Consider the following 47,042-nt stretch of genomic DNA (forward strand, 5'->3'; position numbering starts at 1 on the left):
ACGGGATGAATCTTGAGCGCTGGTTTAACCGCTTTTTTGAGAATGTGAAAGACGTTCCATCCGTCGTTGTCACCGCAGGCATTACACCGCTGCCTATTCGCGAAGGGCCTTATAAAGGCATTCCTAATCCTCATGCATGGATGTCTCCTACCAATGCTCTGATTTATATCGATAATATCCGTAAAGCTCTGGAAAAACACGATCCGGCTAATGCGGAAACTTATAACCGTAACGCCAAAGCTTATGCAGAGAAAATTAGCGCGCTGGATACCCCACTACGCGCACGTTTAGACAAAATCCCAGCGGGTCAGCGTTGGCTGGCCACCAGTGAAGGTGCATTCAGCTATCTGGCTAAAGATTATGGCTTCAAAGAAGTGTATCTGTGGCCAATCAACGCCGAGGAGCAAGGCTCTCCACAGCAGGTTCGCCGGGTTATCGATATCGTTCGCGCCAATAAAATTCCGGTCGTGTTTAGCGAAAGTACCATTTCGGATAAACCCGCCAGACAAGTCGCTAAAGAAACCGACGCCAAATACGGCGGAATGCTTTATGTTGACTCATTGTCGAATGCGACAGGCCCGGTGCCGACTTATATCGACTTGATCAATACCACCGTGAACACGATTGCGGAAGGATTTGGCCAATGATTAATGCGGATTTTGTTCGTCCTGAACTGATAGTCGATGATGTTTCTGTGACTTATAACAACGGCCATACGGCCATCCACAATGCCAGTTTTACCCTGGACGGGGGAACTATCTGCGCATTAGTGGGCGTGAACGGCAGCGGTAAATCAACCTTATTCAAAAGTATTATGGGGCTGGTCAAACCCACTGAAGGCAGCGTTCAACTAAGCGGGAAACCGGTTATTCATGCACTCAAACAAAATATCATTGCCTACGTGCCGCAGACCGAGGAAGTTGACTGGAATTTCCCGGTATTAGTGGAAGACGTTGTAATGATGGGCCGTTACGGGAAAATGAATTTTCTGCGAATTCCCAACCGTCAGGATCGGGTTATTGTAAATAAAGCCATTGAGCGCGTGGGACTAACCGCGCTGCGCTCGCGGCAAATTGGCGAACTCTCCGGCGGGCAAAAGAAACGCGTGTTCCTTGCCCGGGCGCTGGCACAACAAGGTTCGGTTTTACTGCTGGATGAACCTTTTACCGGCGTCGACGTAAAGACCGAAAATGCCATTATCGATCTATTGCGGGCGCTGCGTGACGAAGGGCATCTGATTTTAGTATCGACGCATAATCTGGGTAGCGTGCCGGAATTTTGCGATCACGTTATTTTGATCAACCAGACCGTACTCGCCGCGGGTCCGACTGAAACCACCTTCACCCAAAAGAATCTGGAGATCACTTTCGGCGGCGTCCTGCGCCATATCAACCTATCCGGTCCCGATCTGCACGATGATAACGATCCGCGTACCGTGACGGTGATTACCGATGATGAACGTCCGGCAGTATTCTATGGTCAGACCAAAGACAGCCCGCCGGCGCAGCGTCAGCAAAAGGAGAAGAAAACCTAATGCTGGAAATTCTGTTACAACCCTTTAATTACAACTACATGGTAAAGGCTATTTGGGTCAGCGCCATCGTGGGAGCGGTTTGCGCCTTTCTTTCCGCCTATCTGATGCTCAAAGGCTGGTCGCTGATGGGCGACGCTCTTTCCCACTCGGTGGTGCCGGGCGTGGCTGGAGCCTATGCTCTCGGCCTGCCTTACGCCGCTGGCGCATTCTTTACCGGTATGCTGGCCGCGCTTGCCATGACGCTAGTGCGCCACATCACACGGCTGCGGGAAGATGCCATTATTGGTTTTATATTTTCGACCTTCTTTGCCGTCGGGCTGTTGATTGTTTCCCTCAACCCAACTTCGGTGAACGTTCAATCCATTATTTTCGGTAATATTCTCGGTATCGCCGATGAAGATGTATTGCAGGTCGAAATTATCATTCTGGTTTCTTTCGTTATTCTGTGCGTGATTTGGAAAGATCTGCTGGCAGTGTTTTTCGATGAAAACCATGCGATGTCGATCGGGATTTCTCCTCTACGATTGAAAATTCTGTTCTTCACCTTGCTAAGCGCCTGTACCGTAGCGGCATTACAAACTGTCGGCGCTATTCTGGTGATAGCCATGGTCGTCACCCCCGGCGCCACCGCTTATCTCCTGACAGACCGCTTTGGTCGCTTGCTAATCCTTGCCATCGCTATCGGCGCGTTAACCAGCGCTTTCGGGGCTTATCTCAGTTTCTATCTGGATGGGGCAACCGGCGGCGTAATTGTAACGCTACAAACGTTAGTTTTCCTGGTGGCGTTTGTCTTTGCTCCCAAACACGGCCTGTTGGCAACGCGTTTTCGCATTCGCAGAAAGCGCAACAGCACGGTAAAACCGCAGGGAGATAGCCTATGAATACTCTATTTACCCTGCTCAGCGAGCCTTTTGCCTATCCCTTTATGCAGCGCGCCATTCTGGCAGCGGTCGTTACCGGCGTAGTGTGCGCCGTATTGTCCTGCTATCTGGTACTGAAGGGCTGGTCGCTTATGGGAGACGCGATTTCTCATGCGGTATTACCCGGCATCGTGCTGGCATTCTGGCTAGGCATTCCTTTAGCCATAGGCGCCTTTGTTTCCGGTATTTTTTGCGCGGTAGCCACCGGTTATTTGAAAGATAACAGCCGGGTGAAAGAAGATACCGTGATGGGCATCGTTTTTTCAGGCATGTTTGCTTTTGGTATCGTACTATTTTCCCGTATGGATACCGATCAACATCTTAGCCACATACTATTCGGTAATATGTTAGGCATTACGCAGGATGAACTGAAACAGGCCCTATGGATTGCGTCGATAACGCTGCTGGTCGTGTTGCTGAAACGCAAAGATTTCATGCTGTATTGCTTCGATCCTAATCACGCCAGAGTAATAGGTTTGCCAGTTAAATTGCTGCATTACGGTTTGTTGTGCCTGTTAGCCATGACTATCGTCGCTTCTTTGCAAGCCGTCGGGGTCATTCTGGTGATCGCCATGCTGATTGCGCCAGGCATCATTGCATTTATGCTATGCCGCAGCTTCGATAAAATGCTGATTGTGGCAACGTTAGTGTCGGTTATCGCCTGCGTGTTGGGTACCTTGATCAGTTTCCATATTGATGGAGCCACCGGCCCCTGCATCGTTATCGTTCAAGCTTTATTCTTTGTTGCGGCGCTAATATACAGCCATTTTAAACCGGTTAAACGCCCCCGTCCTCTGGGTAAAGTAGGACAAAATAGCACTGACGGTGAGCCTAAAACTAAGCTGCTATAATTGTTCCACGCGTACTTTATCCCGCGTTGCTCTTGAGCGGCGCGGGATTCCTCCTTTCGACGCTCGATAGATTCACCCCTGAAACTGATCTGAGGTTTTCGGCGAGTGTATCCCTGTGCGCCAGCTCCTGTTTTTTACACGGTAAAGACGTTAACCTAATGATATAACTGGCAGCTCTGAGGAGGTGAATCATGTGGCAAGCAGTGAATCGTCTACTAAGCGAACAACTCGGCGATGCCGAGGTGCGTGAGCGTACCGAACTGCCCGGCGGTGATATTCATCAAGCTTGGCGACTTAGTTATGGTCATACAGATGTATTCGTCAAATGCGATCGTCGGGATATGTTGCCTATTTTTACCGCCGAGGCCGATCAGCTCTCCCTGCTCGCTCGCAGTAAAACAGTCCGTGTTCCGCAGGTTTACGGCGTTGGTAGCGATCGCGACGACAGCAGCTTCCTATTACTGGAGTATTTGCCACTCAAATCTCTGGATGTGCACTCAGCCTATTGTCTGGGGCAGCAGTTGGCACATTTGCATCAATGGAGTGAACAGCTACAGTTCGGCCTTGATTTCGATAACGATCTGTCTACCACACCCCAGCCGAACGGATGGCAACGGCGCTGGGCACAATTTTTTGCCGAGCAACGTATTGGCTGGCAATTACAGCTAGCGGCAGAGAAAGGCATGATTTTCGGGGATATTGACGAAATCATTGCCTTAGTTCAGGCGAAATTACAAAACCACCAGCCGCAGCCTTCCCTTTTACACGGCGATCTTTGGCCTGCTAACTGCGCCGCCAGCGCCAATGGCCCCGTTATCTTTGATCCCGCCTGCTATTGGGGTGACAGAGAATGCGATCTCGCCATGCTACCGCTCTACCCCGACCTTCCGGCTCAAATTTATGATGGTTATCAAAGCGTTTGGCCACTGCCAAGCGGTTTTATTGAACGGCAACCGCTGTATCAGCTCTACTATTTATTAAACCGCAGTAACCTATTTGGTGGTCAACATTTGGTTGCCGCGCAAAAAGCGGTAGAACAACTGTTACACCCTGAATAAATCGCTATTAGCCGTTAAAAAAGCCTGTTCCTCGCGGATACAGGCTTTTTTATTTCAGACACTGTGCTTATTTCAGACGCAGTGTTTATTTCAGGCAAGATAGTTAGCCCGCGGCCATCGCGCCGAGTAGCTGAATAACAAAATAAGCCACCGCAGCGATAATGATTGGCAGAATGTAGAGGGTAAACACTTGCAAGAAAATAGTGTGTCGCGGCACAACGATTTTTTCTTCTAATTGCGCTCTAGTCCGCCCCTCGCTGCCACGGGCCTGCTCCAGAATCAGCTGATCCTCAATCCCCTCGCGAATATGTTTGACCTGCCGACTCATCCGAGCGCCGGAAGCCTGTAGTGCCAAACCAACAAAAATCAGCATGTAGATGATAAAGAACATGATATTGGCACCAGAGAACCCCGCATCCAGACTAGGCACCGGCGAGTTAAACCAAAATATGTTCAAAAAACCGGTGTTAAAACGGATCATATCGGTCATAACATGGATAAAATCCAACATTACTGCATTTACACCCGCAGTTTTTTCGCTGTAATGATAGACAAAATTAATCACTGAGATCAGCGTCGATAGTAGTGCCGGAATAAATACCAGCCAGCCGGCAATCCTTTTGACCACAGCGACCTGACCAGCCTGTTGATACGTCATGAGTTCCCCTTATGAGTGCCACATTTTATTGGTACAGTTTACCCGTACTTTCTGTCAGGTGTGCAATGATTTCACCGTAATAATCATCGATCTGCGTCATCCAAGCCTAGCTTATTAATCCCCAGCGAATGGATGTTCTTATGGGAAAAACTCAATTTATTTATCATTACAGGCAAATTGCGTGCTGCAAACCCAGTTTCAGGCGGTTTTGCGAAACAACGCGCAGCAATAGTTTTAGCGTAACGGCAGCACAATGCTACAGTGTGTTTCTCTTATATCTCCAACCGACAGGAGCGATGATTGATGGCTAATCTGCATCCGATAAAAGCCGCTATTTTTGATATGGACGGTTTACTGATTGATTCCGAACCGCTTTGGCTCCAAGCCGAGTTAGATATATTCAGTGAACTGGGGCTGGATACCACGTCCAGAGACAAATTGCCCAACACTCTGGGGCTACGCATCGATTTGGTGGTTAAGCTGTGGTACAAAACCCAACCTTGGCAAGGCCCCGACGAAGCGGAAGTCTGCCGTCGAATTATTGCCCGCTCTATTGAACTGGTGGAGCAAACCCGCCCTCTACTTCCCGGCGTTGAATACGCGCTGCAATTGTGTCGCCGTCAGGGGTTGAAAATCGGTCTGGCGTCAGCGTCCCCACTGGTGATGCAGCAAAAAGTATTAGCCATGTTCGAATTGGAGAAATACTTTGACTGTTTGATGTCCGCAGAACATCTGCCTTACAGCAAGCCGCACCCTGAAGTTTATCTGAACGCCGCCGCTGAGCTGGGCGTTGACCCATTGGAATGCGTGACCTTGGAAGATTCGTTTAACGGCATGATAGCGACCAAAGCTGCGCGAATGCGTTCTATCGTCATTCCTGCGGCAGAGCTACGTGAAGATCCTCGCTGGGCGCTGGCAGATATCCAGCTGGATTCGTTAGAGGAACTTCGGGTTGAAGACATTTCTTAACCCAGCTTAACGCTTTATTAGGCTTATAGGCTTAGGAAGATGGCAGAATTCTGGACAATACGCTTCTCGCATTAAATCATCGTACAGATAAATATTCTCGTTACGCCGCCCGATTTAACTGCTAACTCTGGTTGATAATGTGGCAGATTAAGGGGGAAAGTTCCCCCTTCATTCCCCATCACTTCATTTATCTCTTCGGAAAGCATTCCTAAGCGATCCTTTGTGTCACAGGAAATCGGCACGTTTCGGTGAAAAAGTATCGATTAGCATGCTATTAGCTTCCAGAGACACCGCACCGTGCATTTCATATTTTACCGCCCGATAGGCGTCTCCAGCCTTTAAGATGCGTTTTTGTCCGTCAATTTCTACCTCAAAACTTCCCGCCGCCACATAGGCGATTTGATCATGAATATCATGCTGATGCGCCACACCAATTGCGCCTTTATCGAAATGAACGCAAACCATCATTAATTCGTCGCTCCAGGTCATCACCTTTCGCTTGATCCCATTTCCTAGTACTTCCCACGGAGTTTCATCATTGATAAAGAACATATGCATCATTGCACCCTCATGAAGTTAAATCGGCCTATCGCAGTTAAACCACGGCCAGCTCGCGAATTCTTTTGCATTCTACTGGCACCAAAGGTGTAAATCGCGGGGAAAAACCAAAATTCATGACATCACTCAAAAAAATAATAAAACATAGTTCCATTTTTATTGAATTGTCATCCCACACGAACTATTATCCTCAACATCACCAGAAACGTAGCTGGCTAAAGAAAGAAAAAAGCTTCGTACTAGAAGCCCTTTCTCAACGGCATACTGCGTTTCTCCTGCGGGCTTACCCATCTAAGATACTGTTCTGAAAGAGAGGCACTGACATGCAAGTTCGTCAAAGCATTCATAGCGACCACGCCAAACAACTCGATACCGCTGGCCTGCGCCGCGAATTCTTAATTGAAAAGATTTTTGTCGCAGATGATTACACCATGACCTATAGCCACATTGACCGCATCATCGTCGGGGGAGTTCTGCCGGCGACCCAAACCGTCAGCATTGGGGATGACGTGGGGAAACAGCTCGGCGTGAGCTACTTCCTGGAACGGCGTGAACTGGGCGTGATTAACATCGGTGGGCCAGGCCTGATTGTGGTTGACGGTCAGACTTACGAAATTGCTAACGAAGAAGCTTTATATGTCGGGAAAGGTGCGAAAAACGTTGAGTTCAGTAGCATAGATAGCACTCAACCGGCAAAGTTTTACTATAACAGCGCACCGGCTCACACCACTTACCCCAACAAAAAAATCACGCTGGCAGAAGCCGCACCGCAAACACTGGGTGACGATGCCACCAGTAACCGCCGTACCATCAACAAATATATCGTGCCGGACGTATTGCCAACCTGCCAACTGACAATGGGTCTGACCAAACTGGCTCCGGGCAACCTGTGGAACACCATGCCGTGCCATACCCACGATCGCCGTATGGAAGTGTATTTCTATTTCGATATGGATGAAGAAACGGCCGTTTTCCACATGATGGGCCAACCGCAGGAAACTCGCCATCTGCTCGTTCACAACGAACAAGCCGTTATCTCGCCAAGCTGGTCTATTCACTCAGGTGTGGGTACTAAGCGCTACACCTTCATATGGGGCATGGTGGGCGAAAATCAGGTCTTTGGCGATATGGACCACATCGCGGTGAGTGACCTACGTTAAAAATTGTCCAAATGGAATATTGACCGATTGGAGAGCTGGGAAATACCGGTTCTCTTCATGATCTTGCTATCGCGGCCATCAATAAACCGCATGAAAAGAGACTTCAGCTATGATTTTAGATTCCTTTGATTTGAAAGGTAAAGTTGCACTGGTAACCGGCTGTGATACTGGTTTGGGCCAAGGTATGGCTATTGGTCTGGCGGAAGCGGGCTGCGATATTGTCGGCGTTAATATTGTTGAACCTCAGGAAACCATTCAGAAAATAACTGTATTAGGCCGCCGTTTTTATAGCCTGACCGCCGATCTTAGCAATATTGATTGTATTCCGGGGATACTGGAACAAGCGGTCGCTGAATTCGGCAAAATCGATATCTTAGTCAATAATGCCGGAATTATTCGCCGGGAAGACGCCATCAATTTCAGTGAGAAAGACTGGGATGATGTGATGAATGTAAATATCAAAACGGTGTTCTTTATGTCACAGGCGGTGGCCCGCCAATTTATCAAGCAGGAAACCGGCGGCAAAATCATCAACGTAGCGTCAATGTTGTCTTTCCAGGGAGGCGTGCGCGTTCCTTCTTATACCGCCTCAAAAAGTGCCGTAATGGGCGTGACCCGCTTGCTGGCAAATGAATGGGCCAAATACAATATTAACGTCAATGCTATAGCCCCTGGTTATATGGCGACCAACAATACTCAGCAATTACGTAAAGATGAAGAACGTAGCAAAGAGATTTTGGATCGAATCCCTGCCGCTCGCTGGGGTTTACCGAGTGATTTGATGGGGCCGGTGGTATTCCTAGCGTCCAATGCCTCCGATTATATTAGTGGCTACACTATCGCCGTGGATGGTGGTTGGTTAGCTCGCTAATTCTGACGAATAAACTTCATAGGCACGGCGCGCAACGCTGTGCTTTTGTGTTGCCTAAATTCAATGGACACGATCTGTCTCACAACGAAAGCATGATTATGATTATGATTACAATCAATACACTAAAGTTATTGTAAAGCTTCTCGCCTGCGCGAAATAATACCGCCACTCCTAACACCGTATATTTCTTATTATATATCATTAATTTAAAAGTAAACCTCTTGAATCACTTGCAGCCTAAAACTCATCGCTTAAAAAAATCAAAACAACGTTCCAACTTAGATCACACTTTTATCATTCGCTCAATGACTCGCCAATAAATCCAAATATAATGTATTGAAACGATGTTTCTATTTATAAGGAACTGTAATTTGGTTCCACCAAGAGGTGACGGCGATGCATTTTGCAGGCGACATTAAAGGCAGCGAAGCAGACATCAAACAGTGGCTGACGGCGATTCGCCAGCATGCAGATTCAGTGCAAACTCTTGGTCAAAGCCAGATTCATCCCACCCCGCTGCTAGCCGACGGTTTCGATGTGGTAACCCATCAGCCGGTGTGCTGGCAATTCGCTGATGGTCGTCGGGTGCCTATTTCGAATTTTGCCAGCCAGCAAAATTGGCTGCGAACCCTGACAGCGCTCAGCCAGGTAACTCATGACCCACAGTACCGGCAACGAGCAGAAATCCAAACGCGCTATTTCTTACAGCATGGCGTTCATACCGCCAGCGGCCTGTTTGCCTGGGGTGGGCACCACTTCTTTCACTTGGATACCCTGAGTTCCGAAGGGCCAGCATCAAAATCATTGGTGCATGAGCTTAAGCACCACCTTCCTTATTATGATTTTTTAGCGGAAATCGATCGTGAATCCACGCTGAATTTCATACAAGGATTTTGGCATGCACACGTTGACGATTGGAAAACGCTGGATTTAGGTCGCCACGGTGAATACAGCAAAATACGAGACCCACAGGTTTTTGCACATCCGCGCCACGATGTTGTCGATCCCGCGCTCTGGCCACAATTGCCTGAAACCAAAGGATTAACCTTTGTCAACGCCGGCACCGATCTGATCTATGCCGCCTTTAAATATGCCGCCTTCACTGGCGATGATCAGGCTGCGGCCTGGGGAAAACATTTATATCGTCAATACGTTCTGGCACGTCACCCTGAAACCGGTTTACCTGCCTATCAATTCAGCTCACCGTTGCAACGCCAGCCGATCCCCGCAGATGATAACCAAACTCAGTCTTGGTATGGCGATCGGGCGGCGCGTCAGTTTGGCGCAGAATTTGGCTATCTAGCGCGAGAAGCCAATGTATTATTCCGCGATATGCGCCCGCTACTAGTGGATAACCCACTGGCAATGTTGGATATTCTGCGTCAACATCCCGACGCAGAAATGGAAAAATGGGTCATTGAAGGACTCAAAAATTACTATCGCTTTGCCTATGATCTAAAAAGTAATACTCTGCGCCCCTTGTGGATCGACGGTCAGGATATGACTGGCTATATTCTTCCCAGAGACGGTTATTACGGTTCAAAAGGCTGCGAAATCAAACCCTGTCCTTTAAATCCTGATTATTTATTGCCACTGGTACGCGCCTGGCGTTTAAGCAACGACGATGAGTTGTTCGACCTAATCAGCGTTATTTTGAAACGCTTAAATTTGGTCGAATTAAAACAGAGACCTTTTCACACTACCCTATTAGCGATTGAGCCACCGGCAGCCTCCCCTTATTTACTTTTAGCATTCATAGAGCTGGCGCAGCATTGCCAGGATCAACAATTGTTTAATCTCGCCTGGCGCGTAGGGAAAACATTATTTAAACAGCACTACCATCGGGGATTATTTGTTGAGTCTGCACAACATCGCTATGTCCGCATCGATGATCCTATTGCTTTAACGTTATTAACCTTAATTGCTGCCAAAGAAAATAAATTAGCCGAAGTGCCGGTATTGTTGACTAATGGTGGGTACATCCACGGGGACTATCAAAGGAATGGCAGCAATAACGTAATTTACGATATCGATTTCATTTACCCGACTCTTTTGAGTCAGACAATTTAGCTTTTTCTTTTAATAAAATAGGTAAGCATTATGAATGAAAACAGAATGCTGGGGTTAGCCTATATCTCTCCCTATATAATAGGATTGATAGTTTTCACGGCATTCCCCTTTGTTTCATCTTTCTTTCTCAGTTTTACTGAATATGACCTTATGAATCCGCCCGTATTTAATGGGATAGAGAATTATCGTCATATGCTAACTGAGGACGATTTATTTTGGAAATCCATGGGCGTTACATTTGCCTATGTATTTTTGACGATTCCATTAAAGCTGGCCTTCGCTTTAGGCATTGCATTTGTCCTAAATTTTAAGTTAAGAGGCATTGGCTTCTTTCGCACCGCTTTTTATATTCCGTCAATCCTCGGTAGCAGTGTGGCCATTGCGGTACTGTGGCGTGCGCTATTTGCCATCGACGGCTTATTGAACGGCTTTATTGGCGTGCTTGGCTTTGATCCGGTTAACTGGCTCGGCGAACCTTCTTTGGCGTTAACCTCGGTAACACTGCTGCGCGTCTGGCAGTTTGGTTCCGCCATGGTTATCTTCCTCGCAGCATTGCAAAACGTTCCTCAGTCTCAGTATGAGGCCGCCATGATAGACGGTGCCTCTAAATGGCAAATGTTTATGAAAGTCACGGTGCCATTAATTACACCGGTTATTTTCTTTAACTTTATTATGCAAACCACTCAGGCCTTCCAGGAATTTACTGCCCCTTACGTTATTACCGGTGGCGGGCCAACGCACTACACTTATTTATTCTCCCTTTATATTTATGACACCGCATTTAAATATTTCGACATGGGCTACGGTGCCGCATTGGCCTGGATATTATTCTTGGTTGTTGCTTTATTCGCTTCGATTGCCTTTAAATCTTCGAAATATTGGGTGTTCTACTCCGCCGATAAAGGAGGAAAAAATGACTGATATCCAACAAAACCCGCGATCTCAATCAGAAAATCTGTCAGCTACACAGCAAAGCGCCGCTGAAGAAATCAGCCGGACATTGCGAAAAGAAAAAATAAGTGCGGCCCTCCGTTATGTGGTGTTAATTATCGTCGGGTTATTAATGTTGTATCCATTATTATGGATGTTCTCCGCCGCATTTAAACCGAATAACGAGATCTTCACGACTTTAGGACTATGGCCAGAGCACGCAACGAAAGACGGTTTTGTTAATGGTTGGAAAACCGGTACTGAATATAATTTCGGCCATTATATGCTGAACACATTCAAATACGTCATCCCGAAAGTTATTCTGACCATTATTTCCTCTACTATCGTCGCCTACGGTTTTGCCCGCTTCGATATTCCATGGAAAAAGTTCTGGTTCGCTACGTTGATTACCACCATGTTGCTGCCAAGTACCGTGCTGTTGATCCCGCAATACATAATGTTTCGCGAAATGGGCATGCTGAACAGTTATTTACCTCTGTATTTACCCTTAGCTTTTGCTACTCAGGGATTCTTCGTCTTTATGCTCATTCAATTCTTGCGCGGCGTACCGCGTGATATGGAAGAAGCGGCGCAAATTGACGGCTGTAATTCCTTCCAAGTGCTGTGGTACGTAGTCGTGCCTATTCTGAAACCGGCCATTATCTCCGTCGCCCTATTCCAGTTTATGTGGTCAATGAATGATTTTATCGGCCCGCTGATTTATGTCTACAGCGTCGATAAATACCCGATTGCGCTGGCTCTGAAAATGTCTATCGATGTAACGGAAGGCGCTCCGTGGAACGAGATTTTGGCAATGGCAAGTATTTCCATTCTGCCATCCATCATTGTTTTCTTCCTGGCTCAGCGCTATTTCGTGCAGGGCGTCACCAGCAGCGGAATTAAAGGTTAAAAGAGGATTTATCATGGCTGAAGTCATTTTCAACAAATTAGGCAAAGTGTATTCCAACGGTTTCAGAGCGGTACACGGTATCGATCTGACCATCCACGACGGCGAATTTATGGTTATCGTCGGGCCGTCCGGCTGCGCGAAATCCACCACTCTACGCATGTTGGCCGGTCTGGAAACCATCAGCGATGGGGAAGTGCGTATTGGCGATCGGGTGGTTAATAATCTGGCACCAAAATCTCGCGGTATTGCCATGGTGTTTCAGAACTACGCGCTGTATCCACATATGACAGTGAAAGAAAATCTGGCCTTTGGCCTGAAGCTCAGCAAATTACCAAAAGAACAAATTGAAACTCAGGTCAGCGAAGCAGCCAAAATTCTGGAATTAGAAGATTTATTGGATCGGCTGCCGCGTCAACTTTCTGGTGGGCAAGCTCAGCGCGTTGCCGTGGGGCGCGCCATTGTAAAAAAACCGGACGTGTTCTTATTTGATGAACCGTTATCGAACCTCGATGCTAAATTGCGCGCATCAATGCGCATCCGTATTTCCGATTTACATAAGCAATTAAAGAAAAGCGGTAAAGCTGCTACCACGGTTTATGTCACACACGACCAAACCGAGGCTATGACCATGGGTGACAGAATCTGCGTGATGAAACTGGGTCATATTATGCAGGTCGATACGCCAGACAATTTGTATCACTATCCGGTCAATATGTTTGTCGCCGGTTTTATTGGCGCGCCGGAGATGAATATTAAGCCGAGTAAACTGGTAGAAACCGAGGGGCAAATTGGCCTGACGGTGGGTCAATATACGCTGGTATTAAATCCTTCCCAACAAAGAAAAGTAGCGGCACACAGCGGAGAAAAAGTTTTCTTCGGCGTGCGTCCGGAATTTATTCGTATGTCACAAGCGCCTTTCACCACCCATCACTCTCAGGGTGAATTAGTGCGGGTAGAAAATATGGGGCATGAGTTCTTTATGTACGTCAAAGTCGATGACTTCGAGTTGACCTGCCGTCTGCCTTCTGATGAAGCTCGTCCCATTATTGAGAACGGACTGCACCGTACCGTTTATTTCCAGTTTGATATGGATAAATGCCATATCTTTGACGCAAAAACAGAAAAAAACATCTCTCTTTAACAGGAGCAGTACCCAATGAAAAAAGCGATCCTACACACGCTGATAGCTTCTACTCTGGCACTATTATCACACCAGTCTTTTGCTCAGGATGAGGTTAATCTTCGTATGTCCTGGTGGGGCGGTAATGGCCGCCATCAGGTCACGCTAAAAGCTTTGGAGGAATTCCATAAGCAGCATCCGAATATTAACGTTAAAGCCGAATATACCGGTTGGGACGGCCATCTTTCTCGTTTAACTACGCAAATTGCCGGTAGTACTGAACCGGATGTGATGCAAACCAACTGGAACTGGCTGCCGATTTTCTCTAAAGATGGCGCAGGCTTCTACGATTTATTTAAAGTCAAAGACACGTTGGATTTGGATCAGTTCGATCCCAAAGAATTACAGCAAACTACGGTTAACGGTAAACTGAACGGTATTCCGATTTCGGTTACCGCCCGTATTTTCTATTTTAACGATGAAACCTGGAAAAATGCGGGTCTAGAATATCCAAAAAATTGGGACGAGCTGCTAGCCGCAGGCGCCGTATTTAAAGAAAAACTGGGCAACCAATATTATCCCGTCGTTTTAGAGCATCAGGACACATTGGCGTTAATTCGCTCTTATATGACGCAAAAATACAATATTCCAACGATTGACGAAGCCAACAAAAAATTTGCCTATAGCAAAGATCAATGGGTGGAGTTTTTTACTCTGTATAAGAAAATGGTAGATAGCCATGTAATGCCTTCGACCAAATACTATGCATCCTTCGGCAAAAGTAATATGTACGAAATGAAACCCTGGATTAACGGCGAGTGGGCCGGTACATATATGTGGAACTCCACCATTAATAAATACTCCGACAACCTGAAAAAACCGGCTAAATTGGTGTTAGGCCCCTACCCAATGCTGCCAGGTGCCAAAGATGCCGGTTTATTCTTTAAACCTGCGCAAATGCTGTCTATTGGCAAATCTACCCAACATCCGAAAGAAAGCGCCATTCTGATTAACTTCCTGCTAAACAGCAAAGAAGGTGTGGAAGCGCTTGGGTTGGAACGCGGCGTGCCGCTTAGCGCGACGGCGGTTGAACAATTACGCACCAGCGGCACTATTCAAGATACCGATCCGTCCGTATCTGGCCTAAATATGGCATTAGCCTTGCCGCACGAAATGAAAACCTCGCCTTATTTCGATGATCCACAAATTGTTTCTTTATTTGGTGACGCCATTCAATACATCGATTATGGTCAGAAAACCGTAGAGGAAACTGCAGAATATTTTAATCGTCAGGGTGACCGAATTTTAAAACGCGCCATGCGATAAATCGAAGAATAAGGCACTAAACTCACCCTGCCATTTATTTGGCGGGGTTTTTCTGCTTGATTAAATTACAATAAAAACAATCAATTAGATCGTCATCACAACTTTAAAATGCTTTTATTTTATTAGGGAACAATGACGACATCGATCACAAAAATTATTAAAATAATAAATAGAATATAAAACCACAATAAATGAAACGATGTTTCTTTTTTAAGAATGTATTCTTTATTGATGCGAAAATACATCACTCAGGGATTATAAAAATGAAATTTAAATTACTTACTCTGGCAATGGCATCAGTTATCAGTTTCAGCTCTGTGGCAACAACTATCGATTATCGTCATGAAATGCTGGATAGCGGTTCGAACGATCATAAAGATCGTCTGCTGTTCTCTAACCGTTTCGCTAACGGCTTTGGCCTTTCTTTGGAAGGCAAATGGCGGCAACACAGCTCGGACAACACCGCAAACAAACCTTTTCACGAACAGGTCAGTAATGGTACCGAAGTGGTAGCCAGCTATGTGTATAAATTTAACAAGACCTTCCAGTTGGAACCGGGCTTCTCTCTGGAATCCTCATCAGACAGCAATAACTACCGGCCATATTTACGCGGCAAAGTTGCCTTTACTGACGATTTCTCTACGTCTCTACGCTATCGCCCTTATTACAAACGTAACCAGCCTTCCACCAAAGATACTGAGAAAGGCCATCAATTCACCCTGCTATTTGCCTATAACTTCCTGAAAGATTACTCCGTCGAATATGAGTTGGATTACAAAAAATCTGAGGACAAAATTCTGGCAAATAACGAAAAGTATGACTGGAGTCATGATGTCAAATTGGCCTACAAATGGGATAAAAACTGGAAACCTTATGTGGCTATCGGCAATGTTTCTGGCAGCAGCCTGACCGACGAACGCCAGACCCGTTTCCGCGTGGGGGTGCAGTACACCTTCTGATCGTCGTTATAACCTGATCACCGTTATAACCTCAGTATGTCCGATTTGATTGAATACTCATCATTAGTATTGCAGTAACTGCCGCTGCAAACCTGTTACCCGTGTTTGGGGAAAAATCTGACTCCCAGTCGCTTTTCCCCGTTTTTTTCACCTTCCATTTCCTGTAATATCCGCCGCCCAGCCACGCGCCAGCTGTGGATTGTCTGAAAAAACAACATTCACCCTAAAATCACTCCTAATGTGACATTTAGTTACAGCGTAACGGCTATCTTCACCCAGAGAAATCCCATATACTGGATAAATTAACAGTTATAGTTTGGGACGTTTGTATGACCGCGGAAGGGCATTTGATTTTTTCTGTCGCCTGCGCAATTTTTGCCAAAAAAGCCGGGTTGACTCCCGAGCTTACACAGGGGGACTGGTGGCACATTATACCGGGCGCCCTTTTGACGTCTCTACTACCTGATATTGACCATCCCCGCTCTGTTCTGGGGCAACGCTTGAAGTGGATTTCCGCGCCTATTGCACGGATTTTTGGCCATCGCGGTTTTACCCACAGTTTATTAGCGATCCTCGGTGGAATAGCGTTATTTCAGCTTGAAATTCCCCGCAGTTGGTTTATCCCACCTGACGTCATGCATGCGATGATCGTCGGCTATTTCAGCCATTTATTGGCGGATATGCTGACGCCTGCTGGCGTACCACTGCTGTGGCCGTGCCGTTGGCGGTTTCGCCTGCCTCTGCTCAATTCGCAAAAAGGGAATCAGCTGGAACGCGTGTTTTGCGTACTTTTAGTATGCTACGCCGTTTACTGGCAGAGCGACCGCTCATTTCCCGTCCAATCCTATGTTGAGCAATTGAAGAGTTTCAAACTCTGATCACAATTAACTGCCGAAATCATCACCCAAAGCATATACTTTATACAAATTTGCGTAAAAAATTATATCAAATTCTTTTTGGATATAAGTGAGCCAACTCAGTAACTGTTAGGATAGTTGGCTTCGCGACCTATCAAGGTCAGCAATATAAATAGAATACGCAAAAAGTATTCATAATAGAATTTTGGAGATTTGGGGATGAACCTACCGCTCGTAATTAATGTGGCGATTTTTGTCGCATTGCTGTTGCTATTGGCACAAACCCGTCACAAACAGTGGAGCCTGGCCAAAAAAGTTCTGGCTGGTCTGGCATTAGGCGTGGTGTTCGGCCTCGGCCTGCATTTGGTGTATGGCTCTGACGACCCGGTAATGAAAGAATCTATTACCTGGTTCAATATCGTCGGTAACGGTTATGTACAATTACTGCAAATGATCGTGATGCCGTTGGTATTTGCGTCCATTTTAAGTGCCGTCGCCAAGCTGCATAATGCGGCGTCGCTGGGGAAAATCAGTTTCCTGTCTATCGGCACCCTGCTGTTTACTACCATGATTGCGGCGTTAGTCGGTGTATTTGTCACCAATCTGTTCGGCCTGACCGCTGAAGGTCTGGTTCAGGGCACTCAGGAAGCGGCTCGCCTAAGCGCGATTGAAAGCAATTATCTGAGCAAGGTTTCGGATCTGAGCGTGCCTCAGCTGATTTTGTCCTTTATCCCGAAAAATCCGTTTGCCGATTTAACCGGTGCAAACCCAACTTCGATTATCAGCGTAGTTATCTTTGCGACTCTGCTGGGAATTGCTTCACTGCAATTGCTGAAAGACGACGTTGAAAAAGGTAAACGCGTACTGGTTGCTATCGATACCCTGCAATCCTGGGTGATGAAACTGGTTCGTCTGGTTATGAAACTGACCCCATACGGCGTGCTGGCATTGATGACCAAGGTCGTCGCTGGCTCTAACGTTCAGGACATTATCAAACTGGGTAGCTTCGTTGTGGCCTCGTATCTGGGTCTGGCGATCATGTTCGTGGTTCACGGTCTGTTGATTGCCTTTACCGGTATCAACCCGCTGAAATTTTTCAAGAAAGTTTGGCCGGTGCTGACATTTGCCTTCACGAGCCGTTCCAGTGCTGCCAGCATCCCACTGAGTGTGGAAGCGCAAACTCGCCGTCTGGGTATCCCTGAATCCATTGCCAGCTTTTCTGCGTCCTTCGGCGCAACGATTGGTCAAAACGGCTGTGCCGGTTTGTATCCGGCTATGCTGGCGGTGATGGTGGCTCCAACCGTAGGTATCAACCCACTGGACCCGATTTGGATTGCAACATTGGTCGGTATGGTCACCGTCAGTTCAGCTGGCGTAGCCGGTGTAGGTGGCGGCGCAACCTTTGCAGCCTTGATTGTACTGCCAGCCATGGGTCTGCCGGTCACGCTGGTTGCTCTGTTAATCTCCGTTGAACCTTTGATTGATATGGGCCGTACCGCCTTGAACGTAAGCGGTTCTATGACTGCCGGTACCATCACCAGCCAATTGATGAAACAAACCGACAAAGAGATTCTAAACAGTGATGACGAGGTGGAATTAGCGCATCGCTAAATGTCTCACTTATCGTAATCAGTAAAAAGCCGGGCAGCGTAAACTGTCCGGCTTTTTCAATTTTGTTTCACCTGGGTTCTTCAAACTGGATTAACTACGGTACTTTTCCACCAGAGCCTGTGCGATAGCCAGGGTTTCCACATCCGGTACGCCGCTGAAATCGCTGGCGCGGAAGTGCATCTGGAAGGCAGCTATCACCTTCAGGGTTTCCTCATCCAGTTCACCGGTTAGCGGGATTTTATACCCGTAAGTCGCTAACGCTTTCTGAATAGACTCAACCGGCACCAGCTCGTGTTTATCACGGCCATCAATCAGTTCCTGAACCCGCCCTTCGTCTGGCCAAGCGCCAATGCCAGCTTCATATAAACGTTTCCACGGGAAATACGGGCCGGGATCGGACTTTCTCTGCGGAGCAATATCACTATGCGCTACAACATCTGTCGGAGCAATATGATAACGGGCAACAATGTCCTTCCCCAGCCGCTCAATCAATTCAATCTGGTTTTCGTTAAACGGATACCACTTACGCCCTAGCAGCTCCTCTGTATAGCCCAGATTGACGATTTCCACGCCTATCGAGGTATCATTCAGGCTGGTACGTCCTTGCCATTCGCTGACCCCAGCATGCCAGGCGCGTTTATCTTCGGGAACCAGTTGCAGTACCACCGGTTTGCCACCTTCTTTACGCGGATGTTCCGTCACCAAATAATGCGCGCTAACCTGCTCTTGAGTCAGCAATCGCAGGGATTCCGCATCGTCAACCGCCGTATAGTGGAACACTAGAAAGCGCACCCGATCGTTCTGCCCCACCGCAGGATGGGTGGTATCTACCTGATAATCACCGCGATCGATCAATTTATGCGGGCTACTGCTACACCCAGCCAAAAGCAGCAACAGCGCCGCCGGCAATAATTTTTTCATCATTCACACTCCCTGTCGTTTGATAAACTCGATTCACAGTAACTGATGTAAACTAAATGGTATGTAAACGATACATTCTGCATAAGTATCATTTGCACCTTAAGAATTTACCATCATGGGGGAAACCAGCAAAAAAAACGGCCCCTGAATCAGGAGCCGCTGGATTTACCTAGCTAATAATGCATTAAACGCCGCCCATTAAAACGGGTAGTCGCGATAACCCATTTGTTCCGAGATATTACGCGCCGCCTGATGCAATGACTTTACATAATCGCTCTTATGTTCCTCTGAGAAACGCAGCGTCGGGAATGAAATACTCAGCCCCGCGATGGCAACGCCAAAACGGTCGAAAACCGGAACGGCGATACAACGCAGCCCTTCTTCCTGTTCTTCGATATCTTCGCCAAAACCTTGTTCACGCACCTGATCCAGCACTGGCAATAGCACCGCAGCGCTGTCCAGCGTGTGTTTGGTACTACGGGTAAACTCGATATGAGACAGAATTTCTTCCACTTCGCCGCGATCGCGCCAGGCCAGCAGCACCTTACCAATAGCGGTACTGTGCAGCGGGTTACGACGGCCAATTCGGGAATACATTCGCAGGTTATACATCGAATCAATTTTATGGATATAGACAATGCTGTCTTCATCCAAAGCGCCCAGGTGAATGGTCTCACGGGTCAGATTCGACAATTCGCGCATCTGAATATCCGAGCTGCGGATCAAATCGACGTTTTGCAGCGCTTTTGCGCCTAATTCAAACAGCTTAAGCGTCAGCGAATACTTTTCAGATTCCCCTTCCTGCGCCACATAGCCTAAAGACTTTAGAGTTTGCAGAAACCGGTAAACCGTACTTTTGGACATCATCACACGCTGCGAGAGTTCGGTAATACCGATTTCTCGCTCTTCACCCAACGCTTGTAAGATACCGAAAACTTTCAGAACCGACGAAACTGAGTCGGGCTGTTTATCAAAATCAGTCGTAGCCATTGTGTCGTTACCCTACTCGTTTTTTTGTTTTAAAAAAAATAGAACAATGGTTTTATTATAAGAGGAAGCGGTGAGATTGCGCAATGATGCAATATAATTAATCTGATATCACACTGAGAAATAGGGATTTGGCCTCTTTTTACCCCGGAGGCCAGAGCAAAGATGCTATAACCACACAGTTTCAGGCAAAGTCGCTAAATACAGTGCGGGCTTGCCGTCAACGTCTGAAGTAAACAGCACTTGTTTATTATCTGGTGTAAAAGAAGGATGCGGGTGGGTTACCTGACGTTCGCCTTCAAATACCTTCCATGAGGTGTCGTGGCGCGCTATCTGATGCTGTTTGCCGGTTTTCATGTTGAATACGTACAGGAAAGGATCGTTTTCAATCTTGTAGCCGCTATCGTCCTGCACATCTACCGGCGCATCAGAGCCGTCGCCCACCATCAAAGAACCGTCATAATTGCTCATTAAATGGGAACAGGCTGGCATTTTGGTCAACTGGCGATTTTCCAACGTGAGCGGATCGGCGCTGCAAATAAAACGGTCTGGGCTACCCTTCATATAAGAAACATAAACCAAAGCCGAGCCGTCCGGCACCCAGAATTCATGGGTGCAACTCTCTCCCGGCGCATGGGTTTTCACTTTGCGCATATTCGTGCCGTCTTCATTGATCAGCCACATACGTGCATCCACCAAATCGTGCGGGCCTTCATGACAGAAAGCGACGGTAGCATCATCGAAAGGACGATAAATAGGATGGCCTAGCCATTGGTTTTCCTGAAGAATCACCGTTGATTGCCCGGTGCGCAGATCGACTTTCATTAAACGGCAGCAAGGATGAGTGAAATAGAAATCGTGGAATTTCTTCCAATCGGTTAACGGCTGCCAGTCCTCCTGCTTGATTTCAATACCAACCAACTTAGTACAATCTGAATTCGCTACCCAAGTGCCATACCCCATCCACCCGTCAGGCACCTGATAAACCAAGAATTCTTCCAGTGAATCCAAATCTACCCGCATGAGATTACGGCCATTTTTTACGTAATATAGCGCGTCATCGTTTGGCGACAGAAAACCGCCAAAAGTATTATCGCCGATTCCCTCGGTTAATTGAGTGGCTATCCGAGTAGTCAAATCCAGCAGATAATAGTTCCACGCCCCTTCAAAAGCGCCGCCAAATAACAGTTTACGGCCATCCTGAGTGAAGCACTTTTGATAGAAATAGTTACGATGACAGGTCACGTCCTGAGGCGTTAAACGAGTAATTTGGGCACCGGTAGAGGCATCCTGATAGGTGTGAAATGTCAGTGGAATGAGTTTACCTTTGGCCATCCGAGGAATCCTTAAAACGTCAGAGAATGAAAAATGTTGGCAGCATCAGCTGGTTAACATGTGACAATCCATTATAGGAACGATGTTTCATTTTTCCGTGATCGCAGTTTCGTTTTAGCCAATAGCATTGATATTTTCTGGCTTTTATCTGTCTTATCATGATGATTTGGCCACTCCTGCATCCTGCACACATTCGTTGACAATCAGTTATGACAATTAGCTATGACAATTATCCGAGTGGCAAAGATGCAATCTGCCACCTTTGCCGTTAGCATTATAATACTTAGCCATTTCATTACTTTTACAGATAAAACTCCATATGACACCTTCTCAGACTGATGGGTTGCCGGTTCCCCAGCGCTACGCCGCCATTTTGGTGATAGCTTTGGGTATTACTATTGCGGTACTGGATGGCACTATTGCAAATGTAGCGTTACCCACCATCGCCCGCGATTTGAATGCCAGCCCGGCCGATTCTATTTGGATCGTCAATGCCTATCAGTTAGCCATCACCATTTCGCTGCTCTCACTGGCATCCCTCGGGGATATCATCGGCTACCGGCGGGTTTATCAGGCTGGATTGCTTATTTTCAGCCTGACATCATTATTCTGCGCCCTGTCCGATTCCCTTTGGACGTTGACTTTTGCACGGGTATTACAGGGGTTTGGGGCTGCAGCGCTGATGAGCGTCAATACGGCGCTAATTCGAATCATTTATCCGCGAGCCCAACTTGGACGCGGTATTGGCATTAATTCCCTGATCGTGGCCTTTTCTGCCGCCGCTGGCCCTACCATCGCCGCCGCCGTACTATCGATAGCATCCTGGCAATGGCTTTTTGCCATCAATGTTCCAATTGGCCTGCTCGCCTGGTGTTTGGGCATGAAATACTTACCCGCTAACGTAGCCAAGAGTAACGGTAATAAATTCGATATTGTCAGTTGTCTGATGAATGCCATAACCTTTGGCCTGCTGATTATCGCCATTAGCGGCTTTGCCCAAGGACAAAGCCCGACGCTAATTGCCGGTGAAATCATAGCGCTATTACTGATTGGTTTTTTCTTCGTGCGTCGCCAGCTCAAGCAACCTTTCCCGTTATTACCCGTCGATCTGCTACGTATCCCGATTTTTGCCCTCTCCGTCGGCACCTCGATTTGTTCTTTTATTGCACAAATGCTGGCGATGGTGTCGCTGCCGTTCTTCCTGCAAAACGTGTTAGGGCGGGATGAAGTGGCGACCGGGCTGTTGCTCACCCCATGGCCGCTGGCAACGGTTGTGGCCGCACCGATTGCCGGTCGGTTAGTGGAACGCTATCAGGCGGGTCTGTTGGGCGGCATCGGACTGGCAGTTTTCGCCAGCGGACTCTTCCTGCTAGCAACTCTTCCGGCCAATCCGAGCGATTTGAATATTATCTGGCGCATGATGCTCTGCGGCGTCGGCTTCGGTTTATTCCAGTCGCCGAACAATCACACGATCATTTCTGCCGCGCCGCCCAACCGCAGCGGCGGTGCCAGCGGTATGTTAGGCACCTCGCGTCTGCTAGGGCAGACCTCTGGCGCGGCGTTAGTGGCCTTAATGTTCCATCAGTTTGCGGACAATGCTACTTATGCTTCTTTGCTACTTGCCGGCGGTTTTGCCACGCTGGCGGCGGTGGTTAGCCTGCTGCGCATTTCATCTAAAACCAGCTAGCGCGCTGAAAATTCGACAATAAAAAGGCACAAAAAAGCCCCGCTATTCACGGGGCTTTCTAACTGCTTCACCACAAGCGGTTGTGGCTTATTTCAGGTATTCGCCAGTACGCAGTGCTTCAATGCGCTTGTCCAACGGTGGGTGAGACATCAGCAATTCGCTGAAAGTCTTAGATTTACCGTTGATGCAAAACGCCATCATGCTGCTTTCTTCCTGCGGCTCATAGCTGGTTTTCAGGCGTTGCAACGCCGCAATCATCTTCTCACGACCCACCAATTTGGCTGAGCCAGCGTCCGCATGGAACTCCCGGTGACGAGAGAACCACATGGTGATAATGCTCGCCAAAATACCAAATACCAGTTCCAGCACCATAGACACGGCGAAATACACCATTGGGTTGCCAGAAGAACTGCCTTCGTTTTCCCGATCGCCAGACACAAAACCAGCGACAACCTGCGCAATTAAACGAGAAATAAAGATAACAAAGGTGTTCACCACGCCCTGAACCAGCGTCATTGTGACCATGTCACCATTAGCTACGTGACTGATTTCATGGGCGATAACTGCTTCCGCTTCATCGCGGCTCATGTTTTGCAGTAAACCGGTACTCACTGCCACCAGCGAAGCATCACGGCGAGCGCCGGTCGCAAAGGCGTTAATATCCGGAGCCTGATAAATGGCAACCTGTGGCATAGCGATGCCAACCTGTTGAGACTGACGACGTACGGTATCCAGCAACCAGCGTTCGGTTTCATTACGTGGCTGTTCGATCACTTCCCCACCAACGGAACGCAGCGCCATCCATTTAGACAGCAGCAGTGAAACGAATGAACCACCAAAACCGAACAGAAGCGCCATAATCATCAGCCCCTGTATACTACTTGACTGAATTCCAGTCAGGCTTAGCACCAGCCCGAAGACCAACATCACCGCCAGGTTAGTGAGAAGGAACAGAGCTATACGCATCATAAATTTTTACTTCCTTATTTGTTTAGCCGTTTACCGAAATTCCTATTGAGATATCCTGATCCTATGGGCATCTAATAAATTTTCAAGGCTTGTTAAGCCGTAACTGATTAAATCAACATAACTTTACAAATTTGAACATATTTTATCACATTCAGTCGTCTTCCTGTGCCGTTTTCCCCGTGATTCCCTCCGCCGCCCCAGCCACTCCGGCGATCCTTTAGCGCGTTTTTTACGATCACGGCCCACTCGTACCATAAAAAAATCCGGGGCCTCATAAGAGACCCCGGATGATTTTTGCATCACTGGCGGCTTATTTAGCGGCTGGTTGCTGCGCTTTTTCCAACTGGGCGAGATCCAAAGCAATATGGACGCTTTCATCCAGATAAGGGTCCGGCTCTTGATAATCTTTAGGTAAATCATCCAAAGACTTCAGCGGCTTTTTACCTTCGCGTTTGAAACGTTCATTCAAGCGCGCCAAACGGGTGGCGTCGTCTTCCTGATTCTCTTTCTCACGCTGCGCATAGTTAAGGGAAACATTGTTGCGTTTCGCTTTTAACGCCTTAAAGCGCACGATATCTTCCTGAATGCTCTTAAATTCAGGATCGACAGCGATACGGGCCGCATGATCTTTCAATAACGCTGGCTCGAAAGGTTTCAAATCATCAACCTTGGTGTAGGTTGCGGCGTTGATGCTATCCCACGGCAACGCGTTATCTTCAAAGCTTTCACCGGTTTCCGCCGGATCGACACCGGTTGGCATCACAATGTCTGGCACCACGCCTTTACGCTGGGTACTGCCACCGTCCACGCGATAGAATTTCTGAATGGTGTACTGTACCGAACCTAATGCAGGCCACTCTGGACGCAGCATTTGATCGTAAATCCGATTCAGAGAACGATATTGCTGCACCGTACCTTTACCGAAAGTCGGTTCACCGACAATCAGCGCACGACCATAATCCTGCATAGCTGCCGCAAAGATTTCAGACGCCGAGGCGCTATAACGATCCACCAGCACGACTAACGGGCCTTTGTAATACACAATGCCGTCGGCATCGCTGTCTTCACGCACTTTGCCGTTATTATCCCGCACCTGCACGACCGGGCCGCTTGGGATGAATAAGCCAGACAAAGAGACCGCTTCGGTCAAAGCGCCACCGCCGTTGCTGCGCAGATCGATAATAATACTGCTCACATTCTGCTTGGCCAGTTTTTGCAGCTGAACCTTCACGTCTTCGGTTAAACCGACATAGAAACCAGGAATATCCAACACTCCCACTTTCTCTTTGCCAATGGTTTTAACCGACATTTTAACCGCTCGGTCTTCCAGTCGGATGCGTTCGCGGGTCAGGGTGACGGTTTTCACTTTGGTTCCTTTGCCCGCAGGCAGGATTTCCAAACGCACTTTGGAGCCTTTCGGCCCTTTAATCAGCGCAACCACATCATCCAGACGCCAGCCAATCACATCGACCATAGGTTTACCGGTCTGACCGACGCCAACCACACGATCGCCGACGGTAATCGCCTTACTCTTGGCCGCTGGGCCACCGGGCACCATGGAGTTAATCAGGGTGTAATCATCATCCATTTGCAATACCGCGCCAATGCCTTCCAGAGACAAACTCATCTCAGTATTGAATTGCTCGGTGTTACGCGGAGACAAATAATTGGTATGCGGATCGATTTCATGAGCAAAAGCATTCATGATCAGCTGGAAAACGTCTTCGCTGTTGCTCTGCGTCAGGCGTTTAATGGCTGACTGGTAGCGTTTGGTCAACGTTTCTTTGATCTCTTTATCCGTTTTACCGGCTAATTTGAGATTAAGTTGATCATATTTGACCTTGGCGTCCCACAGCTTATTTAGCTCGGCTTCGCTAGTGGGCCACGGCGCCTTGGCGCGATCCAAATCGATGGTGTCATTGCCGGTAAAGTCCATTGGTCTTTCCAACACTGACAATGCGTATTGATAGCGCTCGAAACGACGTTTCTGCGCCAGGTTGAATAGCGCATAAGGCGTATCCAACTGACCGGATTTTAATTCATCATCCAGTGAATTCTTTTTATTGGCGAACTGTGCCACATCTGATGCCAGCAACAGGTTGTGACTGTAGTCCAACATATTGAGATAGCGATCAAATATCTTGGCGGAAAACTGATCGTCCAGCGCGAACTGACGATAATGAGAGCGAGTGAAGCGCGAAGCGACGCGCTCACTCACCGTCGAGTGCTGAGGCTCTTGACGCAGTTGAGGTAACTGATCGATACGATAAGTAGTCGTATCGCCAGCGTAACTCGCCCCCGCCAGTAACAAGCCTGCTAATGCTGTTAATCTGACAAATTTGTTCATGCCTAGGTTGGCCTCCGTATCAGAACTGCAAGTGTTCTGCGCGCACGATCATCGCCAGACCTGAAGATAGCTGCACCCGTACGCCATCTTTAGCGATTTCTAATACGGTTGCGTCCATCGCACTCTTGCCTGCTCTGACTTTGATTTCTTGACCAATTTGCAGTTTCGAGATATCTGTGACCGGCACAGGGCGTGGCTGGTTCTCTTCTGCCGCTGGGCGAGGAGCACGGGCCTGCTGTGGGCGATTTGGCTGACGAGGCTTACGAGCTTCCGGAGCAGCGCCTGCTTCACGACGTGGTGCAGGTTTTTTACCTGCCGGACGTGGGCGACGTGGCTCTGGGGTTTCACCCGCAGCAATGGCAGCTTCGCGTTTTTTAGCTTGTTGCTCAGCACGTTGTGCCTGAACACGGGCTTTCGCCTCTTCCAGCTGTTTGCGGGCATGTTCGACATGTTGCTCTTCCAGCACACCGCAAGGGTTGCCATCCAGATCAACACGCTCTGCTCCGACTTTGACCCCATAAAGATAACGCCAGCTTGAGGTGTATAGACGCAAGGCTGAACGCAATTGCGTTTTGCTTAAATTCTCTTCCCCCTGAACTCGCTCCACCAGATCCTGAAAAATGCCGATCTTTAATGGGCGTGCTTCGCCTTCGGCGGTGAAACAAAGCGGGAATCGCTCGGCCAAAAAGGCTATGACTTCTTTGCTACTGTTCAACTTAGGTTGATTTTCCATGAAATTTCCTGATTACAACGGGTTTGCCAACCAGCGCAGGCATGAACAGGCGTCATTATAATGACGCCTCCAGCAATTGCCACGTTATCCGTGTATCAACTTGCAGTCTGTGTGACATATTTCGCAACGTCACAGTGTTCAAGATGGGCGCAAAGCCCCGCCACGACTGACGTCAGCCCTTTTTCGTCTTCTTCATCGAAACGATCATAAACTGTGCTGTCAATATCCAAAACCCCGATGACAACGCCGTTTATCGCGATTGGCAGGACAATTTCGGCATTACTGGCGGCGTCACAGGCAATATGCCCGGGGAAAGCGTGGACATCCGCAACCCGCTGTACGCGATTTTCTGACACTGCCGTACCGCACACGCCTTTACCCACGGGAATACGTACACAGGCGATTTTCCCTTGGAACGGTCCCAATACCAGTTGATTGCCATCCATCAGGTAGAAACCGGCCCAGTTCAACCCGTCGAGGCGCTCATACAACAGCGCGCTGACATTGGAAAGTGTAGCGATAAAATTATGCTCACCAGCAATTAATGCTCTCATATCGCGTTTTAATTCCGCGTAGAATTCTTCTTTTTTCATGTCGTAACCATTAACAAACCTAAGAATAGCCAGAGGCAACCGGTGCTTAGCCTCTCTAAAGTAAGCATTAAATGTACATTGCCACAAGGCTAATCATCTTTAACTGAGTAAAAGAGTTCCCTACAATAGGGAATTGACTGATTTTCAGGGTTCACACAACGGGTTATGCTGTCACGTTCGAGAATAAAAACCGCGGCTCAGCCCCGTCGCACACTATATTTGATTTATAGCGTAATTTGATGCGCTGCGAATTTAATGTGCTCCAAATTATATACCTCGACTTTCTGTACCCTGGTTCGGCATTTACCCATATTGCTATTGGGCTTTTCATCACCGGCGGAGCCATCGATTAGATATTTATGAAGATAGAAGCGATTTACCGCCCTCTTTCCACCGCGCGAGAACAGCGCTGCTGCGAATGTGACGCCCTATTTACCCTGCCACCAATGCAAGGTAATCAGGCCGCCTATTGCCCACGCTGTTGCGCCAAGGTCGTCAGCGGCCGTGATTGGTCCCTGACTCGCCTAACCGCAATGGCCGTAGCAATGCTACTGTTGATGCCCTTTGCCTTTAGCGAACCCTTAATCAGCATTCGTCTGCTCGGCACCCATATCGATGCCAGTCTGTTGGAAGGCATCTGGCAGATGACCAAACAAGGCGACCCCTTAACCGCCAGCATGGTGGCTTTCTGTATTTTTGGCGCGCCGCTCACACTGACGCTTTCTCTCCTTTATCTGCGCATTGGTAGCCGTATCGGCATGAATTTGCGGCCGGTGTTACTGATGCTGGAGAGATTAAAAGAATGGGTGATGCTGGACATCTATCTGATCGGTATGGCTGTTGCCTGTATCAAAGTCAAAGAATATGCCGACATTTCCCCAGGGCTTGGGCTTACGGCCTATCTGGCGCTAACCTTATTAAGTATTCTGACGCTAATTCACCTGAATCTGGAGCAACTGTGGGAACGCTTTTACCCGCAGGAACAGCCGCCGGGGCCAAGGGAAACGCTGCGGGTTTGCCTCTCCTGCCACTATACCGGCCATCCTGACGCCAAGGGTCGCTGTCCGCGCTGCCACACGCCGCTGCGCCATCGCCGCCGCCACAGCCTGCAAAAAACCTGGGCTGCGTTGATTGCCTCTATGGTGCTGCTATTGCCCGCCAACCTGCTGCCAATCTCGATTGTTTACGCCAACGGCGTGCGTATGGAAGATACCATTTTCTCTGGCGTGATTTCTCTGGCCTCCTCCGGCAATATGCCGATCGCCGCCGTGGTATTTATTGCCAGCGTATTAGTTCCTTTTACTAAAGTTATCGTACTGATTACCTTGCTGCTGAGTATTCATTTGAAAACTCAGCACAGTTTGAAGACCCGTATGCGTTTGATGCGTGTCATTACCTGGATTGGCCGCTGGTCAATGCTGGATTTGTTCGTTATTGCGTTAATGATGTCGCTGATCAACAGAGATCAGCTACTTTCGTTCACTATGGGACCGGCTGCCTTTTACTTTGGGTCTGCGGTAATTTTGACTATTCTTGCCGTTGAATGGCTGGATAGCCGATTGATTTGGGATGCACATGCAACAGGAAACGCCGAATACGCCGACTGAGGCTCAGGTTAGGCACAAACGCCGAATTTCACCCTTCTGGCTGCTGCCTTTCATTGCTCTGCTGATTGCGGGCTGGCTGGTTTATACCAACTGGCAAGATCGCGGAGCTGAAGTCACAATCGATTTTCAATCTGCCGCCGGTATTGTCGCCGGTCGTACCCCTATTCGATATCAAGGGGTTGAAGTCGGCACGGTGCAATCCATCAGTCTGAGCAAAGACTTACGCAGCATTGTCGTGACTGCCAGTATTAAAAACGATTTGGAAGACTCGTTGCGAGAAGGGACCCAATTCTGGCTGGTTACCCCCAAAGCCTCTCTGGCCGGGGTTTCCGGGTTAGACGCACTGGTCGGTGGTAACTATATCGGTATGATGCCGGGCCACGGTAAACCGCAAACCCATTTCACCGCGTTAGATACTCAACCCAAATTCCGCCTGAATACCGGCGAGCTGATGATTCATTTGAACGCCAAAGATCTCGGCTCTCTCAATACCGGTTCTCTGGTGTACTACCGCAAAATTCCGGTAGGCAAAGTTTATGATTACAACATTGCGCCGGATAACAATGGTGTAATCATTGACGTGCTGATTGATCGCCGCTTCGCTCATCTGGTGAAAAATGACAGCCGATTCTGGAATGTCTCAGGTTTTAAAGGCGATTTTAGCCTGAGCGGCGCGTCAGTCCAGATGGAGAGTCTGGCGGCCTTGGTTAACGGCGCAATTGCCTTTGATTCACCGCAGCAAAGCCAGGATGCCAAAACCGATCAACAGTTCCAGTTGTACCCCGATTTGGCCCACAGTAACCGCGGCGTAGCCATAACCTTGGATTTACCCAATGGCAATAATCTGGCTGAAGGCCGTACCCCGCTGATTTATCAGGGATTACAGGTTGGTACATTGACCAAACTGGTATTGCAACCAGACAGTAAGGTCACCGGCGAACTGACCATCGATCCTTCGGTTGTCGATCTTATGCGTACCGGCAGCCGTATCGAAATGAACAGTCCACGTATCAGCCTCAATGATACCAAGCTGAGTGAATTATTGACCGGTAATACGCTAGAGCTGGTTCCCGGAGACGGAGAGCCGCAACAGCACTTTATCGTACTAGATAGCAACAAAAGCCTGTTACAGCAGCCGGATGTACTGAAGTTAACCCTCACCGCGCCGCAAAGCTACGGTATTGATGTCGGGCAACCTATTGTGCTGCACGGCATTAAAATCGGGCAGGTTATTACCCGCACGCTGGATGATTCCGGTATCACCTTTACCGCTGCCATTGAGGCCAAATATCGTCATTTGGTGCATAACGATAGCAAGTTCGTGGTTAACAGCCGTATCGACGTCAAAATCGGTATTGATGGCATCAATGTTCAGGGTGCCAGCGCACAAGAATGGTTTGACGGCGGTATTCAGCTGCTGGCCGGGGGTAAAGGTGAACCGAAAAGCCAATATCCGCTCTACAGCAGTCGCGAAAAGGCTGAAGACGGTATTCTGGGTAACCTGCCTGCGACGACCCTCACTCTAACGGCCAGCAGCTTGCCCGACGTGCAAACTGGCTCGGTAGTTCTGTACCGCAAGTTTCAGGTCGGCGAAATAGTCAATGTTCGCCCAAAAGCCAATGAGTTTGAGGTGGATGTTTATATTCAGCCGGAATACCGTAACCTGTTGAGCAGTAAAAGTATCTTCTGGGCTGAGGGCGGAGCAAAAGTACAGTTAAACGGCAGCGGACTCACCGTGCAAGCTTCGCCTTTGAACCGGGCACTCAAAGGCGCCATTAGCTTCGATAATCTCGACGGCGTAACCTTGGGCAAAGGCGTTAAACGCACCCTGTATGCCACAGAAACCGCCGCCCGCGCCGTGGGGAGCCAAATTACGCTACGCACTTACGATGCCAGCAAACTGGCGGCAGGTATGCCTATTCGTTATCTGGGAATCGATATTGGTCAGGTCGAATCGCTGAAATTGTCCGCCGAGCGCAACGAAGTTCTGGCCAAAGCGGTACTTTATCCAGAATACGTGGAGAGCTTTGCTCGCTTCGGCACCCGCTTCTCTATCGTTTCACCGGAAATTTCCGCCGCCGGCGTCAATAACCTGGACACCCTACTCCAGCCGTATATTAACGTGGAACCGGGGCGTGGGCAGGCATTGCGTAATTTCGAACTACAAACCGCTACCATTACTGATTCGCGCTATCTAGACGGTCTGAGCATCGTGCTGGATACTGCCGAAGCCGGTTCATTACAGATCGGCACGCCGGTCTTGTTCCGCGGAATGGAGGTCGGTACGGTCACCGGATTCAATCTTGGCGCGATGTCAGATCGAGTACAGGTTTCGCTGCGAATCAGTAAGAAATACCAACAGCTCGTTCGGCAAAACAGCGTGTTCTGGCTGGCTTCCGGCTATAACCTACAGTTTGGTCTAACCGGCGGCGTAGTGAAAAGCGGCACCTTCCAGCAATTTATTCGCGGCGGTATCGCCTTTGCAACGCCACCGACAACGCCATTGGCACCGAAGGCTTCGGTCAATCAGCATTTCTTGCTGAATACTGAAGAACCTAAAGATTGGCGCAATTGGGGTACAGCGATTCCTCGCTTCTAGCCTCTCTAAATAAGCTCGCCGGATAGGTCGTTTGTGGCCATCCGGCGTTTTTTTAAAGAATCCGATATGCTAAAAAAGAAGAAGAGGAAACCTGAGGTAAACAAGATTCGAGTCAGACTCCTTGATGATTATATGAAAGCCCTAGGGTGTCATTACGCATTCTAATTATGGCCTGGCCATATTTCTCTGCATATTGACCGAGTATTATTTTCTTGTCTTAACGCAGCAACAATCAATCTCTTTTTGGCATAAAATCCTAACCCTGTCAGCATAGACATTCGGTCAAACTCGTTTTTTATAGAAGAATCCATTACCAATTATTCATATTAAAACCTGACGAACACTTAAATTAGATGAATAGATTTAGCCTAAAACCGCTCAATATTTCCGATAACACATCAAAAGAATTAACTTTGTATATAACAAAAAATGATAACGTCACCTATTATTCGTAGCATGGACAGTCTGGTGTTTTACCTGGCATCATAAAAAATGAATAAAAATCAATGAACCACCGAGGTCCAAACGCAGAGATGAGTTCGCAGTAATTAATACAGATTTAGCCTATTCTGTAATAATGAATTAACCCATTAACGCCTAAATATTTAGTTTCCCTACCGAGGGTGCTGATAAATTTAAAGCTGACAAAACATTATTCTGAAAATTTACTTATGTTTCTACTTTGGTTAATGTTTTGTCATTATAAAATAGTGGATTAATTCAACACCAGCCGCTCAGATTACTCCTAATAAGCTGTATTCATTTTATGGCTGATATACAATCAGCAAGCCAGAATATGGTGACAGTTTTTCTTACTCAAGGAAGTCGTGCTCAAACAGGAGTGACATCATGCCAGATGATGAAAATAAAAATGAGTCTTTGACGATGACTCTACGCCAACAAATAAATAAGTTGCGCGATATTATCGAGAATAACTCAGACTGGATTTGGGAAATTGACGCTAATGCCCACTACACCTTTTCATCCTCTAAATGCCTAGAGTTCTTTGGCCGAGCGCCCCATGAAATTATCGGTAAATCATTATATGATTTTATGCCCAAGGATGAAGCACAGCGATTCATGGATGTTTTCAGCAAAATCAGCGCCGAGCGTCGCCCTTTTTCTGGTTTAAAAAATCGTAATCTCCGCATTGATGGTTCTGAAATCTTACTCGAAACCAGCGGAGTTCCGTTATTTGATGAGCACGGCGAATTCAAAGGTTATAGAGGTATAGATCGCGACTTGACAAATTTTCCTATCAACGCCCCACAGCGCTTATTTGAATTAGAATCTATCTATTCCAACGCTCCCGCCGGATTATGTTTTGTTGATACCACTCTGAGCTACGTCACCATTAACGATTATTTGGCGAATTTATTAGGTAAACACGCCAATGAAATTAACGGTCGAAAAGTGGTTGAGATCATGCCGAGCATTGTTCCTATTCTACGTCAGGCTCTACTGCGGGCTTATAATAACGAAAATATTCTGGACGCTGAATTTCAGATGCCCGGCGAGAAACACATTTTTTTTATTCGCATGAAAGCGGCTCGAGATACCCAAGGCCGGGTAACCGGATTATCCGTCGCCATGATAGATATCAGTTGCCTGAAACAAATGGAAGCCGCGCTGCGCAGTAGCAAAGAACATTACCGTAATATGGTGGAGCTGAACCCACAAATTCCCTGGACCGCGGCACCCGACGGCCGAATTACCGATATCAGCAGCCGATTTGAAAAAATAACCGGTTTTACTCGCAAACAGGCCTTGGAAGATGAATGGGTTAGAACCATTCATACAGAGGATCGGCATATCGCGCTGGTCAGTTGGGAGCATTCGCTGCGCACCGGCGAATCTCTCGATATTGAAATCCGTTTTTGCCACGTTGAAAAGGGCTGGAACTGGATGCGAATTCGCGCCACGCCAAGCCTGGATACTGACGGTAACGTTATTTGCTGGTATGGCACGGCGGAAGATGTTCATGAGCGTAAGCTGCTGGAGCTAAAGCTGGTTAAAGCCAATCGACGTCTGGAGATTCAGGCACGCACTGACTCATTAACCAAATTACCGAATAGACGGGAATTCAAGAAGGTTTTATCTCACGAATTTCTACGTGCCAAGCGTACAGATACGCCACTGGCATTATTGATGATCGATATTGATTATTTCAAAAACTTTAATGACCACTACGGCCACGTTTCTGGTGATGCCTGCCTGAGATTGGTTGCCCGCGCCTTAAGAAAATCACTAAAACGCAGTACGGATATTGTCGCTCGCTATGGAGGAGAAGAGTTTTCCGCAATTCTCCCCGATACCGACGAAGCTGGCGCAGCGTTGGTCGCTAAACATATTTTGGAATCCATTCGTATCATGGGTATTAAACATGCGGACAGCGAATTCCAGAAAGTGACAATCAGCATTGGTGCCAGTTTTTATCATCCATTAGTGCACTCACCCGACATCGATCAATCTCATCTGCTGTTAGCGGCGGATAAGGCACTGTATTTCTCGAAAAATAATGGGCGTAACCAATATAACATCCAGAAACTGGCCGAATAAAAACCCGTATTTTTCTACGTCTGCATTTGGCGCTTTTAATAACCTCGGCTATTCTCAATAATGCGGCCTTATCTGGTCACACCTCCTACCACCATAATCTCCAGGAGTTTCAATGAGAAAGTCAGTATTAAAAATAGGCAGTTTTGAGATTGATGATGCGCAAATATCCCCTCAGCAGACCAAAGGGGAAAATACGCTTAGTATTCCCTGCAAATCAGATCCAGATCTTTGCACGCAATTAGACGGTTGGGATGAGCACACCAGCGTTCCGGCGCTCTTGGATGGGAAACAAACGTTGTTGTATAAGAAACATTATGATCGGCATCAGGATGCCTGGGTAATGAGGATGACATAGTTGGTTAGCAAGAAAACCCGTCCGTCGAATAACACGAGGTGACAGACGGCGGGTTTTCCCTCAATATTTTTAACCCTTATCGGGCAGTATTCGTATCGAATCGTTAGATTATTTATTCCTGCCGAACAAGTCGTGTTTTCAGACTAAAATCAAAACGTCTCAATCACTTTAAATTTCATGCAGATCAATGTCATATCAGGTGAGAACATATCATAAGCCTCAAAGAAGCGCTGATGTTCTTTACGCCAATAGGCCAGAGTACGATCCCCTTCACCTTCGGCAAAAGCATGTGCTTCATCGACCTGATCGTAGGTTTTGAGATCCACTTCCGTCAGTTCAACGGCACAGGCCGGCACATTTTTTCCATTCACTACCACAAATACATCGCCCACCTGCGGTACGCCATCTCCATCTAAAGAGGCACAAGTGGCCGTTTTTACGCCTTGCAATACCAGCGCCAATAGCTCATCTGCGACGCTTTCAGTATCACCAAATGCCCAACGCTCAGCATTTTCATATTTTTGAGGAAGGCTAGTGGCCATGATTTTCCTTATTTCGAATTCTATTTCTTACATTATTGATACAACGCATATTACACTTTATCTCAAGCAATGCGCACAGAGTATATCTGCTCATCAGCATAGTTTTTCGTTACTATACTGACGTAAATGAACCAGATAGATAAGAGGAAAATGATGGTAACCAAAAGATTACATAAAAAGCACTGGAAAATGTTCCTGGTACTGTTATGCATTTGCCTGGCTCTGCTGCTATTACGCTGGGCAGCGATGGTATTTGGTTAACGTTTTTGATCGCTGGGCAAAAATAGGCTGCCGCACTTTAGACAAACCAACGCCTTATTTTTCTGCACTTTTTCTGTATCCTGCTGAGATGCCTTACCGCATTCAGGGCAAGTGACTTTAGTTTGAGCCTTGCTGATCAGTCTTCTGAAGCTATCGATCAATGACATAATCTTACCTCGTGGTTGTCTATGTCATGAAGTTACGTGAACCGCGCCAAAGAAACTGTGCCAACGCCGTCATTGGTTAAAATTTGTGCTTTATAAAGCAGTTTAGAGATCGTGCCAGCCCGAGAAGAGAGAACGGCGGTGAGTTACCGCTGCAACAGGAAGGTCTACTTTTCACCACGTGGCATGACAGGCATGCTCTACGCAGTGAAAAATCAGAGAGGAGTTAAGTATCAGAGCAGGATCAGTGATTCCACAGTTCCTGAATTAAACCTCTGACGCGAACCTTGGATGACCCAGCAACCAGGCTGATAACTCGCTTGGCACTCAACGCGGAAACTTCGGTATTCCATTCGTCAAATGAGTGATCGCTATAGCTATCATTGAATACTTTTTTGATCGAGGATTCAGCTTCTGACATCTCACTGAAACTCTTAGCATTTACTAAGCACTGAGCAATAATTGAGACTTTTTTCATGATTTATCCTTGATTATCGGCCGCATAGTGTAGCACAATCACTGCCCTCTTGATCACATGCTGGTTAAATTGTTTTTAAATTACACCAAGTGTCTGATAAATAGTCCAATTCAATCTAAACAATTCTCCATCAAAGCAATTTCTTCATTAGAAATATTGCTAATACTCGCCTCACTGTCATTAATCTTTCACTGACTGTTCATTTTTTGTTCACTTATCGCTCATATGATGTCACAGTCAGTATTCAGAGACGTTATCCGTTCAGGATAATGGAGGTGCAACATGACCAATAATCTCTTTTTATACCTGCTGTTCATCGTCTATGTGGCGGCAGCGGCAATCGATAACTCAACCGTTTTCTTTTTGCAATAAATCCGGCGGCCGACCGAAATCCATCGACCCCCGTTGATATCAGCAAGGTGCGTTAGAGCACCGACTTCCAAGCTGACTGCGGTAATAAATACACCGCCGCCTCCGCAGACTCCCCTGCACCAACAATATGCCCAATCCCCGCGGCCATCACAGCCAGTGTGACATCAAAAGCATTCAGGCTATCGCCATAACCCGCGGTCAAATTAAACATGGAACCATCGGCCAGCAGATACACAGTTTTCTCTCCAACCGAATAGGCGAAAACGTGCTGCATCGGCTCACTGCTCGGGTACTGTTTTAAGAAAGCGGTATCAATCTCTTCTGCAACGTGACCCACGTTGAGAATAAACACCCCATCTTTGGCATCAGCCAGACGAGCGCCGGAAAGTACATTTTTCGCACCGGTCGCGGTAGCAATCACGTCCGCTTCTTTGACAGCGTCAGCCAAATCAACAACCTGCCAGCCGTCATAACGCGCCTGTAAGGCTCTGGCAGGATCTATTTCTGCCACAGATACTTGACCACCATACGCTTTAGCCGATGCCGCCACGCCCTGCCCAACCAGACCATAGCCGATCACCACAACTTTTTTCTCATGCAAGGTTAGATGCGTAGTTTGGAAGAATGTATGCCAAGCCGTCAGCCCCACCATATGGCGGTTATGCAGCCCCTCTTTCACCGGCAAATCATCCCAGTTATAAATCGGATAACGCGGAGCCAGACCTTGTAAACGGCTAATACCAGAGCCCGTGGCTTCCAGGCCGGCTTTAATTTTAGGCCCATCAGGAGACTGATGCAGCCGAGTTGTTAAATCAGCGCCCATTTCGCATAAGTGTGTCGGTTGCCATGCCAGCGCCCGATCGAACGAAGCGGACCATTCTTCAGCGCTCATGTCTCGCCAGGCGTGAGCTTCTGCGCCTTGAGATACCAGATATTCCACCACATCATTTTGTACCGTCGTCGGGTTACAGGTTGTCAGATAAACCCGCGCCCCCTTTCTCAATAAACCGGCCACCAGCGGTGCCATTTTCAAATCCAGGTGCATGTTACAGGCCAGACGCACCTGGCTGAGATCCGGTAATGCCGCCACTGCGGCCAGCGTACGTGGCATATGGCGTTCAGCCCAAGTCAGTTCACCGTTGAAATTCTGGTACATTAACAGCCCCTTTCAGCAACAATAAATCTGCCCGTTCAGCCGTTATCCAGCCACAGTCGGTCAGTGAAGTCATTTTGTCTCGCTAGCCTGCTGTGCCGCGGCCTCGCTGAGCAGCACATCCATTTCGATCGTTCCCGGCGGTCGCAATGACCATACAGGGCCACGCAGCGCCTCGGCGTAGCCTGCCTGATAAAGTTTCTCCATCTTCACTGGATCAAAGATTTCGGCTCCATTGATATCAAGATTTGATGGAATAGTGATCCAATGAAAATCGGCTCCCTCGGCTAGGGAGAACGCATAAATACGGTATAAATCCCCGACCACCGTAGCTTTACTCGAAGAATCCAAAGTACGCATGGCAATATTCCGAACCAATCGAGGCGTAGGTTCAGGACGTGGCCCGAGCTGGCCGTTGTGGATTATATAAATATCTTCTTTGCTATTCGTAATACCGGCTCTGGCGCGCACAATTTTGCCGCTGAATACGCCGCCGTTATAAAACACTCTGGCTCCGACGCCGCCATCAACATGCATTTCGTCATAATGTTTACCCTTGGCCACCACGTCGAAAAAGACCGGAGCAAACGCCACCGGCACGGAGGACGATGCCAGCATTATCTTGCGAAATAGTATTAATGATTCCGGCGTGCCTTTTGTGGCGAGCAGCCCCATATTCCAGACAAAAAAGCGTTGAGAATCGAGATCCACCGTTCCGATATACAAACGACGACCATGACGATATTCCACCGCTATTTCACGCAATAATTGCGCAGTAATATGGCCATCAATTAGCTGTGACAGTGGGCTGGTATCCGCTAGGGCCTCACGGAAGAAAAGACGGAATAATAAGTTATCGAGATGAAATATATCTCGCGTCGTCGTCGTGGTATAAAAATCGTGTAACGCCTGATCGTGATCGCTGCCTAAAAATGCAAAAGGCGCAATTAACGCGCCAGTCGATACGCCAGTTACCACTTTAAACACTGGCCGCTTACCGGTCTTACTCCAGCCATTTAAAAAACCTGCGCCAAATGCGCCGTTAGGCCCACCGCCGGATAGCGCTAAATGCGGATAGACTCGCTGACCGTCAGGACGGAGGAATTGATCCGGTCGTTCATCTTTATAAGATTGCAATAAATCTGCTTCGAAGATCGGGCTGATATGACCAGCAGCCGCGCGAATATTTGGCATACCGGGAATTTCAGCTTCGTCCATTAATTCGACCGGCAAAGGGTTACGTGGTAATTGGCTACAGGCGCCCAGGAAAACGATCGCTAAGATTACGCTAACAAAACGTGCCGTTTTAATGCGATTGAACATTTTAATTTCCGCCTGACACGCTAGCCTGCTTTATCTATCAATATACTACTTTTTTCACCATGACAGAAAAGTCGTTTAGCGTGTTATCCACTGTTCTCACGTCACACGATACCAACAATGTTTACGTAATGGATAACCTACAGCAACGCCGGGGTGATCAAAATCGGGTTTCTGCCGCTCCAACCCTAAACGTTCCATCACGGTTTGAGAACGTAAATTAATTAACGCGGTAAAAGATACAATCTCCGGCAGCGCTAATTGTTCAGAATTCTCTCGCAGTACTTCCAAGCCGCTCTAGCGACCTGTTCTCTCACTTTTCAGCCTTGATTCTCATCGCCATAAAATTGCAGATACACTCTCAAAGAGCAAATCACCGATTGTAAGAGATAAAAATACCGATAAACAGTGCGTTAATTATCGCATAACGCCAGATAAATTCGATTTACACTACGCTTCCCGGCCCTTTTTCTGACTTAATAATTAACCGATTCGCCATGGAGCTTCAATGAGTTACGCACTAGCCCTTAAGACTTTCTTTGATCATCCCGATTTTAAACACAAACTACGACTAATTAGCGATATGGATATCACCGGTTGGGAAAACTGGTTACAAATAGAAATAGCATTATTCTTATGTCGCAACGAACATATTATAAGCTGGGGACGAGAGGTTCGTTTTGAAAACCCAGAGGGTCAGCGGATAGTGCCCGACTTCTTTTTAGTAAATTCGGACGACACCCTTTCATTGATCGAAGTTAAAATGAACAAAAATAAAGTAGCTTGTCTGACGCAGACAAAAAATGATCGAGCAAAAATCAACCTTTTCGGCCCGTCGGCTAGACTGATCTTATCCGGTATTGGAGGTGAGGCGTTTATCTCTCGAACCGGATTAAAAAACAACAGTGTGATCATTAAAGAATGTCTGCATGTCACTGCCTACCAAGTTACCCAAGACGGCAACCCAACCTACAGGGTTCAGGTATCCTGAATAATTAACAGGGAAATACAGCCTTAGATCTAAATGCAGGCTGCTACAGTTTCAATATTCGTCATCAGATAATTGCAGCTGACAGCCACGAAATACATCCTTCACTATTTCACGAATAGGTAGTGATCTCACGAATAGGTAGTGGCTTATTTGGACAGCGTTAACCACTGCTGAACTGAAGGGCGTTGCCATTGATAGGACACATAACGCTGTAAATTAGCCGGTACATCATCCCCATTCATCACTAAACGATTAAGCATCAAAGCTAAATCAGTATCGGCAATAGACCATTCTCCGTTCAAATTATCCTGTCCATCAGCCAGTAGCCAATTGGCGGCTGCGAATAGTTTATCCGCCGCGTTACTGGCAATAGTCGATAACGGCGGGCACTTCATCCCACCAAACAGCACTTCTGTGGGCCTTTCTAATCGTATGGATAATAAATCACTGCGTAACCACGCCTGAATCTCTCTGGTTTTAGCTCTTTGCTGCATCATGTTCGGGTATAGGGATTGATAAGCAGGGGCAGGAAAAGCTTCATCCAAATATTCAGTAATAGCCGACGATTCTGAAATTCGGAAGTCATCAATAATCAAAGTTGGTACACGGCGAGTGAAAGAGAGTTGGGCGTAACTCTGCTGCATATTTTCATTATCCGAAAGATTGATTTTTTTCAGCTCAAAAGGAAGTTGTTTTTCGGTTAAGGCAACAAAAACGGACATTACATACGGACTAAAAAAATCAGCGTCAGAATAAAGTGTAATCACAGGATTATCCATGGTCAGAAGTCATCGGGAATACGGCTTACATAACCTATTCACCTTAGACGCTGTTCCGATCATTGCAATAATTCCTATCACAAAACTTAGACTGACTCCCAACGGACTTTTCGACGCGTGCAGAAATGGAAATCTGTATTGTGCATATTTTGAACAGAAAAAAATACGAATGTACGTTTTCGTCCTGATTAAGGCTGGCGATCTAAAATCGGTGGGCGTAAAATCTTTGTTAATTATTTGCTGTGTCACCGTACGTTAACAAGGCTTTGGAATTACAATGTCATCTGCATGGATCGCTTTAAAAATGATCTACTGGGTTGGAATGGCCCTCTCCACGGTTATCACCCTGGTGACCAGCGTTGATCCCTCATGGAAAATCCGGATTTTTACTGCGCTTCTTATTGGTTTAACCTGGCCAATGAGCCTACCGGTAGTTTTGTTGTTTTTGCTATTTTAATTGACCTATTTTTAGGTTTTTACCTTGCGATAAAGACACCAAATAGCTTGTATTATTTTAAATAAACAAGAGTATTAGCACATTATCTCGATGGTACAAATGGAGTTCAACCTAAAAAGGAAAAGAGTTATTGTCTAAAAAATATTTCGATTGACGTCGGGATAGAATATGTCCGTAGATACGGAGGAATTGCAATATTTTTGTGGGCTAACAGGAGCAACCATAGTATTCCTATCCTATAATAGAATCATTCTTAATATACCTAAATAATTTCCACGCATCTGGCTTGAGTACATGTCTGAATCCAGCCCCCATAGAAAGAACTCTATCTCCGATAGAGTGGCAATTTTCCGCTATTTTTGTCTGACCTGGTTTTTCTACCGCATAGATATACGCGTTTTCTAATGGTGTAATAATAACCTCTTCCCACACGACTAAATAATGTGTATTTCCCCATGGATTTTCTGCTTCATGAACCTATCGTCGTCGGTTGGGTCATCCTCGCCGTAATCGGCTGACTGATTAATCGCCGTGATCTCGGTGGGATTACTCGGAGCGGGAATACCTAGCCGGAAACTGGGCACAGGATATGCAGAAAAAAACAGCCTATGAATCCAAACAACATCAAGCCCTCACCTTCAATAAATCCCGCAACCTAGTAGTGTACGCCGGTGACAGCATGTCTCGCTTCATCTGCCATGCGCGCTGTATGCCCTGCCCAGCAAACCAGATTTTCCCTTTGCCTGACTGGTTTATTCTGTCCAGCGTTGCCATGAGCTGTTCACTATTGGCTTTCGGCGAGTTTTCATCGAATAACCCGAGTTGTGCCACGCCCTGACCGTAGAAATCGCCCAGCATCACGCCCCCCTTTTGGTAGCGATGACCATCCTGCCAAATACTGTCCAGACAACGCGTGGCGGCGGTTATAATATCTCGGCTATCCTGCGTGGGCGTATAGAGTTGGGTGCTGGCCACGTTGCCATAGTAGGCTTCATTCACCGCAAAGGGGCTGGTTTTGATGAAAGCGGAGATACCTCGGCAATACTGATGTTCTCCCCGTAGCTTTTCAGCTGCGCGCACGGCGTAGCCACATATTGCCTCACGCATATCCTGATAGTCAGTTATTCGCTCGCCAAATGAACGGGAACAGACAATTTGCTGTTTGGTCGGTGCAAATTCTTCCAGCGCCAAGCAGGATTCGCCGCGCAGCTCGCGCACCGTTCGCTCAAGTACCACGCTGAAATGTTTGCGGGCTATCTGTGGGCTGGTATCGGCCAGTTGCAGCGCCGTTTTGATACCTAACAGATTGAGTTTCTTACCGATCCGCCGCCCTATTCCCCAGACATCTTCCACCGGTGTTATCGCCAGCAATTTGCGTTGCCTGAGCGGATCGGATAAATCCACCACGCCGCCGGTTTTGCTCCATTGTTTGGCCGCATGGTTCGCCAGTTTGGCCAGCGTTTTGGTCTGGGCAATGCCGACCCCCACGGTCAGTCCGGTCCATAACAATACCCGTGCCCGCACGTTACGACCAAACTGCTCCAGACTCATGCAGTTGCTTACGCCGCTGACATCCAGAAAGGCCTCATCAATACTGTAAATCTCAACCGATGGAGCCATATCTTCCAGCACAGTCATCACCCGGTTGGACATATCCGCGTAAAGCTCGTAATTACTGCTGAATACCGCCACATTGTGCCGCTCGAAAAGCTGTCGATGCTTAAAATATGGCCCACCCATTTTGATATCGAGAGCCTTCGCTTCCTGATTTCTGGCGATAATGCAGCCATCATTATTGCTGAGCACCACCACAGGCCGCCCGCGCAAATCTGGCCGGAATACGGCTTCGCAGGACGCATAGAACGAATTTACATCAGCCAGGGCAAACACCGGATGCCTCATTGATAACGAAACGGACAACGCCAAAAGTTTCCAAATCATCCCCGCCATCGTGCAGAACTATCGGCGGATAATCAGGATTCATCGCTTCTAACTGTACGACAGGCCGCAGGCACAGCCGCTTGACCGTGAATTCACCGGCAACAGAGGCAATGATAATATCGCCGTGGCTCGGGGAAATGCTGCGATCCACCACCAGCAGCGAACCGTCAAAAATCCCCGCCCCAATCATTGAATTACCGGTCACCCGGACAAAATAAGTCGCTGCCGGATGAGCAATACAAAGCTCATTCAGATCGATTGGCCTATCAACGTAATCCGCCGCCGGACTGGGAAAGCCAGCCGGGATCGTTGCATTAAACAACGGGATAGGAACAATTTCGCGCAGCGGCGAGAGGGAGTGAAAACGCATGATGAAAGCCCAGCAAACTGTATATGCATACAGCATAATTTATGAGTTATCGCTTGTGAAGGGCTGAGTCATGGCTTTTGGACGGTTTCTAGGAAAGGCATTGGTTCTTATCAGAAAATATTTTGGCAATGAATCAGGGCATTTATTTTTACTGATTAGTATTTAGTCTGCCCCCTTTTCTACTCTGGGTTAATTAGATTTGACCACCTGCTAAGTGCCAGAAGCGGTCATGACAAAATCCACAGTATGTTAATTAATAGTGAGGCCGGTCACCGTTGAGCATTGAATGTGAGCCACGCTGCGGGAAAGCCATAAAGTGCCCTTCGTCGCGGCCGCTCCGCTTTCTGTTATTCCCTGAAACGGGGCGCGAACAATTCAAAATTTCCTCAATGAAGATCTGATCGACCAAATGATTATTACGCGCTTTCCCATCTTACTTGGAGGAGGCAGGCCACATGCGCGATGCCTTGATCAAGTAATTTTATCCCTCTAGGGTAAGACATTAAATTTTTATAAATGTCTTTTAGCAGTCAGAAATACATTTATACCCTTGGACTAAAAGTCCGCTTCACGCCCTGAGACATCCAACAAGCTTTTTATGGCCTAAGTAAAGGCGAGCGTCGCGCTTCAAGTGCCAGCAAAAGCTTCGCTTCGTCGTAGCGGGTTCTGGTCTTCCACCCGATTACCTGAATATCTTCTGTACATCCCTATAAATCACAGTAAATATTGAATCAGTAAAAAATGGTCACGGATATATTAACCAGTAAGGAAAAGAGCCATGCAAGTACCCACGCTGGAAACAGAGCGTTTACTGTTAAAGCCAATAGTTGCTGAGGATGCATCACAAATTCAAGAACGCTTTCCACGCTGGGAAATTGTCCGTTATATGGTGGCATCGGTTCCCTGGCCCTATCCTGACGATGGTGCAGCGCACTATGTTAATAACGTCGCGCTGCCAGCTATGGCAAAAGGAGTCGCCTGGGTTTGGACCATACGGCACCGGGATAATCCTGACAATTTAATAGGTGTTATCTGCCTAGATGATGAAGAAGATAATAATCGTGGCTTTTGGCTGGTTCCTGAATATCAGGGGCGCGGATTAATGCGCGAAGCCAGTCTTGCGGCGACAGATTACTGGTTTAACACTTTGAACAGGGCAGTATTGCGTGCTCCAAAAGCAACTAAAAATCTCCGTTCTCAGAGCATTTCAGTCAGCAGCGGTATGCGCCTAATCAAAACGGAAAAGAAACAGTTCGTCAGCGGCCTTCTGGACTCAGAGTTGTGGGAAATGACTCGTGATGAGTGGAATGCCCATCACTCAAGCTAATAGGCCAGGATGTCCGCTTGAGTGAAAGCGGAAGTGGGTGACATCGTGTTATGTTGAAATTGAGCTCGGTTCATGAGGTGCGCGGATCACGCAATGAGAGAACTGAAGGGTAAATTAAATGGCTGGAGTAAAATTATGACATATGATTTGATTGCACTTTCTGCAATTGGCTTGGCTATCCTTCTGGGTGCAATGAGCCCGGGAGCCAGTTTTCTGCTCGTTGCGCGAACAGCCATGTCCAGTTCGAGACGTGCGGCATTAGCGGTGGCCGTGGGGATGGGCTTTGGTGCGCTTGTCTTTGCGGTCATTGCGTTAGCGGGCCTTCATACCCTGCTGACTCTGGTTCCGTCACTTTATACGAGCCTGAAGATTGCCGGTGGTTGTTATCTTTTGTGGCTGGCGCTGAAAATGTTTCGTCGTCCTTCCGGCAGAATTACCCATTCAGTAGGCACAGAGGATGTCAGCATATCAAAAGCTTTTACTACTGGCGTATTTACCCAAATCAGCAACCCCCATACCGCTCTGGTATTTGCCAGTATTTTTTCCGCAGCGCTTACCACTAATATTCAGCCTGCCATGTATATTATCCTGCCTTTAATGGCGTTCATTATTGATGTGCTCTGGTATGCACTTGTTTCATGCTTATTATCAACCGACCGACCACGTCAGGCTTACATTAGATACCGCAAGTTTATAGATAAATTAAGCGGAGGATTCATGGCATTTCTGGGGGTACGGTTACTGTTAAAGTGATTAAGTCGATGACAATCTATGTTGCGGATGCGAAGAGTTAAGACCTGCTCTTCGCTCTTAGCCAACTATCAAGTTTGAAAATATCTTACGACATGGCACTGCCCAGCTTGCGTATCGACTAATCCACTTTATGGTGGCGTCACAAAACGTCATTCCCCCTGTTCGGCTGCTGGAATATATTTGTAAATCGTCTTTGGTGATACTTCCAGCACTAACGGGACCTGATTTAATGTAGCGCTTTGGGCAAAGTACGGTGGTAGACGAATACCCACCACCTTTACCTACTTTACTTTAAGTTAAAGCTATTTGGGTGATTATCAAGACTCCCCGTCAGTGCCGCGAATAAGATGGTTTTTCCATCAATAGACAACTCATCTGGAATACTCAGCCACTGCAGCTTTTGGTTTGTTTCCATCTCGTCAGTGGTAGAAAATACACCTGCTAATCTTTTTGATTCAGGAGAATAGAGCACAGCGATACGTTGTGAAGCACAATCATGGGGCTTACATGAAGTCATTACCACATATTTATTCCCACCGATCTCAACGTTGTAGCCAGGGGAATACGTGCCGCCTTCTGTGACCCACTTAGGCAACTTTTGTTTCCCAATCATCTTTTTAAACTCTGTCTTTATATCTGGATTCATCATCAGTTTGCTATAAGTTAATTCATCTTGTGCATACGCGGATGTGGCAAAACCTGAGAATGTTAGAAATAAGGCAATAAATGATTTCTTCATAAACTAATTCCCTTTACTTATTATTGAGTTACAGTGAGATTATCCATCCCGATATCGTACGCTTACGGGAGGTAAAACCTGGCAAATGAAATAGCAGACAGATGTTCTCATTGTCAATGGTTCACCCCTAAAATCTGGTGCCTGGAATTGTGCTCTGTCGCATCAGTGACATGAAATTGGCAAAAGTTTCGTTATCGGTTATTGAGTGTTCCGCGGGTGATAATCCCTCACTTTGCAGGTTCTGTATTGCCCTTTTCGTATCCTATGTATCAGTTCAATCCCGGCCAGGATTATCTTTGCCCGTCGAAATAAGCTGCATCCCAACATGTAATGGTCAACGG

The 47,042-nt window shown here is 47.4% G+C and carries 46 protein-coding genes and 2 pseudogenes (1 of these 48 only partly in view); 27 read left to right on the plus strand and 21 right to left on the minus strand.

The features are described 5' to 3' along the window. From ACQ4OC_RS04495 to ACQ4OC_RS04515, 5 genes are all read left to right on the plus strand, one after another. Window positions 1-647: the 3' portion of a metal ABC transporter substrate-binding protein gene (locus ACQ4OC_RS04495; protein WP_430970970.1), read on the plus strand. Its footprint begins 319 nt before the window's first position; only the last 647 of its 966 coding nucleotides appear in the window; its start codon lies off the left edge, out of view; the stop codon is at window positions 645-647. After that, window positions 644-1,534, plus strand: coding sequence for an iron/manganese ABC transporter ATP-binding protein YfeB (gene yfeB / locus ACQ4OC_RS04500; RefSeq protein ID WP_064518095.1), 891 nt, complete (start codon window positions 644-646; stop codon window positions 1,532-1,534). The genes ACQ4OC_RS04495 and yfeB overlap by 4 nt, the downstream gene beginning before the upstream one ends. Then, on the plus strand, window positions 1,534-2,415 hold the full coding sequence (gene yfeC, locus ACQ4OC_RS04505) for an iron/manganese ABC transporter permease subunit YfeC (RefSeq protein WP_120806810.1): 882 nt from the start codon (window positions 1,534-1,536) through the stop codon (window positions 2,413-2,415). The genes yfeB and yfeC overlap by 1 nt, the downstream gene beginning before the upstream one ends. After that, window positions 2,412-3,305 (plus strand): iron/manganese ABC transporter permease subunit YfeD, encoded by an 894-nt coding sequence (yfeD, locus tag ACQ4OC_RS04510; protein ID WP_064518091.1) that lies wholly within the window; start codon window positions 2,412-2,414, stop codon window positions 3,303-3,305. The genes yfeC and yfeD overlap by 4 nt, the downstream gene beginning before the upstream one ends. 191 nt (window positions 3,306-3,496) lie before the next feature. Next, window positions 3,497-4,363 (plus strand): fructosamine kinase family protein, encoded by an 867-nt coding sequence (locus ACQ4OC_RS04515; RefSeq protein WP_064518088.1) that lies wholly within the window; start codon window positions 3,497-3,499, stop codon window positions 4,361-4,363. Window positions 4,364-4,466: 103 nt separating this feature from the next. Here ACQ4OC_RS04515 and ACQ4OC_RS04520 read toward each other — a convergent pair whose 3' ends face one another. Continuing rightward, window positions 4,467-5,021, minus strand: coding sequence for a YniB family protein (locus tag ACQ4OC_RS04520; RefSeq protein ID WP_064518083.1), 555 nt, complete (start codon window positions 5,019-5,021; stop codon window positions 4,467-4,469). A gap of 303 nt (window positions 5,022-5,324) precedes the next feature. On the opposite strand from ACQ4OC_RS04520, the gene hxpB reads away from it, so the two are divergent. Then, window positions 5,325-5,990, plus strand: a complete 666-nt coding sequence (hxpB, locus tag ACQ4OC_RS04525) for a hexitol phosphatase HxpB (RefSeq protein ID WP_064518082.1) — start codon at window positions 5,325-5,327, stop codon at window positions 5,988-5,990. Window positions 5,991-6,215: 225 nt separating this feature from the next. On the opposite strand, the gene ACQ4OC_RS04530 is transcribed toward hxpB, so the two are convergent. Next, window positions 6,216-6,548, minus strand: coding sequence for a cupin domain-containing protein (locus tag ACQ4OC_RS04530; RefSeq protein ID WP_064518574.1), 333 nt, complete (start codon window positions 6,546-6,548; stop codon window positions 6,216-6,218). A 323-nt stretch (window positions 6,549-6,871) separates the two neighbouring features. Between ACQ4OC_RS04530 and kduI the strand changes: the two genes are divergently transcribed. From kduI to ACQ4OC_RS04580, 10 genes are all read left to right on the plus strand, one after another. After that, a complete protein-coding gene (gene kduI / locus ACQ4OC_RS04535; protein WP_064518080.1) occupies window positions 6,872-7,708 on the plus strand; it encodes a 5-dehydro-4-deoxy-D-glucuronate isomerase in 837 nt (278 codons plus the stop codon). A gap of 109 nt (window positions 7,709-7,817) precedes the next feature. Next, entirely contained in the window at window positions 7,818-8,579 is a 762-nt protein-coding gene (gene kduD, locus ACQ4OC_RS04540; protein WP_064518078.1) for a 2-dehydro-3-deoxy-D-gluconate 5-dehydrogenase KduD, read from the plus strand. A gap of 396 nt (window positions 8,580-8,975) precedes the next feature. After that, on the plus strand, window positions 8,976-10,649 hold the full coding sequence (locus ACQ4OC_RS04545) for a pectate lyase (RefSeq protein WP_064518076.1): 1,674 nt from the start codon (window positions 8,976-8,978) through the stop codon (window positions 10,647-10,649). A gap of 30 nt (window positions 10,650-10,679) precedes the next feature. Further along, window positions 10,680-11,570, plus strand: a complete 891-nt coding sequence (locus tag ACQ4OC_RS04550; RefSeq protein ID WP_049600619.1) for a carbohydrate ABC transporter permease — start codon at window positions 10,680-10,682, stop codon at window positions 11,568-11,570. Next, window positions 11,563-12,489, plus strand: coding sequence for a carbohydrate ABC transporter permease (locus ACQ4OC_RS04555; protein ID WP_064518074.1), 927 nt, complete (start codon window positions 11,563-11,565; stop codon window positions 12,487-12,489). Before ACQ4OC_RS04550 ends, ACQ4OC_RS04555 begins: the two co-directional genes overlap by 8 nt. 13 nt (window positions 12,490-12,502) lie before the next feature. Then, window positions 12,503-13,630 (plus strand): ABC transporter ATP-binding protein, encoded by a 1,128-nt coding sequence (locus ACQ4OC_RS04560; RefSeq protein ID WP_064518072.1) that lies wholly within the window; start codon window positions 12,503-12,505, stop codon window positions 13,628-13,630. A 15-nt stretch (window positions 13,631-13,645) separates the two neighbouring features. After that, window positions 13,646-14,935: an ABC transporter substrate-binding protein gene (locus ACQ4OC_RS04565; RefSeq protein ID WP_120806808.1), complete on the plus strand. Its 1,290-nt coding sequence runs from the start codon at window positions 13,646-13,648 to the stop codon at window positions 14,933-14,935. A 263-nt stretch (window positions 14,936-15,198) separates the two neighbouring features. Next, complete coding sequence (locus ACQ4OC_RS04570) at window positions 15,199-15,894, plus strand: oligogalacturonate-specific porin KdgM family protein (protein ID WP_064518068.1); 696 nt, start codon at window positions 15,199-15,201, stop codon at window positions 15,892-15,894. A 329-nt stretch (window positions 15,895-16,223) separates the two neighbouring features. Next, window positions 16,224-16,772: a metal-dependent hydrolase gene (locus ACQ4OC_RS04575; protein WP_064518066.1), complete on the plus strand. Its 549-nt coding sequence runs from the start codon at window positions 16,224-16,226 to the stop codon at window positions 16,770-16,772. 198 nt (window positions 16,773-16,970) lie between these two features. Then, window positions 16,971-18,362: an L-cystine transporter gene (locus ACQ4OC_RS04580; protein WP_064518064.1), complete on the plus strand. Its 1,392-nt coding sequence runs from the start codon at window positions 16,971-16,973 to the stop codon at window positions 18,360-18,362. Between the two features lie 90 nt (window positions 18,363-18,452). Here ACQ4OC_RS04580 and ACQ4OC_RS04585 read toward each other — a convergent pair whose 3' ends face one another. The 3 genes from ACQ4OC_RS04585 to ACQ4OC_RS04595 form a co-directional block, all read right to left on the minus strand. Continuing rightward, window positions 18,453-19,283, minus strand: a complete 831-nt coding sequence (locus ACQ4OC_RS04585; RefSeq protein ID WP_064518572.1) for an N-acetylmuramoyl-L-alanine amidase — start codon at window positions 19,281-19,283, stop codon at window positions 18,453-18,455. A 198-nt stretch (window positions 19,284-19,481) separates the two neighbouring features. After that, window positions 19,482-20,273 (minus strand): DNA-binding transcriptional regulator KdgR, encoded by a 792-nt coding sequence (gene kdgR, locus ACQ4OC_RS04590; RefSeq protein WP_430970971.1) that lies wholly within the window; start codon window positions 20,271-20,273, stop codon window positions 19,482-19,484. A gap of 165 nt (window positions 20,274-20,438) precedes the next feature. Then, window positions 20,439-21,605, minus strand: coding sequence for an oligogalacturonate lyase family protein (locus ACQ4OC_RS04595; RefSeq protein WP_064518060.1), 1,167 nt, complete (start codon window positions 21,603-21,605; stop codon window positions 20,439-20,441). A 319-nt stretch (window positions 21,606-21,924) separates the two neighbouring features. Here ACQ4OC_RS04595 and ACQ4OC_RS04600 point away from each other — a divergent pair, with 319 nt between their 5' ends. Beyond that, window positions 21,925-23,292, plus strand: coding sequence for an MFS transporter (locus ACQ4OC_RS04600; protein ID WP_064518058.1), 1,368 nt, complete (start codon window positions 21,925-21,927; stop codon window positions 23,290-23,292). An 87-nt stretch (window positions 23,293-23,379) separates the two neighbouring features. Here ACQ4OC_RS04600 and htpX read toward each other — a convergent pair whose 3' ends face one another. The 4 genes from htpX to ACQ4OC_RS04620 form a co-directional block, all read right to left on the minus strand. Further along, a complete protein-coding gene (gene htpX, locus ACQ4OC_RS04605; protein WP_064518056.1) occupies window positions 23,380-24,261 on the minus strand; it encodes a protease HtpX in 882 nt (293 codons plus the stop codon). Window positions 24,262-24,571: 310 nt separating this feature from the next. After that, window positions 24,572-26,608 (minus strand): carboxy terminal-processing peptidase, encoded by a 2,037-nt coding sequence (gene prc, locus ACQ4OC_RS04610; protein WP_120806805.1) that lies wholly within the window; start codon window positions 26,606-26,608, stop codon window positions 24,572-24,574. A 19-nt stretch (window positions 26,609-26,627) separates the two neighbouring features. Continuing rightward, entirely contained in the window at window positions 26,628-27,341 is a 714-nt protein-coding gene (proQ, locus tag ACQ4OC_RS04615; protein WP_064518052.1) for an RNA chaperone ProQ, read from the minus strand. Window positions 27,342-27,436: 95 nt separating this feature from the next. Continuing rightward, entirely contained in the window at window positions 27,437-27,934 is a 498-nt protein-coding gene (locus ACQ4OC_RS04620) for a GAF domain-containing protein (RefSeq protein WP_430970972.1), read from the minus strand. Between the two features lie 359 nt (window positions 27,935-28,293). Here ACQ4OC_RS04620 and yebS point away from each other — a divergent pair, with 359 nt between their 5' ends. The 4 genes from yebS to ACQ4OC_RS04640 all read left to right on the plus strand — a co-directional run bounded on the left by yebS (window position 28,294) and on the right by ACQ4OC_RS04640 (window position 35,054). After that, on the plus strand, window positions 28,294-29,541 hold the full coding sequence (gene yebS, locus ACQ4OC_RS04625) for a membrane integrity lipid transport subunit YebS (protein WP_120806803.1): 1,248 nt from the start codon (window positions 28,294-28,296) through the stop codon (window positions 29,539-29,541). After that, a complete protein-coding gene (locus ACQ4OC_RS04630; RefSeq protein ID WP_064518046.1) occupies window positions 29,510-32,140 on the plus strand; it encodes a PqiB family protein in 2,631 nt (876 codons plus the stop codon). The genes yebS and ACQ4OC_RS04630 overlap by 32 nt, the downstream gene beginning before the upstream one ends. Before the next feature lie 849 nt (window positions 32,141-32,989). Next, window positions 32,990-34,699, plus strand: a complete 1,710-nt coding sequence (locus ACQ4OC_RS04635) for a sensor domain-containing diguanylate cyclase (protein ID WP_430970973.1) — start codon at window positions 32,990-32,992, stop codon at window positions 34,697-34,699. Between the two features lie 112 nt (window positions 34,700-34,811). Then, window positions 34,812-35,054, plus strand: a complete 243-nt coding sequence (locus ACQ4OC_RS04640; RefSeq protein WP_120806802.1) for a DUF1480 family protein — start codon at window positions 34,812-34,814, stop codon at window positions 35,052-35,054. 149 nt (window positions 35,055-35,203) lie between these two features. Here ACQ4OC_RS04640 and ACQ4OC_RS04645 read toward each other — a convergent pair whose 3' ends face one another. Further along, the gene (locus ACQ4OC_RS04645; RefSeq protein ID WP_064518040.1) at window positions 35,204-35,596 is read right to left on the minus strand and encodes an ASCH domain-containing protein; all 393 of its coding nucleotides are present in this window, start codon (window positions 35,594-35,596) and stop codon (window positions 35,204-35,206) included. 153 nt (window positions 35,597-35,749) lie between these two features. On the opposite strand from ACQ4OC_RS04645, the gene yniD reads away from it, so the two are divergent. After that, window positions 35,750-35,857, plus strand: coding sequence for a small membrane protein YniD (gene yniD / locus ACQ4OC_RS04650; RefSeq protein WP_235601050.1), 108 nt, complete (start codon window positions 35,750-35,752; stop codon window positions 35,855-35,857). Here yniD and ACQ4OC_RS04655 read toward each other — a convergent pair. The 5 genes from ACQ4OC_RS04655 to ACQ4OC_RS04675 form a co-directional block, all read right to left on the minus strand. Beyond that, window positions 35,854-36,024, minus strand: a complete 171-nt coding sequence (locus ACQ4OC_RS04655; RefSeq protein ID WP_167349943.1) for a YnfU family zinc-binding protein — start codon at window positions 36,022-36,024, stop codon at window positions 35,854-35,856. The two genes, yniD and ACQ4OC_RS04655, sit on opposite strands and share 4 nt — an antisense overlap. A 241-nt stretch (window positions 36,025-36,265) precedes the next feature. Continuing rightward, window positions 36,266-36,499: a hypothetical protein gene (locus ACQ4OC_RS04660; RefSeq protein ID WP_049600573.1), complete on the minus strand. Its 234-nt coding sequence runs from the start codon at window positions 36,497-36,499 to the stop codon at window positions 36,266-36,268. 424 nt (window positions 36,500-36,923) lie between these two features. Next, on the minus strand, window positions 36,924-38,027 hold the full coding sequence (locus ACQ4OC_RS04665; protein ID WP_120806801.1) for an adenosylhomocysteinase: 1,104 nt from the start codon (window positions 38,025-38,027) through the stop codon (window positions 36,924-36,926). Window positions 38,028-38,096: 69 nt separating this feature from the next. Next, on the minus strand, window positions 38,097-39,347 hold the full coding sequence (locus ACQ4OC_RS04670; protein WP_120806800.1) for a patatin-like phospholipase family protein: 1,251 nt from the start codon (window positions 39,345-39,347) through the stop codon (window positions 38,097-38,099). A gap of 96 nt (window positions 39,348-39,443) precedes the next feature. Beyond that, entirely contained in the window at window positions 39,444-39,635 is a 192-nt protein-coding gene (locus ACQ4OC_RS04675; RefSeq protein WP_064518036.1) for a hypothetical protein, read from the minus strand. A 217-nt stretch (window positions 39,636-39,852) separates the two neighbouring features. Between ACQ4OC_RS04675 and ACQ4OC_RS04680 the strand changes: the two genes are divergently transcribed. Continuing rightward, complete coding sequence (locus ACQ4OC_RS04680; protein WP_120806799.1) at window positions 39,853-40,335, plus strand: hypothetical protein; 483 nt, start codon at window positions 39,853-39,855, stop codon at window positions 40,333-40,335. Window positions 40,336-40,481: 146 nt separating this feature from the next. Here ACQ4OC_RS04680 and yfcF read toward each other — a convergent pair whose 3' ends face one another. Further along, window positions 40,482-41,114 (minus strand): glutathione transferase, encoded by a 633-nt coding sequence (gene yfcF / locus ACQ4OC_RS04685; RefSeq protein WP_064518031.1) that lies wholly within the window; start codon window positions 41,112-41,114, stop codon window positions 40,482-40,484. Window positions 41,115-41,391: 277 nt separating this feature from the next. Here yfcF and ACQ4OC_RS04690 point away from each other — a divergent pair, with 277 nt between their 5' ends. Then, a complete protein-coding gene (locus tag ACQ4OC_RS04690) occupies window positions 41,392-41,571 on the plus strand; it encodes a GhoT/OrtT family toxin (protein ID WP_064518027.1) in 180 nt (59 codons plus the stop codon). Between the two features lie 231 nt (window positions 41,572-41,802). Here ACQ4OC_RS04690 and ACQ4OC_RS04695 read toward each other — a convergent pair. The 3 genes and pseudogenes from ACQ4OC_RS04695 to umuD all read right to left on the minus strand — a co-directional run. Beyond that, window positions 41,803-42,024: pseudogene (locus ACQ4OC_RS04695) on the minus strand (DUF4225 domain-containing protein); the annotation flags it as partial. 171 nt (window positions 42,025-42,195) lie between these two features. Next, complete coding sequence (locus tag ACQ4OC_RS04700) at window positions 42,196-43,461, minus strand: Y-family DNA polymerase (RefSeq protein WP_120806796.1); 1,266 nt, start codon at window positions 43,459-43,461, stop codon at window positions 42,196-42,198. Further along, the gene (umuD, locus tag ACQ4OC_RS04705) at window positions 43,445-43,882 is read right to left on the minus strand and encodes a translesion error-prone DNA polymerase V autoproteolytic subunit (protein WP_064518020.1); all 438 of its coding nucleotides are present in this window, start codon (window positions 43,880-43,882) and stop codon (window positions 43,445-43,447) included. The genes ACQ4OC_RS04700 and umuD overlap by 17 nt, the downstream gene beginning before the upstream one ends. Window positions 43,883-44,255: 373 nt before the next feature. Here umuD and ACQ4OC_RS04710 point away from each other — a divergent pair, with 373 nt between their 5' ends. From ACQ4OC_RS04710 to ACQ4OC_RS04720, 3 genes are all read left to right on the plus strand, one after another. Next, window positions 44,256-44,375 (plus strand): hypothetical protein, encoded by a 120-nt coding sequence (locus tag ACQ4OC_RS04710; protein WP_256966719.1) that lies wholly within the window; start codon window positions 44,256-44,258, stop codon window positions 44,373-44,375. Window positions 44,376-44,660: 285 nt separating this feature from the next. Further along, the gene (locus ACQ4OC_RS04715) at window positions 44,661-45,209 is read left to right on the plus strand and encodes a GNAT family N-acetyltransferase (RefSeq protein ID WP_064518018.1); all 549 of its coding nucleotides are present in this window, start codon (window positions 44,661-44,663) and stop codon (window positions 45,207-45,209) included. Window positions 45,210-45,344: 135 nt separating this feature from the next. Continuing rightward, complete coding sequence (locus ACQ4OC_RS04720) at window positions 45,345-45,962, plus strand: LysE family translocator (protein ID WP_120806814.1); 618 nt, start codon at window positions 45,345-45,347, stop codon at window positions 45,960-45,962. 286 nt (window positions 45,963-46,248) lie between these two features. Here the strand turns inward: ACQ4OC_RS04720 and ivy are convergent, their stop codons facing one another. After that, the gene (ivy, locus tag ACQ4OC_RS04725; RefSeq protein WP_064518016.1) at window positions 46,249-46,701 is read right to left on the minus strand and encodes an Ivy family C-type lysozyme inhibitor; all 453 of its coding nucleotides are present in this window, start codon (window positions 46,699-46,701) and stop codon (window positions 46,249-46,251) included. 127 nt (window positions 46,702-46,828) lie between these two features. Then, window positions 46,829-47,042 (minus strand): annotated as a pseudogene (locus ACQ4OC_RS04730) (hypothetical protein); the annotation flags it as partial.

The sequence above is a fragment of the Yersinia sp. J1 genome (assembly GCF_050586585.1).
In the GTDB taxonomy this organism is placed as follows: Bacteria; Pseudomonadota; Gammaproteobacteria; order Enterobacterales; family Enterobacteriaceae; genus Yersinia; species Yersinia entomophaga.

Coding starts and splice junctions, on each gene's coding strand:
- yfeB (WP_064518095.1), top strand. CDS start 644: ATGATTAATGCGGATTTTGTTCGTCCTGAACTGATAGTCGATGATGTT.
- yfeC (WP_120806810.1), top strand. CDS start 1,534: ATGCTGGAAATTCTGTTACAACCCTTTAATTACAACTACATGGTAAAG.
- yfeD (WP_064518091.1), top strand. CDS start 2,412: ATGAATACTCTATTTACCCTGCTCAGCGAGCCTTTTGCCTATCCCTTT.
- ACQ4OC_RS04515 (WP_064518088.1), top strand. CDS start 3,497: ATGTGGCAAGCAGTGAATCGTCTACTAAGCGAACAACTCGGCGATGCC.
- ACQ4OC_RS04520 (WP_064518083.1), bottom strand. CDS start 5,021: ATGACGTATCAACAGGCTGGTCAGGTCGCTGTGGTCAAAAGGATTGCC.
- hxpB (WP_064518082.1), top strand. CDS start 5,325: ATGGCTAATCTGCATCCGATAAAAGCCGCTATTTTTGATATGGACGGT.
- ACQ4OC_RS04530 (WP_064518574.1), bottom strand. CDS start 6,548: ATGCATATGTTCTTTATCAATGATGAAACTCCGTGGGAAGTACTAGGA.
- kduI (WP_064518080.1), top strand. CDS start 6,872: ATGCAAGTTCGTCAAAGCATTCATAGCGACCACGCCAAACAACTCGAT.
- kduD (WP_064518078.1), top strand. CDS start 7,818: ATGATTTTAGATTCCTTTGATTTGAAAGGTAAAGTTGCACTGGTAACC.
- ACQ4OC_RS04545 (WP_064518076.1), top strand. CDS start 8,976: ATGCATTTTGCAGGCGACATTAAAGGCAGCGAAGCAGACATCAAACAG.
- ACQ4OC_RS04550 (WP_049600619.1), top strand. CDS start 10,680: ATGAATGAAAACAGAATGCTGGGGTTAGCCTATATCTCTCCCTATATA.
- ACQ4OC_RS04555 (WP_064518074.1), top strand. CDS start 11,563: ATGACTGATATCCAACAAAACCCGCGATCTCAATCAGAAAATCTGTCA.
- ACQ4OC_RS04560 (WP_064518072.1), top strand. CDS start 12,503: ATGGCTGAAGTCATTTTCAACAAATTAGGCAAAGTGTATTCCAACGGT.
- ACQ4OC_RS04565 (WP_120806808.1), top strand. CDS start 13,646: ATGAAAAAAGCGATCCTACACACGCTGATAGCTTCTACTCTGGCACTA.
- ACQ4OC_RS04570 (WP_064518068.1), top strand. CDS start 15,199: ATGAAATTTAAATTACTTACTCTGGCAATGGCATCAGTTATCAGTTTC.
- ACQ4OC_RS04575 (WP_064518066.1), top strand. CDS start 16,224: ATGACCGCGGAAGGGCATTTGATTTTTTCTGTCGCCTGCGCAATTTTT.
- ACQ4OC_RS04580 (WP_064518064.1), top strand. CDS start 16,971: ATGAACCTACCGCTCGTAATTAATGTGGCGATTTTTGTCGCATTGCTG.
- ACQ4OC_RS04585 (WP_064518572.1), bottom strand. CDS start 19,283: ATGAAAAAATTATTGCCGGCGGCGCTGTTGCTGCTTTTGGCTGGGTGT.
- kdgR (WP_430970971.1), bottom strand. CDS start 20,273: ATGGCTACGACTGATTTTGATAAACAGCCCGACTCAGTTTCGTCGGTT.
- ACQ4OC_RS04595 (WP_064518060.1), bottom strand. CDS start 21,605: ATGGCCAAAGGTAAACTCATTCCACTGACATTTCACACCTATCAGGAT.
- ACQ4OC_RS04600 (WP_064518058.1), top strand. CDS start 21,925: ATGACACCTTCTCAGACTGATGGGTTGCCGGTTCCCCAGCGCTACGCC.
- htpX (WP_064518056.1), bottom strand. CDS start 24,261: ATGATGCGTATAGCTCTGTTCCTTCTCACTAACCTGGCGGTGATGTTG.
- prc (WP_120806805.1), bottom strand. CDS start 26,608: ATGAACAAATTTGTCAGATTAACAGCATTAGCAGGCTTGTTACTGGCG.
- proQ (WP_064518052.1), bottom strand. CDS start 27,341: ATGGAAAATCAACCTAAGTTGAACAGTAGCAAAGAAGTCATAGCCTTT.
- ACQ4OC_RS04620 (WP_430970972.1), bottom strand. CDS start 27,934: ATGAAAAAAGAAGAATTCTACGCGGAATTAAAACGCGATATGAGAGCA.
- yebS (WP_120806803.1), top strand. CDS start 28,294: ATGAAGATAGAAGCGATTTACCGCCCTCTTTCCACCGCGCGAGAACAG.
- ACQ4OC_RS04630 (WP_064518046.1), top strand. CDS start 29,510: ATGCAACAGGAAACGCCGAATACGCCGACTGAGGCTCAGGTTAGGCAC.
- ACQ4OC_RS04635 (WP_430970973.1), top strand. CDS start 32,990: ATGCCAGATGATGAAAATAAAAATGAGTCTTTGACGATGACTCTACGC.
- ACQ4OC_RS04640 (WP_120806802.1), top strand. CDS start 34,812: ATGAGAAAGTCAGTATTAAAAATAGGCAGTTTTGAGATTGATGATGCG.
- ACQ4OC_RS04645 (WP_064518040.1), bottom strand. CDS start 35,596: ATGGCCACTAGCCTTCCTCAAAAATATGAAAATGCTGAGCGTTGGGCA.
- yniD (WP_235601050.1), top strand. CDS start 35,750: ATGGTAACCAAAAGATTACATAAAAAGCACTGGAAAATGTTCCTGGTA.
- ACQ4OC_RS04655 (WP_167349943.1), bottom strand. CDS start 36,024: ATGTCATTGATCGATAGCTTCAGAAGACTGATCAGCAAGGCTCAAACT.
- ACQ4OC_RS04660 (WP_049600573.1), bottom strand. CDS start 36,499: ATGAAAAAAGTCTCAATTATTGCTCAGTGCTTAGTAAATGCTAAGAGT.
- ACQ4OC_RS04665 (WP_120806801.1), bottom strand. CDS start 38,027: ATGTACCAGAATTTCAACGGTGAACTGACTTGGGCTGAACGCCATATG.
- ACQ4OC_RS04670 (WP_120806800.1), bottom strand. CDS start 39,347: ATGTTCAATCGCATTAAAACGGCACGTTTTGTTAGCGTAATCTTAGCG.
- ACQ4OC_RS04680 (WP_120806799.1), top strand. CDS start 39,853: ATGAGTTACGCACTAGCCCTTAAGACTTTCTTTGATCATCCCGATTTT.
- yfcF (WP_064518031.1), bottom strand. CDS start 41,114: ATGGATAATCCTGTGATTACACTTTATTCTGACGCTGATTTTTTTAGT.
- ACQ4OC_RS04690 (WP_064518027.1), top strand. CDS start 41,392: ATGTCATCTGCATGGATCGCTTTAAAAATGATCTACTGGGTTGGAATG.
- umuD (WP_064518020.1), bottom strand. CDS start 43,882: ATGCGTTTTCACTCCCTCTCGCCGCTGCGCGAAATTGTTCCTATCCCG.
- ACQ4OC_RS04715 (WP_064518018.1), top strand. CDS start 44,661: ATGCAAGTACCCACGCTGGAAACAGAGCGTTTACTGTTAAAGCCAATA.
- ACQ4OC_RS04720 (WP_120806814.1), top strand. CDS start 45,345: ATGACATATGATTTGATTGCACTTTCTGCAATTGGCTTGGCTATCCTT.
- ivy (WP_064518016.1), bottom strand. CDS start 46,701: ATGAAGAAATCATTTATTGCCTTATTTCTAACATTCTCAGGTTTTGCC.